The sequence below is a fragment of the Oceanobacillus sp. B139/18 genome (assembly GCF_055524595.1).
The window spans coordinates 115,343-173,013 of sequence record NZ_JBVFXI010000005.1; the positions used below are offsets into that span (position 1 = coordinate 115,343).

The following is a 57,671-nucleotide window of genomic DNA, read 5'->3' on the forward strand; positions in this document are numbered from 1 at the left end:
TTCTTATTTCCTAGTATATGAAAATAATCTGAATTGGCATCCCGCTTGTGTACCATTTTTTGCTGGCATTCACACCTCTTTGCTTCCCAACCCGGTTTTAGAGGATAATGAATAACATATTTCCTTAACTTACTTTGATGATACCTGTTATTTTACCTTCCTGTAATAACCCAGCGTCATATTTTTGACTAAGCCTTCCGGTCTATTTCTCTGCTCACCTTAAATTATAGGATACGACATCAATTATTTAACCGTCTTATCTTGCATTGTTATCTCAAATAACGTAAGCTTATTCTGATAACGATTTTTTGGAGGCAATATAAAATATGTTAACAGTAACTAATGTTAGTTTACGATATGGTGATAAGAAGCTTTTTGAAGATGTTAATTTAAAATTCACCCCTGGAAATTGCTATGGTGTGATTGGAGCAAATGGTGCAGGGAAATCTACTTTCCTGAAAATTCTCTCAGGTGAAATCGAGCCGCAATCCGGTAATGTATCACTGACACCCGGACAGCGTCTGACAGTTTTAAAACAGGATCACTATGCTTACGAAGAGCACCCTGTTTTAGAGACTGTCTTGATGGGCCATGAGCGTTTATATAATGTAAAGCAGGAGAAAGATGCAATTTATATGAAAGCAGACTTCAGCGAAGAAGATGGCATTCGTGCTGCTGAGCTGGAAGGTGAATTTGCAGAAATGAACGGATGGGAAGCAGAGTCCGATGCTGCCGTGCTTCTGAAAGGACTTGGTGTAGAAGAATCTGTTCATGATTTAAAAATGGCTGAGATTCCTGAAGAACAAAAGGTAAAAGTATTACTTGCGCAAGCCTTATTCGGCAATCCGGATATTCTTCTTCTGGATGAGCCGACAAACGGATTAGACATTCAGGCAATTCAATGGCTGGAAGAATTTTTGATTCAATTTGAAAATACGGTTATCGTTGTATCCCACGACCGTCACTTTTTAAATAAAGTATGTACGCAAATTGCAGATGTCGATTATGGGAAAATTCAACTTTACGTTGGAAACTATGATTTCTGGTACGAGTCCAGCCAGCTTGCATCCCGTATGGCTCAAGAATCTAATAAGAAAAAAGAAGAGAAAATTAAAGAGTTAAAAGAATTTATCGCCCGTTTTAGTGCGAACGCTTCGAAGTCGAAGCAGGCAACGTCACGTAAGAAAATGCTTGATAATATTACGCTGGACGATATTAAGCCGTCATCTAGAAAATATCCATATATCGCCTTTACCCCAGAGCGTGAAATTGGAAATGATTTATTACAAGTAAAAGATTTATCTAAAACGATTAATGGTGTGAAAGTACTGGATAAGATTAACTTCACACTAAATCCGAATGATAAAGTAGCGCTTGTTGGCAAGGATGATATTGCCAATACCACGCTATTGCAGATTATTGCCGGAGAATTAGAGCCGGACGAAGGTTCTTACAAATGGGGAATCACGACTTCCCAGTCCTATTTCCCGAAAGATAATTCCGAGTTCTTTGACGGTGTAAACTTATCGTTAGTGGATTGGCTGCGTCAATACTCTCCGGAGGACGAAACAGAAACATTTCTGCGCGGTTTCTTAGGTAGAATGTTATTTTCCGGAGAAGAAGCGAAGAAAAAAGCAAATGTACTGTCCGGAGGCGAAAAGGTCCGCTGTATGCTTTCTAAAATGATGCTTTCCGAAGCGAATGTGCTTATTTTGGATGAGCCGACAAACCACCTTGACCTTGAATCCATTCAAGCATTAAATAATGGGCTTGTTAAATTCAAAGGATCTCTTGTCTTTACATCACATGACCATGAATTTATCAACAGTATCGCAAATCGTATTATGGAGATTACTCCGAATGGCATCGTGGATAAAGAAATGGCTTATGATGAATATGTACAGGATAAAAAGCTGCAAAAGCAAGTGAATGAAATGTATAGAACGGCATAAATAGAAGCTTGTTATAAGAAACATTAGAAAAGAAACTGCTGCACAATCGATTACATGATTGTGCAGCAGTTTCTTTCTCTTTAGTACATATAAAAGCTGTTATTAGTAAATAACCTCTTATTTTAGAGTTAGAATTTATATATTTTTCCACTGCGTTATCCTAAGTAATTCAGGGAGTTAGCGCCCCTGCGTTTAAAGAGTCAACCCATTGCCTCATGTAAACTTTTAGTTATGCTTTGAAATTTGATTGTATAATGGATCACTTTATTTTTTAAATGGAGAATATGATAATTTTCTCCACAAGTATTCCAACGGACCTGTACCTAAATACTTCATAAAAAGTTCAGCAGTTATCATCATCACTATTGTAATAAGAATCCAATAAACAATTACAGTATAAGCGGAAGACACCGGAGCCACCCCTGCCCCCCAGCCATAAAAGATAATTGATGCCACTATATTTTGTAATATATAACAGCTTAATGCAGTTTTTCCTATAGATTCAAATCGATTAATCAGCCATGGAGCTATTTTTATTTTCAGTACCCAAGCGAATAAGCCAATATAGCCTAATGCCAAAATCGGAGCAAATACATACCGGGAGGCAATATCAAAATATCCGCCCGGTACTAACGTAAGTAAATTTAATGGTATTCCAATACCGAGACCATATATCATTAATTTTTTTCGGAGACGCTGCCCATTTTCGTTATTTGAAAATGCACCTGCACGAAATAACCGAATCCCTAAAATATACAAGGTGATATTCATAAAGATTATTAGAATAGCCTCTACCCTTAACCCCCAAAAGTCTCGGATTCTAAATTGTACTTGTTGCCAATAACTCTGATTGGAGTATAAATTACTTGTTTCTTGAGACATTCTCGCCATTTCATTTAGAAATGACGCTTCTTTTATTAAGAAGAACCATGCTATCGACAGCAGCATTACGCCCGTGAGATGAATAATTGCTGATACTATCATCGTTTTCTTCATCATTTCTTCACGATAACGAATAATGAAGGCAACGATCATTCCTGTAATTGCATAACTCATTAGAATGTCGTATTCAAACACAAAAATAAAATGTAATAAACCATCTAAAAACAGCAGAAACATCGTCCATAAATACAGGCGAATCCACGGAAGACCTTCTCTTGCAGCTTTACGATATTTCAACTCCAAACCAATTCCGAACATAATAGTCAATAAGCTTAAAAATTTACCATTAACAAATACAGATAGGAAAGCTTGCAGAAAAGACTCTAAGCTTTCCCACCAATTTGCATTTGAAAAAACAGTCATAATATTCCCCGGCTGAGCAAACAACCAGATATTCGTTCCTAACGTGCCGATAATCGCAAAGCCTCTTAACACATCTAATAATCTTATTCGATTTTCCTGCCCCTTCATCCCATCTGCCCCTTCGCTGTCTAAAGCTTTTTTGGTTGTTCTAAAATTCATTCCATCGTTTGACTTGAGTATTTAGCTAAGCAAACTTTTTTAGTTCAATTGAGCTAAAAAGATTTTATCATAGCTGCAAACGAACGCGCAATTTTAATAACTCAATTGAGCGAAAAAAATTTGTTTTTCTCTTTTTATCTGATACAATTATTCTATGCCAAAAAAAGTTGACCATAGCAAACGTCGGGAACAAATAGCAAAATCTACATGGGAAATTATATCTCAAAAGGGGATTGAACATGCAACGACACGAAAAATAGCAGAAGAAACCGGAATTTCTCAATCCACTCTCAGGTACTATTTTCCTACTCGTAAAGAACTTCTTAAATTTGCAATGGAATTATTAAAAGAAAACGTGGGGGTTAGGATTAAAAAAATTATGGAGAAAGATCTGCCAGTTTTAGAAAAATTGGTTCAGCTTCTTATGGAGATAACTCCTTATAATGACATTTCAAGAAAGGAAATGGAGGTTTGGTTTGCCTTTATTACTCATGGTCGAAAAGAGGATGGATTTGATCTCAATTACGATGATGTTTTAAAAGTTATTGAATTAGTTTTAACGACTTTAGAAGAAAATGACTTATTGAAAAAAAATATTTCTAGAGATATTGAATTAGAGAAATTGTATAGTTTACTCGATGGGCTGGCTATCCATGCATTATTTAATCCAGAACGCTATACCCCGTCTTACATCCGTAGTATTATTGAAAACCACCTTATGTCCATGGTCGTCATCGATTAACCTGGACATAAGGCGGTTTTTTTAATTATACTGAGATACTTCCTTTACAGCAGTCAAAAAATAGTAAAAAGGCTTCTGATATAAAAGAAGTAGTTTAAATGTTTGAAATATAAGTGCGTCTTTTTACTTGAAAGCCTGGAATCATTTTGTCCTGTTATGCACTATTCTTCTTTATTTTCTCACGAACTTTCTCCAGCATATCCACCGTCATTGCGTCCATATCATATGCTGCTTCAAAATCCCATTCTTCTTTCGCAGCATCTGCATTAATCGAATCCGGCCAGCTCTCTGCAATTCCTTGTCTGACCGGGTCTACCTGATAATCCATTGTAAAATCAGGAATGTGCTTGCGAATTGCTTCTTCAAAATGCTCCGGCGCAGCAGACATCGCAGTTATATTGAAGGCATTGCGATGCTTTAAGCGATCGGAATCTGCTTCCATCAGTTGAATAATTGCTTGTAAAGCATCTGGCATATACATCATATCCATACGCGTTCCTTTTTCTATATAAGAGGTATATGCTCCTGTCCGAAGTGCTTCATAATACACCTCCACCGCGTAGTCTGTCGTGCCGCCTCCTGGAGAAGTTACATAGGAAATTAAACCAGGAAAACGAACACCCCTGGTATCCACCCCAAATCTGGAATAATAGTAATCACAAAGAATTTCTCCTGCTACTTTATTCACCCCATACATCGTCGTCGGACGCTGCAGCGTATCCTGCGGGGTATTATTTTTCGGTGTACTTGGTCCAAAAGCTCCGATTGAGCTTGGTGTGAAAAATTTTAAATCTAATTCCTTCGCAGCTTCCAGTGCATTTACCAGTCCGCCCATATTAATTTCCCAGGCGACTTTTGGAAAAGCCTCTGCCTTCGCAGATAAAAGTGCAGCTAAATGAATAATCGTATCCACCTTGTATTTTTTGGAAATCTCGTAAATTTCCTTTTCCTTTGTCACATCGATTTCTTCAAATATTCCTGATGGCTGCTCCGGTCTCCGGATATCGGAAGCAATGACATTATCCTCGCCGTATGTACTACGAAGCTTCTCCGTTAATTCTGATCCGATTTGGCCTAATGCACCGGTCACTAAAATTTTTTTCATCTCGGAAAACCTCCATTGAGAGGATGTTCAAAAAAGCTGTTGGAAAGATGCTCCGCTCTTCTATCAACCTTTTGAACATGCGCTCTTATTTTTAAATATATAAATTGAAATAAATAGCTACCGCTACAACGGGTTTCATGGGGTGAGTAATCGCAACCCCAGAAAACACTACGCTTTCCGCGGGCCCCGAGCTCATCTCCTTTAAAGAAGACTTAGCGATTGGCAAGCCGTCAGGCGCAGACAGAGCTAAAGTCGCACTTATGCCCCGCGCCTTCCCACAACGGACAAGACGTCCTAGTGTCGGTCGTTGGTCACAGGACGTGACTGTTCTTAGTCGACCAGGAGTCTCCGTGTTTTTCTTCTGGGACTGGGACTGCGGTTACTCGCCCCACCAAAAACCGTCGCTAGTTACCGTTTTCAATCATTATTTCGTCATTTTATAAGAAAAATAAAGTGTAATTTATTACTTCAATTTATATAAGTTTTAATTCCTTACCGATTTTTTCATAAATGCCAATAGCTCGATCCAGCATTTCTTTCGTATGCGCAGCTGTCGGCATATTACGAACCCGCCCGGTCCCCCTCGGCACTGTCGGAAACACGATTGCTTTCGCATAAACGCCCTCTTCATACAGTCTTTTACTAAATGTCTGCGCTTGTTTTTCATCACCGATAATACAAGGTGTGATTGGTGTTTCGCTGTCGCCAATATCAAAACCAAGCTTTTTCAAGCCTTCTTTCAAGTAATTCCCATTCTCCCAGAGCTTTTCATTCAGTTCTGTACTCTCCATGAGCATTTCAATTGCTCTTGTGCTTGCAGCTGCATCTGCTGGAGATACCGCTGTAGAAAATAAGAATGGACGGGAACGGACTTTCAACCAATCGATTAATGATTGTTTCCCTGCAACATAACCGCCGATAACACCAATTGCTTTCGACAGCGTACCCATTTGAAAATCTACTTTATCCTGCAACCCAAAATGCTTTACTGTTCCTGCACCGTCACCAGTTACTCCTGAGCCATGCGCATCATCTACATAGGTAATCAAATCAAATTCTTCAGCGATTTCCACTATCTCCGGAAGCTTCGCGATATCTCCATCCATGGAGAATACGCCATCCGTAATTACCATCACTTTATTATATGTCCCTGATTCTGTCGCTTCCTTCGCTTTCGCACGTAAATCCGCCATATCTGAATGCTCAAATCGAATAATCTTCGCCTTCGATAAGCGACAGCCGTCAATAATAGAGGCGTGGTTTAAAGAATCCGATAGAATCGCATCATTTTTATCCATTACAGCCGAAATCGCTGCCATATTACAGTTAAATCCAGATTGATAAGCGATAGCTGCTTCTGTTCCTTTAAATGCAGCAATTCTCTTTTCCAATTCGATATGCAAGTCAAGCGTTCCATTAATCGTGCGGACAGCGCCAGCGCCGGCACCATGGGAATCCACAGCTTGCTTGGCTGCATCTTTTAATTCATGGTGCGTCGCAAGCCCTAAGTAATTATTAGAAGAAAGATTGATTAATGTTTCTCCTTTGATTGTAATTTCCGGGCCATTTGCACCTTCTACAGTATCAATTTCGTTATAGAGACCATTTTCCTTTAAATCATTTATATTTGATTCCAAAAAATGATCTAATTTTCGGCTTGTCATACCCTATTTTCCTCCTTTAAAGCATTGTAAAATGTAACTTTGCACCGCATGGGTCTGCGGACAACTCTTTGTCAAAAATGTAATCCCTTTCAAGTATAACATATAAATAACCCAATCCAGTTATTCACAGAATTAGCGAATATATATGAAAATTAATGTTTTTCCTGCTAGCCAATTTGACCATATTGTCCTATACTAAGAGAGTTGAATATTATTAAAAAGGATGTTCAAAAAGTCTCTTAAAAAATGATGCTTCGATAGAGTGAACTTTTTTTGAACACATACTTTAAATATATGATGGAGGGTTGAAAAGAAACATGCGAAAAGTTCTACTTACTTTGTTTATTTTTGTCATTGCTGCAGTAGGAGCTTTAGGCTATTCAAGTGCTCATAACGATAGTAATGAAGAAATTGAACAAAGCCCGGCTGCCACTTCTACCGAATTTCAGAATTAAAGAGGATATTCCAAGGATTTGATAAAGATAACACTGCCGGCTTTCTGGGGTGTAAAATATATCAGCAAATGTTTATTCGTCTTTTTAAAATGTAAAGAAAAAATCAGATGATCGTTGATAATAGATGAAACGCATGTATATCAGAAAAACTCTGCGTGATAACTACGAGATACGGACAGCTAAATATCATGACTTCATGGGGTCTCATGCTTATATAATCAAAAGTATGATGCCTTTTTTATGGCTTTTCACCAAAATCTATGGGTAACATAGTAGATATAAATTTGCTGTAAGCGGCCGCTACGGAAATACACTACGCTTTCCATGGGCTTGTCTTCAGCCTCCTCGAAAAAAGAAGACCACTTTTTCTGCGGGGTCTTCACACTGCGCATTCCCATAGGAGTCTACGTGTATTTCCTTCGCTTGGTAATTGCTATTATCATATTTAATTATATTTTCCAACCATAGATTTTGGTGTTGACCCTTTTTTATTATATTTATTTTCTCAACTAAAAAAAATAGCTTAAGAGTTTTATAGACTCTTAAGCTATTTTTATATGATTTATTCAACGATTGTTACGTTAACTTGTTGTCTTCCAAAGTTTACTGCTTCGTCTTGGGATGGTACGTGAAGGTCAATTTTGTTTCCATTGATTGCACCGCCAGTATCAGCAGCAGTTGCATAGCCATAACCTTCTACATAAACTTCACTTCCCAATGGAATAACATTTGGGTCTACTGCAATTACTTTCGCATTAGGATCTTGATTTAGATCTACACCAGTTGCAGTTACTCCGGAACATCCATTACAATCTGCTGTATATGCAGTCGCTTCTACAGAAATTGTTTCGCCTTGTGGAGAACCATTATCTGAAGATTGTTCTTCTGATTCAGAAGCAGCTGCTTCTTCATTAGAAGTTTGCTCTACAGCAGGTTCGCTTTCCTCTGCAGCCGGCTCTTCAGCTGCCTCTTCTTCTACTGCTGGCTCCTCAGCTGATTCTTCTGTTGCTTCTTCTTCTGCTGCAGGTTCCTCAGCTGGTTCTTCCTCTACTGCTGGTTGCTCTGCTACAGCTTCTTCAGCTGTTCCATTTATTGATAATTCATTACCGATTACGATAATATCAGATGAAAGGTTATTCCATTCTTTAATATCGCTGACAGATACATTGAATTCTTTAGCAATAGCTGAAAGGGTGTCCCCTTTTTCTACTGTGTATACTGTTTCTTCTCCATCTTCACCAGATTCACTTACCTTAATAACATCTTTCGGGTGAATTACCTCTGATTTAAGATCATTTATATCAAGTAAGTTTTGCACGCTTGTATCATATTGAGCTGCAATCTTCCATAAGCTCTCTCCTGATTCTACCTTGTGTTCATTTGCGTCAGCGGAAACTGTTGTTGCAGCTGTACCGGTTATAATAATTCCAGCAGATAATGCTGCTACGAGTTTTCTCATCTGATAACCTCCTTATGTTTTTTCACAATGACTATCCTATCACAGGAATCAGAAGAATACAGTTACAGAAGGGTTAAGTGTAAATTACAATGATTACATATGCCCTGTTTACTATTACATTTGTAACATATTTGTTATAGAAGAGCGGTAAAGCGTATGCATTATGACAAACCCACGTCGAAGGCTCGTTTCTGTAATATAAAAAAAGAGCCCTCTATGATTAGAGAGCTCTTCGTCAACTGCTTGCCAGTATTCAATTAGCTGCTGAAAAAGTTCGCAATGGAACGGAAGATATCACTAAAGAAGTTCGCCACTCTCTCCCAAAATCCCCTGTCTAAACCTAAATCCTCTGCTCTTTCGACAAGGTCATTTGTAATACTCTCGAGTTGATCTCTCATTGCTCCAAAATCAATTTCTAAATCCCTCATTCGATTTACTAAATCAATAAGCATCTGCCTGTCGGCGTCATTCAGCTGAATGTCCAGATTGTTAAGCTGCTCATTAACGATTTGTTCTACTTCTTCTCTGGTTACTGGATTCTGTTCAGCAATCATTTTTTTGATTTCTGTTAAAAGTGTACTTACGTCTTCATCACTAATATCTTCATTATCTGCTAAATCAGTTGCTACTTCTAGCTCATCGTTAGCTAATTCCATTCGTTCCGGATCTAATTCTACTCCTTCTACATCATAGGCTTTGTATATTCCTGTCAATGCAGAATGACCAGATACTCTGACTGGAGAAACAACATCTACCGTCGCATTTTCCGCTCCGGCTGTTAACAGTGCGTTCATATACATTTCTCTGGTTACTTCCGTAATATTATCGGGTGTTAATATATTCACTTCCAGGCCGGAACCGCTTGACTCCAGCGTAATTCCTGCAGAAGAATACATATTTGCATCTGGATTTCCATTTATAAAATCAGCATAATCTTGTCCTGTAACGTCATGTTCTTCATATGTGTCATCATCTGAGATTTCCAAAGCCTCCCGAACTTCCGCCCGCTGACTGTCACTGAGTTTTTCCCCATAGATAATCGTCGTATTAGAAGCTGCTGAAACTGGCAATAGGATACTAAAAAATAATATGCAGCTTAGTGCCACGTATTTCAGCACGGATACTACCTTTTTATTCATTCTGTTTACTCCTTTTCTTCGTAAGCGTTTTTTAACTCCTACGTTTGATATTTATGATGAGCATCTATCGTCATCTATTATAACCCGAAGGAAAAATGTTTACATGTTTTTAAAACATTAATTTCATCTGCCGGCTAAATACAATCTGCAGAAAAAAACATGCTGCCAGCTCCCGGGCCTTCTAACAGTTGATTTATTTCTATAGGAAAAGCTTGGAACTATATTTTATCATATAGGATTACTGTCTATGTATCCTTGCTGATTCCCTGTCTTTTTTATGATAAAACGTTTTTTTATGACGTTAACTCAACTTTCACACTTAAGAATAAGCATATATATCTTGTATTCCAGGATGAACTTGTTTTCGATTACCACGCTTGCTTTTGGGTTACATATTCGGCCTTTTTGGAATTGATGATGGTGCGTAGCTCCGCTCCGGCCAACCACTCCGCTTTTCGCCGCAGCGGTGCTTTACACTTCACCTTCTATTCTTTGTCAATGGAGTTATCGAAGGAACGGTCAACCCCTGTTTCTATGGAAATGAAGTTACTTTTTAATGTGCGAAAATGGAAGCATTAAAATAAATCCTTTTTGTAAGCAGATACCTTTTCATTTAGTTCGTGTTAGTGTATATTTGGAGTAACGAAATAAATGTAGGATTATTTATTGGAAATTCGGCACTCCTTTTTTTAAGATTGCAGGAATTCCACAGATGGTGATAGCGTAATGCATTTATGCAACTTAAACGGACGGCTGCAGATTGTTTTAGAGAAGGTATGGGTCATTGGCACTTATGCCTTTTTCATATGTACTAAAGGCGCTTATCCCATTTCAAAACGAAAATGCATACAGCAAATTGGGTTTTCCCTGCTGTATGCTTGAATCAATAAGTGTACATGAATCTGCAGTTCTTACAATGTCAGAAAGAAGGTTTGAACGTTATTAATACACACCCAGGAGTAAAACGTAACTTAGTGATTATGTGGTTTGCTAATTTCTTTATTAGCGGAAGCATGACGATGGTTGTGCCTTTTATTTCCTTATATATTCAGTCCATGGGAAACTTTTCTGCGTCCTATGTGCAGACATGGTCTGGATTAACCTTTGCCGTTACTTTCATCAGTGCATTTATCTTTGCCCCGATTTGGGGAAGAGTCGGCGATCGCTTCGGCAGGAAGCGTTTAATGGTGATGTCTGCATTAGGAATCGGAATTTCCGTATTTTTAATGGGATTCGTCACAGCCGTATGGCAGTTATTTCTCTTGCGCTTTTTAATGGGAATCGTCACAGGATTTATTCCAATGTCTCAGGCGTTTATTGCAACCCAGACACCTAAAGAAGTTGCCGGAAAAGTGTTAGGCACCCTGCAGACCGGAACTATCACCGGTTCTTTGATGGGCCCCTTATTAGGCGGGGCGCTGGCAGATGCATTTGGTTATTCCAGCACCTTTAAATGGGTAGCAATCACTATCTTTATCTCCGGATTGCTCGTTATATTTGGAGTGAAAGAAATGAAGGTGACCTTTTCAAAAGAAGAGGATACAAAGAATTATTCCAGGAAGGAAGTATTGCAGTATATCCTGCGTAAACCAATCTTATTGATTGTTTTATTAATGTCTGCACTTGTACAGATTGCTCACTTCAGCGTCCAACCGATTTTATCATTATTTGTTGAAGAAATTCATGGGCCGGTCAATCTGGCATTCTTTGCAGGGATTGCCTTCTCCGCCACAGGGGTAGGAAATTTATTGATGACCAGACGCTGGGGAATGATTGGAGATAAGCACGGTTATACGAAAATATTGATTATCATGCTGTTTGTTTCCGGCTTGGTCTATTTGCCGGGCATGTTCATTACGAGTATTTGGCAATTAGTCATTATGCGATTCTTACTCGGTTTGTTCCTTGGCGGAGTTATCCCGATTCGTGTGGCTTATATCCGGAAAGAAGCACCTCTGTCTACACAAGGAGAAGTGCTTGGCTACGATACAAGTTTACGCTTTTTCGGAAACATTGTCGGTCCCATGCTTGGCGGTACCATCGCTGCAACCTGGGGATTCTCTTCCGTCTTTTTAACAACCGGCCTGCTGCTTATTCTTTGCGGTTTTATCATGCTTGTTGCCTGGTTACGTTATGAACATGAACCGAATACAAAGCATTCTCATTGGCACACTTTCTCATCCAGGTAAAAATATTGATTTGTTTCTATAATTATGCTAAAACTAAAAAAGTAGCGTTAATTATTATAGAAAGAAAGTGATAGCAATGGGTATCGTTGTCGTAGAAATATGTGACGGAAATGCCATCACTACTATAGATATTGAATCCATCTTAGAGAAAGAATTCCCTGAGGTAGCGGTTCTTATGAATGAATGCCTGTCGTTTTGCGGACTTTGTGCCGTTCGACCGTACGCATTAGTAAATAATAAACGTGTGTTTGGCAAGACACCGGAAGAATGTCTTGATAAAATACGTTTGCAAATTAAAGAAGAGCTTGCAGTTTATGAATAACTGCAAGCTCTTTTACATATTTCAACATCATTTCCCGGGAAATCACAGACTTTCTTTAAAAATCTCCAGGGAATCCTTTTTCGTTAATGCACGATAGTTGCCGAATGTCGGGTTTGCCACCACGGTTTTCTCCGCCATTTCTTCAAGCGTAGACTCGTCAATATCATAATCTGCCAATTTGGAAGGGGCGCCTAGCTCATTCCAAAATTCACGCAGCTTATCAATTCCTTCTAAGGCAACTACTTTATCCGATTTCCCTATGGTATCTACGTCAAAGACCCGGACAGCAAGCTGCTTAAAGCGATGTACATTACTCTCATCCAGCACATACCTCATCCAATTCGGGAATAGGATAGCTAAACCGCCGCCATGCGGAATATCGTGAACAGCAGACACCGCATGCTCTAAATTATGCGTTGCCCAATCACCCCGATAGCCTAAATTCAGCATATTATTTAAGGCCAGTGTTCCTCCCAGCATTGCTGTAGAGCGATAGGCATAATTTTCAGGGTCTGCTAATAGTTTCGGCCCTACATCAATCAGGGTCAACAGAATACCTTCACACCATCTGTCTTGAATCGGTGTATTTTCTTCATGATGAAAATAATGCTCTAATACATGCGACATCATGTCTACCAATCCATAAATCGTTTGATCACGCGGTACAGAGAATGTATGCACAGGATCCAGAATAGAAAATTTTGGATAGGTATACGGAGACCCCCACCCATGCTTTTCGTTGGTTTCCCAATTGGTAATAACAGAGCCCGAATTCATCTCAGAGCCTGTAGCAGCTAAAGTGAGTATCGTTCCAAATGGCAGTGCACCTGCCGGCTTTTCTTTTTTCGTCACTACATCCCACATATCCGCATCCGTTACAGCGCCGGCAGCGATTGCTTTGGTACAGTCAATGGTGCTGCCTCCGCCGATAGCCAAGATAAAATCAATTCTCTGTTCGCGGCAAATACGTACGCCTTCCCGTACTGTAGAAATACGCGGGTTAGGCTCTACACCAGAAAGCTCAAACACCTCCGCATTGATTTTTTTCAATTCTTCCAATACACGATCATAGATGCCATTTCGTTTAATACTTCCTCCGCCATATACAATCAGAATACGGCTTCCGTAAGGCTGAATTTCGCCAGCCAGCCTTTCGATTTGTCCTTTTCCAAAGATAAGTTTCGTTGGATTGTGATAGATAAAATTCTCCATATAATCACTCCTTATGCTTTACGGTATGCTACAATATCCATTTCTACAAGAACGTCTTTCGGAAGACGGCTCACTTCCACACAAGCACGTGCCGGATATGGCTCGGACAACGCTGCTCCATAAATTTCATTCACTGTCGCAAAATCCTCCATGGAATTTAAGAAAATCGTAAATTTCACTGCGTTTGCAAAACTTAAACCTGCTTCATCTAAAATAGCCTGCAAATTCGCTAATACTTGCTTCGTCTGCGCTTCAATTCCTTCTACGACATCCCCTGTTGCCGGATCAATCGGAATTTGTCCCGAAATATAAAGAAAATCTCCTGCTTCAATTGCTTGAGAGTATGGTCCAATTGCTGCTGGTGCATTATTTGTCTGAATAGCTTTCATAAAAAATCATCCTCCGCCTTGTTTTTTTAGTATCCACTGTTGTCATAATCATCAGTTAATTACTTGGAAATATGCATAGTAGAACGATTCTTTTTATGCACAAAAAAGATATGACAACACCTCTGTATGTAAAAGCTGCTCTGAATCAAGAACATTTCACATACTGTTATCATATCAGTTTTCCAGTTCCATTTCTATTGCTTCCTTATAGGACATGACAGAAGAAACATAATAAATGTCTCCATAGCATGCATCTAATTCTTCCGCCTCTTCTCTCCGGCAGGCATAAATGGAAGCCTCTCTTCCCGCTTCTTCATACATATACTGCGAATAAGCAATAGCAGCGTCCTCAGAATAAGGCTCTTCCGTTTCCTGTAGATAGTTAATAAAGCCGGGACCAAAATTATAAGCTTGAACTGCTAAGGCTGTGTCGCCCTCTGCTTGTTCATACACCCAGGCAAAGAAGGATACGCCCTGCTCAATCGAATGCTCTGGATCATCAATACAGCCTATTTCCCCGCACAGGCTTTCCGAGGATTGCATCGGATCGGTACCGCGTCCACCGGATTCCTGCATCATCATGGCAAGAATTGTATTGGTCTGTTCTTCAATTCCATGCTGTTCTGCATATTTTTCAACAATCGGTTTATATTCCCATATTTTCTGGTTCAAGGCTGGCAGGGGACGTGGCCCTGACTCTTCCAGTTCTGGTTCAGATTGCTCTGCAACATAATTGACTAATAAAGAAAGGGAAACTAAACCGAATAAAAACACAAGACATATAACTATCAAATATTTCAGCAGCTCTGCCAGCTGGCGTTTTTTCCTACGTTTCATATTTTTTCTCCTTTACCCATTCACCTATCCTCAGCATCCCCCATATAGAAATACCATATACCATATGTCCGGCCAGCCAGATAAGCCATGCCTCTATACTGCCTATTTCCGGAGTCCGGTCAGATAGCATCGTTGTCGGGAAAATAAGCAGGCCAATCGCAGCATTACAATATATATAAGACATCAGCTTCTGCTCCAGATGTTTCTTTGTTAATACGCGATAGAGAATCCAGACAATAGCCACAGAAACACCCAAATGGAAGGAAAACTCTACCCAATTAGGAAAATTCATTCCGCCAATTACGGGAAAATAATCTACATTCATCAGCAGGGTGTAAACAGGAATCGCTGTCCATTGCTGCAAAGCATATAAGGAGCCGCCAAGTACAAGGCCGGATACGAAACCGACAATCCAAATCATCCATGATCCTCCCCTGTTTAAGCATCTGCGAATAGCTTCTTCTCTCTCCATTTCCCGAAACGATAATATAGAATAGCAACCGCGCTGCTTAGGATAAAGCTTGCCCCTACACCAATTGCAATGCCAATTTCACCAAACAGGCGAGAGAATAAGGCAGCCAGGGGATAACGCAGTATCCAGAAAGAAATGATATTTAATATAAGAATCGGATACATTGCGCCTGCTGCCCGGACAACACCGTTTAAGATAAAATTAATCCCTAAAAACGGATAGCATAATGCAACAATCTGAAGATATATTGTACCAAATTGGACAGAAGCTTCGTCCTGAATAAACAACCTTACCCCATATTCAGCAAAAATGGCGACGATAATACCGATAAACAGCATAATAAGAAAATTATATATCACCCCAAACTTCGCAACTTCTCTGACTCTTCCCCAGTTTTGTGCACCGATATTCTGCCCAGCCATACTGGAAATGGCAATACTTAAAGCATGTGCAGGCAGCATTAATAAACTATCCAGACGCTGTGCTGCACTATACCCTGAAACAACTGCTTCTCCATGTACAGCCACTACCCCGATAATGGCAGCTGCACCAGCAGAAATCACTGCCATCTGCAGGCTGGATGGGATGCCGATATGCAAAATCAATTTAATTTCTTTCCATTTTGGCAGACTTGGAATCGTAAACGGAGCTAAATCCTTCTTCAGAATATAAAAGAATCCAATTAAAAAGGAAACACCTTGTGATATCACTGTAGCATAGCCTGCGCCATTGATGCCCCAGTCAAATACATGAATAAATAGCGGGTCCAATACGGTATTCAGCAGGACTGCTACTGTTACAAAGTAAAGCGGTGTTTTACTGTCTCCAATGGAACGCAGTACTGTACTGATAAAGTTATAGCCAAACAGTAAAAGAATCCCCATAAAGTTAATCCGCAGATAGGCAGCGGCATCTGCTGCCATTGCTTCCGGTGTTCCCAGCATGGTCAGCAGCACCTCTGCAAAAATATACCCGGAGACGCCAAGTAATAATGCAACCGATGTCATCAGAACAACAAATGCATTCAAATAACGCTTCAGCCCCTCTTCATTCTGCTTCCCCTGCTGCTGCGACAAAATGGTCAGAGCAGCATTATTTAAACCAATAATTAATGAGAGCACCACAAATATAATGCTCCCGGAAATGGCAACTGCACCTAGGGCGTTCGCACCAAGCAAATTTCCGACCCACAAACTGTCTACAAATTGATATGAGGTTTGCAGCAGATTTGCCAAAAGAATGGGTCCGGAAAAATAAAAAAGGCTTTTGCCGATACTTCCTTTTGTAAAATCATATTTCTTAGCCATTGATTTGCACTCCTGATTTTTTCTCACCTTATTCTTTGCTTTTATTATAAAGGGAAAGCATTAGAAAAACCTGTATTTGCTCTTCCACTGTAAAAATTGCTAAAATATCATCCTATAATGTAAAAAAAGAAGCTCTTATCTCAAAGAACTTCTTCCCCATTTTTTTATTTTCTTAACTTACTTGCGTTTTACTGCGCTTCGCATTTTTATCCCTCGACATAAATTGAATCACAAGCTGAATAGCAAATAATACAAAGCCTATTGTATCGGAATACCCTTCCGGATAAATCAGCATCAATCCAGTTGCAATAGCTAAAATACGCTCAAACCATTTGATTCTGCGGTACCAGTAACCAATCATTCCGGCACCAATCGCTATCATCCCGAGGATAGCCGTGAAAAAGGCAAATATAATCTCGAACACGTTCGCATCTATCATAAGGAGTGTCGGATTCAAAACAAACATATACGGAATTATAAATGCTGCGATAGCCAACCTTGCTGCATTTGCTCCGGTACGTATCGGTTCTCCCCCAGAAATCCCGGTTGCCGCGAAGGCAGCTAATGCTACCGGCGGAGTAATATCTGCCACAATTCCAAAATAGAATACAAACATATGTGCAGCCAGAAGCGGAATTGCTACATCCAGATTGTCATTTAGTGCTACAATTGCCGGCAGAGCAATTGTAGACGTGATAATATAGTTGGCGGTTGTCGGTGAGCCCATGCCGATAATAATCGATGTAATCATGGTAAATACCAATGTCAGCATCAATTGAATTTCCGGTGTAGAAGCAATCGTACCAGCAATCGATACTAAACTGTTTCCAAGCTTTAGGCCTAAGCCTGTTCTTGTCACTACCCCTACAATAATACCAGCACATGCTGTTGCAGCAGCAACACCTAATGCTGTTCTGGCCCCTTGTTCCAAGGCAACAATAAATTTAGCCGGTGTAATTCTCGTATCTTTTCGGAACAAGCTGACAATAATCGTCGTTAAAATCCCATAAATAGCTGCTCTCTCAACGCTCACACCGATAAATAAGAAATAGACAATGGCTAAAATCGGCAGCAGCAGATGAATCTTTTTTAAAACGGAGAGTTTACTTGGAATCTCTTCATCCGGGAGACCTGTTAAGCCTGTCCGTTTCGCTTCAAAATGTGTCATGATCCAAATCCCTGCAAAGTATAAAGCTGCGGGAATAACTGCTGCTTTCGCGATATTCCAATAGCTTTCTCCTGCAAATTCAATCATTAAAAAGGCGGCTGCTCCCATAATCGGCGGCATAATTTGACCGCCTGTAGAGGAGGCTGCTTCTACCGCTCCGGCAAAATTCTTCCGATATCCCAGCTTTTTCATCATAGGAATCGTATACGAGCCTGTTGTTACTGTATTTGCAACAGAGCTCCCCGAGATAGTTCCATTTAATGCACTTGAAAAAATAGCTACTTTTGCAGGCCCGCCTACTCTTTTACCGGCGATGGATATAGCTAAATCATTAAAATAATTTCCTACCCCTGTCTGCACTAAAAAAGCGCCAAATAAAAGGAATAAGAATATATATGTAGACGATACCTGCAAAGGAGTTCCTAAAATTCCTTCTGTCGTAAAGAACATCGATTGAATCAACTGCTCCAGCGACAGACCGGCATGCGCAAACATTCCAGGTATATTTGGACCGAGTAGTGCATAGCTAAGAAACAATAGTGCAATAATTGTAATCGGCAGACCTACTGCACGTCTGGCTGCTTCCAACACAAGCAGGATTCCAAGCCCGCCCACAACCATTTGCATGACAGAAATGCCGCCAAACTGCTGAACTAATGTATCATAATACACCGGCCAATAGCCGCAGACAAGAATGGATAACAGCATTAAAATATAATCATACCAAGGGATTTTATCCTTTCTCATTCCACGGGCAGCCGGGAATAATAAGAAAATAAGTGAAAGTGCAAATCCTAAGTGAATGGTTCGTTGAATATAAGCAGTCAGCTGACCAAAAATTCCGGTATATAATTGAAATACAGAAAAGGCAATTAACCCAAGAAAGATAACGTGATATATCTTACCCTTTACATTTCTGGTCTTTGCTTCTGCATCATATTTCTCCAACAACTCCTGCTGTTCTTTTTCTGAAAGCTGATCCTTCTCTTTTTCACTCACTGATTTTCTCTCCTTTCCAATAATCAAGCAATGTTATTTCATCTATTTTTACTCTATACCAATCTCCCGGCACAAAGTAGTCATTAAAAGGAACTTCACAACACTCCTTGATATCCTGATGATCTGCCCAAGCCAGCCGATGATTCGAAACAACTTCTCCATTCCGGATATTTAACGATTCAAATCGATGTTCCATATTTTTTATATGGTATTTTCCATCCTCATAAACAAATTCTTCGCCCTCACCCGCATTATTGGGCATACCAATACCAAACTCTTCATAAATTATTTCATATTGCTCGATCATCAAATCCTCTGTCACCCTGTATTTCTCCACCACATCTGTTAAATGGATCGAGTGAGTGAACGTAATCGAGAAATGGTCATTCTCTTTTAAAGGTAAAAAAGCCGTCAATTCTCCGGATTCGCCGTCGTTAAAAACTAACGCTGTCTGAATCGGATAATTCACGCCAAGTCCAATTCCTCCTCCAATTAAAAGAAATAAAAGAAGGAATTTTACCCACTTTCTCCGCATTTTAGCATCACCTAATTTTACAAGCCGTGCTTAAAAAAAGCCGGCAGCCTATCCCTGCATTCTCTGGGGTGGAGCCGGCTTATTCTATTTATTTATTCAATACCCTCTTCGTCAAAGTACCTCTGTGCACCTGGATGCACTTCAATATCAATTCCGTCTAACGCAGTATCCAGTGTGATGAAGGATGCTTTGTCATGCGCCATCCCTTCTGCATTTTCATAGATTGCTTTGGTCATCTCATAAACAAGGTCTTCAGATAAAGAACTGTTTACAGCCAATGCCGCTAATACAGCAACTGTTTCTACATCTTCACTTAGACTATAAGTACCTTCTTCAATCGTATCTGCAGCATAGTAAGGATATGCTTCCGTCAGCTCCTCAATCTTATCCTGTGCAATCGGAACAATAGCCACATCTACAGAAGCAGCCAACCCTTCTACCGCACCGGTAGGCGTTCCTGAAGTGATAAACGCAGCATCAATATTGCCATCCTGGATTCCTCCGGTAGATTCACCAAAGTCCAGATTTTGAGCATCAATATCGTCTATTGTCATATCGTGAACCTCCAGGATTTGTTCCGCATTGATAAATGTACCTGATCCAGGAGCACCAACGGAAACAGTTTTTCCTGCCAGGTCTTCGACAGATTCAATTCCAGAACCCTCTGTTGTAACGATTTGAACCGTCTCCGGGTATAAAGAACCCATTGCCTGTACATTTTCGACAGGCTCATCAAAAGCATTAATTCCTTCCTCAGCATGTGCTACCACATCTGTTTGTACAAAAGCAATTTCTACATCGCCATTCTCTATGGACAGAACATTTTCTGCTGAAGCATTAGAGGAAATCGCATCCGCTGTTACATCTGTATTACTTGAAATAATGGTTGCCATTTCTCCTCCAAGCGGGTAGTATGTTCCACTTGTTCCGCCGGTAGCAATCTGAATCATTTCCGGATCTGTACCCGGATCTCCAGCTTCCTCGCCGCCATCGTCTGCATTGCCGTCGTCACCGCCGCAGGCTGCTAATAATAACAATAATGCAAAAATAAGTGCCAGTGGGCTTAACCAATTCTTTTTCATCTAAAAGTCCCCCTTTTACAAAAAAGTATCGTACTTGTAATAAGTTTACAATATTAGTAACACAAACGTCAAATTATTCTCAAAACAGGAAACGATTACATAAATAATATTAAAAAAATTCATCACTTTAAACATTCCTTTTACTGTATGCTTTATAGCGCCAAAACATGCTGTATATTCTTTTTTTAAGCGATTTTCAAGTATTTCTTGACTACTTTTTGAATATTCCATAATATTAATGTAACCCACTTTCCAACGAGGTGATAAAACATTGTCATTAAAAATGTTAAAGCATGCTATTTATTCCATAAAACCTTTACCGCCAGTAAAAATATGCTATTTGATCCAATCCGGAGAAAATGAAATTGCTTTTAATGAAAACAAGCCGCTGCGTTCCGCCAGTATTATTAAACTGTTTATCCTTGCCGCTGCCTATTATGAAGAAGAAAAAGAAAATATTGATTTATCTAAACAGGTGCATCTCTCCCCCTCCGATATGGTTGGCGGTGCGGGAGTTATTCCTTATTTATCAGATAAGCAGAACTATACCTATCAGCAGCTCCTTGAATTAATGATCATTGTCTCTGATAATACCGCAACAAATGCATTGATTGATTTCATCGGTTTAGATACTATCCATGCATTTATTCAACAAATAGGCGGAAAGCACACGAAATTAGAGCGAAAACTGATGGATGAAGAAGCCATAAAGCTCGGATTGGAGAATCGGACGAGCTGCTATGATGTCATGCTTCTGCTGGATTTATTGACAGAGCCAAATAACATACTGCCGAAACATCGTCAGGAGCAAATGCTGACTATCTTGGAAAATCAGCAGTTCAACAGCAAACTGACTGCTTTTTCTGCCTATGATTCCTCCATCAAGACATTTCATAAAACCGGGGAACTGACCGGGGCAGAGCATGATGCGGCTATTTTTCAAACAGCTGATAAACAGCTCAAAGCAGTTATGCTGACAGAGGGATGGACGAACAATGGAGAGGGACAGCAATTTCATCAGAGAGCAGGAGCACATATCTATCATTATTTGAAAGGTTAAGCAGCCATGCCTCTCCTTTTCTATAAAAAATACAGGTATCTGTAAGGGGGGAAACAAATGAATATAACACTAGGGGTTTTAGGAGAAAAAACAATCGTTCAAAGAGTACAAGAAATCGCAGAACAATTTCCATCTATCGACGTCCTCCCTTTTGTATTGTCCGAATCATGCAATGCTGCAGTTCGAGCAGAGGGAGCCATGATGTGTGACGCACTTCTTTTCACTGATTACAGTGCCTACAGTGAAGCTTTAAAACAAAAGCGTCAGCAAATCATGCTTTATATCGCTTACGATGAATATAGTATTTTGTCATCTATCTTACGTATCGGACAGCTTTCTAAGAAAAAATGCATATCCATCGATTATCCGGAAGATATCAAGCACATTGATTTCAAGGATGATATCGCCATGACAGAATATGATTTTATTTCAGCCAGCTATACCAAGCAGAGTTATTTCAATGTGCAAATGCTGATTGATTTCCATAAGGATTTATTTTTGCAGAAAAAAATAGATTTAATTCTGACCTCGAGAAGAGATGTCTATAATGGGCTTTTTCAAGAAGCGTTACCTGTTCATTATATTCCAATACCTGATAAACGTATTTACCAGGCATTGGAAAAAGTAGTACGAACACTGGAAGTGCAGAAGGATTCAACCGGACTTGTAGTAACAGGTATTTTATTTTTAAAAGAAAGCCTCCCTATCCATATGCATCATCAAATACATACAGAAGTCAGAAAATATGTCAGTACATTTTGTCAAAAGTATGAGTCGATACTTTTACCGAATAAAGATAATCACTATTTTATCATCGGTACAAGCAAGCTGATTAAAGTGATTAAAGAAAACTATCGCGACTTTCCCTTTATCGAGGAGGTAGAAAAGCTTGCCGGCTGTTCTATTGGACTGGCATTTGGACTGGGATTGAATCCTCTTTCTTCTCAAAAAAATGCGTTTATGGCCCTGGAAGCCTGCCGGAATGATCGGCATAGCCTCAGTTATCTGGTTAATGAATGTCAGGAAATCATTGGTCCTATCGGCCAGCGGAAACATATCGACACCAATAAATTATTTCATGAGCTTGTTCATCAAGCCCGCCTGAACAATGAATTATCTTATCTTTTTATTCAATTTATTGTAGAACGTAATAATGAACCATTCTCATCAAACGATATTGCAATGTTTTATCAGGTCAGCAAGCGCAGTGCCGAACGGACTGTAAAAAAATTGCTGTCCGGAGAGATTATTAAAATTTCCGGCAAGGAAAGTCCCTATTCGAAGGGAAGACCCAGAAAGCTGTTCAGTTTAAATCAATAATGCCAAACAAAAAAGACGGAGCATGGCCGTCTTTTTTGTTATTTAGAAAGGAATATTCTACATTGATGTCTACAAACTTAAAAGTTCTTTAATATCATCCTCGCTTAGAGAAGAAAGCATCGTTTCTCCAGGCTGGATGACCTGATCAATTAATTCTCTTTTCTTTTGCTGCAGCTCATAAATTTTTTCTTCAATCGTGCCTTCTGTCACCAGACGGATAACCTGCACCACATTCTTCTGTCCGAATCGATGCGCTCTCCCAGTCGCTTGGTCTTCTACGGCAGGGTTCCACCATAAATCATATAAAATAACCGTGTCCGCACCAGTCAAATTCAGACCAGTTCCTCCTGCCTTCAGGGAAATAAGAAATATTCCTTTTTCGCCATGATTAAACCGTTCGCTCATTTCGACACGATTTTTAGAAGGTGTTTCGCCACTCAGATAAAAGTAGTCATGCTCTGCTGCCTCTAACCGTTCGCGAATAATGTCTAACATGCTGGTAAATTGGGAAAAGATAAGCAGTCTTTTTCCATTATTAATTGCTGTTTCCACTGTTTCCATCAGCTGCTCCAGCTTGCCGGATCTTCCTTCATAATTTTCGACGAACATGGAAGGATGACAGCAGATCTGGCGAAGTCTCGTTAACCCTGCTAAAATCTTCATTCTATTTTGCTGGAAAGAATCCTCCTGCATGGACACCGCGGCTTCCTGCTGCAGCTTCCTTAAATAACCGACATATAAATCCTTTTGATCATTTGTTAATTCGGAAATATGAACGGATTCGATTTTTTCCGGAAGCTCTTTGAGCACATCCCGCTTCAAACGTCGTAAAATAAATGGTTTTGTAATGGCAGCCACTTTGCTGGAATCAAGCTGCCTAAACGTCTTCTGGTCAGGCATTAATCCAGGCAGGACTACCTGGAAAATGGACCACAGCTCCTCAATTGAATTTTCAATTGGTGTGCCGCTTAACGCAAACCGCCGTGTCGCATGAAGTGTACGGATGGCTTTTGAAGTTTTCGTCTGGTAGTTTTTAATATACTGCGCTTCATCCAGCAATAATGTTTGGAACGTAATCTCCTGATAATAGTCAATATCCTGGCGTAAGGTTGCATAAGAAGTAATCCAGACATCCGTCTCTGCGGCGCTTTCCATTCGCTTATGCCTCTCCGCCGGCTGCCCGGTCAAAATAACCGAGGTTAAGTGCGGAGCAAACTTCTCCAGCTCACTTTTCCAGTTATATACTACAGAAGATGGAACTACAATCAAATGCGGGCCGACAGGATTCCCTTTGGATTCAGACGTAATATAGGCGATACTCTGCAAGGTCTTTCCCAGCCCCATGTCATCTGCCAGAATTCCGCCGAGCTGATACTGGCTAAGGGATTTAAACCATTGATAACCAACCTTCTGATAGGTTCGCAAGGATGCCTGCAGGTTTTCAGGCAGTTCATAAACCTGTTCCTCCGGCGACTTCAAATGGCTTAACAATTCTCTGAAATTCGAATCATACTGTTTTTTTGTATCGAGCAGCTCATCCAGCTGGGCGCCGCGATATACCGGCATCTGTACCTGACCGTTCTGAACGGCATCCTTATCCATTCCTAATCCGTCAAAAAACCGCTGAATGGAAGCAAATTCTTCCGTATCCAAATCCAGCATTTGACCGGAATTCAAACGAAAATAGCGTTTCTTTTCAATCACTGCCTGAAGAACTCGATTAATTTCATTATCATCTACTCCATCAATGGAAAAACCTATTTCTAATAAATTATTTTGCCCCTCCATGCGGACACTCGTGCTCGGCTGCGGATCATAATCAAAGAACAGCCTTTTAAAATCGCTTGACAGAAACAGTTCTACATCCTTATCTAAGGAAGGTAAAATCTTATATAAGAAATAATAGAGGTCTTCTTCATCCACAGACATATAAAGTTCTCTGCCATTATATTTGAAGTTTGCTTCTTCGATATGCTGCATAATCAGACTTTCTTTATCCACGTCCCGGATCAGCATCACATCCGAATCTTTTTTTCCTTGAAATGGATCAATCACATGTGTGCCATAATGATATTCCAGACGGCCAACAATTAAATCCTCCCGCAATTCCAAGTAGCATCTTGCTTTTAACGGCTCCTTGATGACCTCATCTGCAATACGTTCATCTAATTGAACCTGGCCGACTGTCTCCAGCGCCGGCATAATTTCAGAGAGAAAGGTATCTGTCTGTTCAACAGGAACATCAAAGTAAATATTCTCTAAACGAAACATTTCCAATTCCTTCAAAACAGGGACTTGCTCTCGTTTAGGAAAATAGAAAACACCATCTAAAAATAATACATCATAGTTAGGAAAGAATGTCATTTCATTTCCCTGCTGCAGATTAAGCGAGATATGCTGGTCGTTTTTCATAACGTCAAATTGAAAAGGCAGTTCCCCATCAACGATTTGCACCTCTTTATATTCTTCCCGCTCCGTTTTCACAGCCGCTTCCCGTTCCATTAATTTATATAATAAATTTTTTGCAAGCACCGGCGGAATCAGAAGATACCTTTCACTGCTTCTTTTCCCTGCATAATTATAGGAATCATACAGGTCAGCACTCTTGCTTGCCTGATACAGCAGCTCAAAAATCTCTTGATCTGCTTCTTCCACGACATGCTTCCCTGCTTGAAATGTAAACTTTTTAGAGAAATAATGATCTCTTTTTCTAAAATAATTTTCTAAGAAGTCCGCTGCATTCTTTACCACATAGCGGTGCTTCTCACCAATTTTCAATTCTACCTGCAAGTGTCTCAAATAAGACCAGCTTACAATATACTCTACCTTTACCGGGTGCTGATAAGAAGCGTTTTCTGTGACACTTCTCGTTCCCCGGATAGCTTCCATAAAACGATTTAAACGATAGTGATTTACTTTTGGCTTCACATCACTGTTTTCATAGCTTTGAACTGCTAATAAAGCGGCTACGATGTGCTTGCAATAGCCGTACACCTCAAATGCAGGACAATCGCAATGCATGTCGATGGAACCCTGCTGCAAATCATTGGTATTCACTTCTACAAAGTAATCCTCTGTACCCTGGACTGTTGCCGACCAGGTCAACTGATTCGGATTATACATTAAATCCTTTACTTTATTGGTTCTAAAGTAATTCAGACCACGACGGTAAAAATTATCAGGAAACGCATTTTTTATATTGATATCTTTAATTTGTTTCAAATCTGTTAACCCACCTTTATGTTGTCAGATGATTTCCCAAGGGCAGTAAATACATAAATCAGGATGGAAATAACGATAGAGCCTGCTGCTGTTAAATAGATAGATGTATAGTTAAGCATTGCTGCAATCTGCCCGAACAAAATTGCCCCAACGCCGACTCCGAGATCAAAACAGGAAAAGAAGGTCGCATTTGCCATTCCTTTCCGGTCAGCTGGCGCCCGATTGACCGCCCATGCCTGCAGGGCAGGCTGAACTGCCCCAAATCCCAGCCCAAATAAAGCTGCTGCTGTCAATAAAACAGTTATGTTGGGCAGCCAGGCTAAGAGAAGCATAGACAGGAATATAAGCGAAACTGCCGGCAGAAAAATCATTTTATGACCTTTTCTATCGTATAGTCTGCCCGAAAACAGCCGCGAAACCATAATAAATACTGCGAAAATAAAGAAATAGATTTGAATCCCCTCTACGCCTCTTTCCTGCGCATGCAGAGGCAGAAAAGTCGCTATTCCGCCAAATGCAAAGGTAATAAAAAATAGCAGAATTGATGGCTGCAGTGCGCTTTTTTCCAGTACGTCAAAGCGCGCAACCTTTGTTTGATGAGCCGGATCAACTTTTTTATAGCGGATGCGCATGGCAAAAAGAAACGCCACTACACCGCAAAATGCACATAGTAAAAAAAGCTGCTGATAGGAGATAAGCACAACCAGTGTCAGGCCTAAACTTGGCCCGAAAGACAACGCAATATTTCCGGATAAACCAAAATAGCCCATTCCTTCCCCTCTCCGCTTTGGCGGGATCAAATCGGTTGCTATTGTTCCTCCGGCTGTTGTTGAAAATCCCCAGCCGATACCTTGAATAATTCGTATTATAATTAAAATTAAAATGCTCGCTGTAAACGCAAATGCTCCTACAGAGAGAACAAAAATCCCTAATCCGATTAAGTAAACAAACCCTCTCCCCTTATTTTCGAGCGCATGCCCGGCATAGGGACGTATCAGGAGGGCAGAAAACGTAAAAATACCTACAATAATACCTACCATTTGGTCGCTTCCGCCAAGATCCTTCACAAATAGCGGTATGGTAGGGATAGTCATTTGAAAACCTAAGAAAATAAAAAAGTTCGCTATCCAAATATATAAAAAATCCCGCGAAAAAATCTTATCATCCTGCGGGACGTTTTGCGCTTGAACCGACGACATAAACATCCTTCTCTCATTTTGTCATTCCTAAGCTATTATACAGGAGTTTCTCAGCAAATAACATGAAAAGAATTTAGAGGAGGTTCTTCCTTCTCATAAAAAATACAGGAGAGCGGGGGTTATCCCGCTCTCCTGTATTTTTTATATTTTTATTTAATCCACTGCTTTAAGCTGCATTGGTTTCAGGTTGTTTTCCTTTTCTTACGCGTTGATTCCAGGTTTCTTTAAGATAAGGCATTACCCAGCGGTCCAGACCATATCTTCCAGCATTTGCACCAGCGATAGCAATGAAGATTCCTAAGATAGCCATTTGCGGGTTTGTAGAGAACGTTCCGCTTAGCAAGAAAGAGAAGTTCATTACAACGCCCATAAGTGCAGCAAGGTTTGTAAAAATACCTAAGATTAGTCCAAGTCCAACCAGTACTTCTCCCCACATAACGAATACAGAAAATAGTCCAGCGTTCGGAATTGCTACCGTTTCAAGAAACGTTGCCCACCAGCCCTGTACAGCCGGATTTTCTCCAGTTGTTTGTGCAATAGCACCTTGCAAATAACCACCTGCATCAAATTCACCGCCTACAATTTTGCCCCAGCCAGAGGTCAGCCATCTAAATCCAAGATAAAGTCGAATAATCACCCAAAGCCCCGCAACGTACTTGTTTGTTCTTAAAAAGTTCATCATGTCAATCTCTCCCTTTATTTAATAAAATAATTTGTTTTTAACTTGTTCATTGTTTCACATTTATTTAAAGAGGATATCCTTTAGTACACTTTTATAATATCATGCAGATATGTATCCGTAAATACTAATTTGTGAATTTGTTCACATTTTATTCCGAATATGAACAAATGATGAAGGTAAATTATGGATAATCTGTATTTGTGTGAACACGGATATTTATAGCTCTTTTCTTTTACTTTTCAAACTGAAACACACTCCTCATGAATTTTAAATATGTACATTTCCCTACACCATTTCATAGTAAATTAAAAATACCGCATATTAATGGGCTAACACCAAAATCTATGATTGGAAAATATACTTAAATGTGATAAAAACAACTAGCTAGCGACGGTTTTGACAGGATGAGTAATCGCAGAGGTCGCACTAACCTGGCAACATTGCCGCGATTACTCATTCCATCGAAAAGATTTGTACGTCGGAAAGCGGAGTGGTTGGTTGCAGGAGCTATGCACAATCATCAATTCCAAAAAGGCAGGAGGATGACGGACAATTCTCCGTAATAAATTACCAGTAATAATTAATTTTTTGAAACCATTCAAACAGTGTTTCCGTACAATAAAATAAGAAGAATTTTCCGTTTTTATAATGGGATGAACGAGGAGTGTTTATATGAAGACCTTATTAACCGTTCAGAACCTTAAAAAATCTTTTAAGGATAAGGAAGCTTTAAAGGGAATTTCCTTTGAAGTAAATCGCGGCGAAATCATGGCTATATTAGGGCCAAACGGGGCAGGTAAATCTACCACGATTCGTAATATTATGGGTATCATGTATCCGGACAGCGGGGAAGTTCACTTCCATCAGCAGTCGGGAGAAGCCATTCCTAAATCTAAAATTGGTTATCTCCCTGAAGAAAGAGGCCTCTATAAAGATGTCAAGGTGATGGATATTCTCTTATACCTTGCTGATTTAAAGAATTACCCTTTAGATAAAGCAAAGGAACGCATCTTAACCTATTTAAAGAAATTTGATTTAGAAGGAAAGGAAAACACCTCTGTCGAAGAGCTCTCCAAAGGAATGAGTCAAAAAGTACAATTTATCGGTTCGATTCTTCATGAACCAGACCTGCTCATTCTGGATGAACCTTTTTCCGGTCTCGATCCAGTCAGTCAAGAGATTTTCAAAGATGAAATCGCTTCTTTAGCTGCAAATGGAACGGCCATTCTGCTTTCATCACATCAAATGAATCTTGTGGAGCAGATGTGTGACCGGCTTTTTATGATACAGCATGGACAGAAAGTAATTTATGGCACTTTGGACGAAGTTAAAAAGCAATATGCCAATTTCAAATGCATCTTGCATGGTGAGAATCCGCCCGCTCTACTGGAGAAGATCCCTGAAGTCGACCGGATTGAACATCATGGCAGCCGTTCGATTCTCCAGCTGCAAAAAGGAGTTATTCCTCATTATTGGCTAAAGCAATTACCTGCAGAATTAGATGTACAAGAGCTACATATTAACCGTATTTCTCTGCACGAAATTTTTATTGATATTGCTACAGATAAGCATCTTATCTCTCAGGAAGGAGGTGCCTGAAATGCAGAACTCGCTGAAAGTAGCAAAATGGGAAATAAAACGAAATTTAAAAAATAAAACATTTGTCATTGGATTATTTATTACACCGGCTTTATTTATTTTATTCTTCTTCCTCGCCTCTTTATTTTCTTCAGATTCAGATGAAGCTGAAAATATGACAGTCTATGTAAATGATGACATAGGAATATATGAAGACATCGAGGCGGTTAATGAAGAACGTGATTTTGGCTGGGAGCTTCACCCTACTGATACATTAAAATCCGAAGTAACAGAAGTGAATGAGCCTTATACAGCGTATCTGTTTATTAATGAGCAGTCCTTGGAGGAGAACCGAATCGCCACTTATACAAGCGAGGAAGCTGATCCATTATTTCCTGGGCAATTACAGGCGTTAAGCGGACCAGTCCAGGTAATGAAAGCGAAAGACTCTGGTCTCAGTGAACGGGAAATAAACCAGCTGCTTGAGCCTGTGTCCTTTGCAGAGGGCACCAATCAGGATGAAGCAGCGACAAGCGAAGGCAGTGCGATTGCTTCCCTGGAGGATCCTTGGGAAAGTATCCTGCCAGGTGTTTTTGCCGGGGTAATTATGCTTTCCATCACTTTTACAGGGATGGCTATTTTTCAAAGTGCTTCCCAAGAGAAAAAAGATAAGATTGCAGAAATTATTTTATCCTCTCTAACACCATCCGAGCTGATGCAGGGGAAAATTATCGGTTATTTTATCTTAGGTCTTATTCAAGTTACAGTCTATATTGCGGTCCTGCTGCCATTTATTATCTGGCAGACAGATATCCCGTTTTTAGAATACCTGCTTGTTCCAAGAACGCTTCTATTTGTATTTATCGCTCTTTTGAGTTATCTGATGTTTGCAGCCATTTTCGTCGGTGTCGGCGCAACCATGTCGGATGTGTCCAGTGCTGGTAATCTGCAAGGGTTTGTAATGATGCTTCCATTTTTGCCATTTATCATTATTGGACCGGTAATCAGTAATCCGGATGGTATCCTTGCTACCGTGAGCACCTACATTCCATTCACAGCACCTTCTGTATTGCTCATGCGGTTGACCATGCTGGATGATTGGCCTTGGATAGAAATTATGATTGCCTTTGCTGTGATTATTTTAAGTATCCTTCTTTTTATGAAGATTGCCGGAAAAATTTTCAAAGTCGGAATTCTTTTATATGGAAAGAACGCCACACCAAAAGAGATCTGGAAATGGATTCGTATGTAGAAGCTAATTTCGAGTTCACCACCATGGCAGCACCCTTTTTCAACGCTAGAACGGAATACAGCCGATTCTAATTAAGAAAGAAATATCACGCGATGATAAAACAGAGACAGAAGCAGTTCATCCTGCTCTCCTGCCTCTGTTTTTTTCGTTCATGCATACACTGACAAGGTCATACATATTCTTTATCATATTGTTTTTTTAAGTGAAAGTCTAAAAATCTTCATACTAAATAAATGATAAAATCACTTCCATTCATTGCAAGCTGCTATCTTTAATTCCTCTCCCCCGCTTCTTCATTTATCATGGAGAACTGCCCGTAAACCCCGCCTCACCATAAAGAGTGAATTTAAATTTAATCAAGCGGGAGAGAACAGATATGGACTACCTGAATCACTCAGGCTAATTCAGCTGGAGAGGAGCAACAACTCCTGCTGCATGAAGTTTCGTTTTATTATAGAAGGAGGATGTTTATGAGTACGATTGTGTTCCATGGATCCACCCGTAAAAACAGTAATACAGAAATATTAACCTATGAAGCTGTCCCTAAAAATCAGGGCACGCACGTTTATTTACGTGATTATATTATTCATCCCATCATTGACCAAAGACATGACAGAAATGGATTCACACCAGTAAATGATGATCATACAAAGCTTATTGATATGCTTTTAGAACATGATACACTTGTTTTTGCCACCCCTATTTATTGGTATAGTATGTCTGCCCTTATGAAGCTGTTTATTGATCGATGGTCACAAATCTTAAGAGATTCCGATTATCCTGATTTCAGAGAAAAACTGTCTCAAAAGAAGGTATATCTAATTATTGTTGGCGGTGACAACCCATTTATTAAAGGACTGCCGCTTATTCAGCAATTTCAATATATATGTGACTTTTATAAAATGCACTTTGCAGGATATGTAATTGGAAAAGCCAGTAAACCCGGTGACATATTATATGATAAAAAAGCTTTTAAAGCTGCTTCCACCCTGCTTTCTTTTACGGATGACTAAGTTTACAATCCTTACCGATTGATGTCTCCAATGGATATTTATCAATCATATATAAATAATTCTCTTAATGAAAGAATTATTATTATTTTCCCAAAATAACTACTTAATCCTAAATGAATCTAAAAATGCTAGTCTTATTTAATTATTTTTGCCTTTCCAGGTTTAAACTCTTCTATGTTTAGGCTATTCTATTAGTATCCAATCATGTAATTCATTTTAGTCATCTAGAGGAGGATTCAATGGAAAAGAAAACAAAGAAGATTTATCTATTGGCTGCAATATTATTTATACTTAGTTTTTTCTTGCCGAATGCAAGCTTGGCAAATGGCGACAGTTATGAAGTAAGTTCTGCTGTGTTAAACATCCGAAGCGAGCCGTCTAACGATGCGTCTCTGGTTGGTCAGTTTACAAAGGGAGATAAGGTGAATGCGTTTGACGAACAGCATGGTTGGGTTCAAACTTATTATGGCGGTGAACCTGTATGGGTCGCCAAACACCATCTGATTTCAACTGGCGACTCGAGTCAGGAAGCAGCTCCAGCTGCAGAAGAAACAGTAAATGAGGAACCGGCTGCAGAGCCCGCTGTAAATTCTTCCGGGTCAGTGACTGTTTCTGCTGACAGCATTTATGTCCGGTCCGGCCCGAGCACATCAGATACCATTATTTCCTATGCTTATCAGGGAGATTCCTTTGATGTCAACGCTGCTTCAGGAGATTGGATTGAGATTTCCTTAGGCAACGGCGAAACAGGATGGATTGCTTCCTGGCTGACAACGGACGGAAGCAGCAATGAAGAAGCAACAGAAAATACTGCTCCAACTGTCGAAGCAGCTCAGACACAGTCCAGCAGCTCTGGTTCTCTATCCGGACACACCATTGTCATTGACCCTGGTCATGGCGGGAAAGATCCGGGAGCCATCGGATTAAATAATATCTATGAAAAAGATGTTGTCACCTCTACAGCAGATTATGTTGTGCAGCAGCTGGAAGAAGCCGGAGCAAATGTAATCGTGACCCGAAATGGTGATTATTTTGTTTCATTAGATGAAAGAGCACGAATCAGTAACAGCTATAATACCGATGCTTTTATCAGTTTACATTATGATAGTTTCTCTGCTGTGCCAGTGAGCGGAGTAACAACTTATTACAATTCTGATTCTGACACTGCTTTAGCCAGCTCACTTAACAGCACTCTGTCTTCTACTGTTTCTCTGCCATCCAGAGGCACACAACAGGCGGGATATAAAGTGCTCGAAAACACAAATGCGCCATCTGTGCTGATTGAACTTGGCTATATTACCAATCCGCATGACCTGACCGTTGTGCAGACGGGTGACTATCAATCTAGCGTAGCCCGCGCAATTACCAATGGACTTATTAATCATTTAAATTAATTAGGATGAAACGGCTTCGAAAATACTTCGAAGCCGTTTTTTCATGCTGATGCATTTCTTTAGAATGAGAAGATAGCATGTTATACTTTAATCAATCTATAAGTCAAAAAGCGAGGTATACCTATGCATCCTGCTGCAAAACAAATAATTGAAACAACACGTGAACAATTTCAACTGACTGATTTTTATTTAGAAAGCTATGATTTCCTTCCACATGAAGCGAATCAGATTCATTTAAGTATGACCTGGATTCCAAACGGCTTAGCAATAACCGATGATTTAAACCCAAATGGAACTGTCGTAATAGCTGTGGATATCAAATCTAAAAAACTGACCGAAATTATTTTTGTAGGGAAAGAAAACCGGTTGTCTGCTGAATTATTTCCACAAGTGGATAACATGGAATCAATGATTGAATGGATAGAAGAGCAGACTCAATTAGAATATGGCAGACAGTTTAAGCTTGTAAATGAAACAAAAGAAAAAATCGTTTTCCACGCTGCTGTGGATAATATCAGACTTTTTCCTGGAGGAACAGTCACGATTTCTTTTAATGAAGAAGGAATGTTATCAAGCTTTTACGTACATGGAATGTTTGCAGATGAATCACAAATTCAATGGGAGCCCTTTAATTTAGTAGATGAGGTTATCTACCCTTTGGCAATGCAGCATTGTAAGCTTATTGAAGTCCCAGACGAATCGACTGCTGCTTGGAAGCCATACTATGTTATATCCAGTTTCCTTGTTTCCAATCAAAATCCGGATACTATTATCTATTTCGATCAAGTAGAGAATAATCTTTCTTATACCCCTCTTGATACAATTTTAACTTGGGAGGAGCCTTCTACAGAGAAATTCGAGAAAAAGGAAATCGATTTAAAACATGTATTTACCGAAGAAGAAGCTTTTCAAAAGGAAAAAGTCACCGATAATAACCTGCCTATTCCAGATGATACCGCAGAGAAAATGGTGATTGAAATCACGAATATGCTGCAGAAGGAGTTTCCAAATGACAGCGGTCGTTGGCGCTTAACTTCTGTAAAACGGGAACGAGGCTATTTATTAGCAAGGTTGGATCCTGCAACACCTACACCAAGGGTTCTTTATCCATCCTTGAAGCTGTTAATTCATCCAGAAACATTACAAGTTGATAATTACGTGGATACAGAGGCGCTATTGGATGCTTTTGATTTCCTTGCAGATGCGGAGGCCGTAAAAGTGGATGTCGAAGCAGCTGCCGGACATTTATGCGAGCATATCGAAGTAGAACCTGTATATGTTTATGATAATCAAACGAAAATGTATCAATTATGCGGAAAGGTAACAGGCGGTTCCTATGCTATCGATGCCGTTACAGGAGAACTATCCACGATAGACGAGTAGTGTTGTGAATAAGTTATAAATTTATCCACAGGTTATTTTTCTGAAATACGAAAGAAGCTTTTACGTTATATAACGTAAAAGCTTCTTTTCTTATAAGTCATCAAAACCGTTTAAATCACTAGTTTTCGTATATTGACGTGATTTCTGTTCAAAGAAATCCGTTTTTGTCCCATCCACGTTATCCACATATGCACGAATCCATTTCATAGGATTATCCACATGTTCTGGATAAAGTTCTTCTAATCCCATCATACGCAGCATTTTATTGGCACGGTATTTGACATAGCCGTCCAGTTCATCCATATCAATTCCTTCCACACCTGCAAGCGCATAATGTGACCATTCTAATTCCAGTTCAACAGATTGATGGAAATGGTCATAAACCCATTGAATGAATTCTTTATTATTATGCTCCGGATTCTCAGCTAATGTAGCCCGGAACAGTTCTGTAATAAAGCGGCCATGCTCCAATTCATCACGGTTGATATAGCTGATCATCGTGGAGGTCCCTACCATTTTATTCTGTCTCGCCAAATTATAGAAGAAAGCAAATCCAGAATAGAAAAACATTCCTTCTAACAGCGAAGTATATACTAATGTTTTAAGGATATTTTCTATTGTCGGATTTTCCACGAACGTATTATATTGCTCTGTTAACAGTTCGTTCCGTTTCATCAATAATTCATCTGTTCTTCCTAATTGAAATGATTCATTCTGTTCATTCCAGGAAACGACAGAGGATAGTACATAAGAATAACTTTCATTATGCACTGCTTCCTGTTGCGCGATAACCGCCATAATTGATTGGACAGAAGCATCTGTTGCATAGAGTGAAATCAACAATGCTGTTCTTGTTTGCGGTGCATCCAATGTGGATAACAGCCCAATTATTTTCAAATACGCATCCTGCTCTTCTTCAGACAGGGTGGGAAACTGTTTTACATCACTAGACATATTTATTTCATCGGCCTGCCAATAGTTTCCGACAAGTCGTTTATATATTTTATACCAATGTGGATAAGCAATATCATTCCAATTTAGAATGCCACTTGATTGGCCTCCAAATACGCCAGTTGATTTATTTGGAAAACGCGGTTCTAACGTTTTAGCACGCTCAAGCGTAACTTTTTGCATGATTCAGCACTCCTTCTAACCACTGTTCAATCTTATTCTCCTGTGATCCACGCGGCGATTGTTCGATTTTAAGAGCCGGATAACTGCTTCCATAAAAATGGGCTAATTTATCTGCAGCTTTGCAAAACAAATCATCCCCGCCAAATTGTGTATCACCAGTTCCGAAAATAACCATATTTCCGGGTTTATATCCTACTTCTATAACAAAATCCTTTACCTCATCTGGTGTAGCTCCTCTTTCCCAAGTGAAGGTACCCAAAAATACAAGGTCATAATCAGCAGGATCGTTGAGTGCATCGATGCCGATTCGATGCCACTCAACTGTTACCCCTTCTTTATTTAAATAATCCCCAATATACGCAGCAACTTCTTCTGTATTACCACTGTAGCTTAAATACGCAATGAGAATCCTCAACTTTGACACCACTCACACTCTTCGACATCGTTGGATGTGGAACGGACATAATATGTCGTTTTTAATCCTTCATTCCATGCCTGTAAGTGTAAGTCGAGTAATACAGATGCGCGAATCGTATTCGGTACATAAATATTAAATGATAAACTTTGATCAATATGACGTTGGCGTTTTGCATTCTGACTGACAGAATAACGCTGGTCTACAATATATGCAGAACGGCGATAAATATTATACGTGTTATGATCTAAAGCCGGCGCTGTAACAGGTATTTTAAAATCCTTCTTTTCTTCATGATAGAACACTTGGAAAATCGGGTCGATACTTGCTGTCGAACCAGCAATCATTGCCGTTGTAGAGTTCGGTGCAACAGCCATTAAATAACCATTACGGATTCCATTCTCTTTGACTTCTTCTTTTAATGCAGTCCATTTAGAGTCTGTATAGCCTTTTTGGTCAAAATAAGCACCTGTGCTCCATTTACTTCCTTCATAAACAGAATAAGCACCTTTTTCTTTACTTAACTCCATACTGCTTTTAATCGTTAAATAAGCAATATTTTCGTAAAGTTCATCTGCATATTGAACAGCTTCTTCTGTTTCCCAGCCGATTCCTTTTAGCGCAAGAAGATGATGCCATCCAAACGTTCCAAGACCAATAGCGCGATATTTTTGATTTGTAATCGTTGCCTGCATAATCGGCAGCGTATTAATATCAATCACATTATCCAGCATTCTTACCTGTATCGGAATCAGACGCTCTAATACATCATTGGAAACAGCTCTTCCAAGGTTGACCGAGCTCAAATTACAAACCACATAGTCTCCAGCTTGATATTTTCTTACAATTGTATTTTCACTCTCTAAAAATTCTTCTACAAATTCAGTAGGCGACTGATTTTGTGTAATTTCTGTACACAGGTTCGAGCAATAAATCAAACCTTCATGTGAATTTGCATTTTGACGGTTTACTTCATCACGGTAGAACATGAAAGGCGTGCCAGATTCTAACTGAGAACGCATCAAACGCTTCATAATTTCAATCGCCGGTACTTTTTCTTTTGATAAATCTTCATTTGCGACACATTCTTCGTATTTTTGACGCCATGAACCATTTCCTTTTTCTTCATCATAAAAGTCCTCTAGAGAATAGCCCATTACCTGACGTACTTCATGCGGATCAAATAAATACCAATCGCCGCGGTTTTCAACCTGCTCCATAAAGTAGTCCGGCAGGCATACGCCAGTGAAGATATCATGCGCACGCATGCGGTCATCCCCATTGTTAAGCTTCAAATCAAGGAATGATTCGATATCACGATGCCATACATCTAAATAAATCGCAATCGCACCTTTACGGGTTCCAAGCTGATCCACGCTGACTGCTGTATTGTTTAACTGTTTGATCCATGGCACAACACCGCTGGACATTCCTTTAAATCCTTTGATTGAGCTGCCCCGTGCACGAATTTTACCCATGTAAACACCGATTCCGCCGCCGTTTTTAGAAAGCTTGGCAATATCGGTATTACTGTCGTAAATCGCCTGCAGGCTGTCGTCTACAGTATCAATAAAGCAGCTGGAAAGCTGGCCATGTGTTTTTCCGGCATTGGTTAATGTTGGTGTCGCTACAGTCATATATAGATTACTCAACGCCCAGTAAGCTTCCTGAATATATTCCACCCGTTTATTTTGCGGTTCATCCTGCATTAGGTGCATCGCAATAATCAGCCAGCGCTCCTGAGGAAGCTCAAATACACGCTTCTGATGATCCGTTGCTAAATACCGTGTAGCAATGGTATAAATCCCCAAATAGTTAAATAACCTATCTCTTTCCGGTACAATCAGGCTTCCAATTTGATCAATTTCTTCTTTTGAGTATTTTTCCAGAAATGAAGGTGTATAAATGCCCTCATCGGTTAACATGTTAATTAAATGATAAAAGGAACCATATTTTTCTCTTTCGTCATAGCCGCGGTTGGCAGCAGCTTCTTTATATAAATTCTCCACGTAAATTCGTGCAGCTGCATACGTCCAATCCGGATTTGCTTCATCTATATTTTCAAGGGCTGTCTGAATAATGGTATCATTCACTTTCGTACTGGAAGTAACCCCCTGTGTCTGCTTTTCTGCTTTTTGAAACCAAGCATCAGCATCTACTTTCAAACCTTCTGATGCACGATTGATTTTTTCTTGAATCGATGTCGGATTAATAATAATGGTCATTTTTATGCCTCCTGTAATCATATGTATCTATTTAAAATCAATTTATTTATCATAATAAAAATAAACTTATACTCTTCCAACGGCTTTACTGCTTATTTCTCCAAAATAATAAGCGCCTTGTGAGGTAAATCTGCTGATGAATGAAATGATAAAAAGTAATCTGTTATCCGTACTATATATAGTAGATTACTCCATTTTAAATACAATCAGTTGATGGAGGAAACCAAGGTTACAGCAGGCTTCACCATTTCAGCAATTCAGACATTACCCTGACAAGACACAATATGTAGTGCTAAACGTTTTTTGTTTCGCCTATATCTTGTATTAAACACTATCATAGATTATTCAACTACGCAAGATTTTAATTCGAGATAGGATGTTATAACTAAAATCTGTTTTTGTCCAAAAAAACAAATGATTTCTGCACTATCTGCTTAAAATAGCAAAGGGGGAACAACGTATGGTTAACGTTATTTTTTGAACCGCTCATACTTACGATTCATTTATCATACAGCGAATAAGATTTTTTAATTGAATGTAACGTGATATATTTAGTTGAAATAAAGATTTTAGCTTCTATCTGCACTCCGGAAATACACTACGCTAGTTAAAGTGCTTATTATAGAAAAAATTAATTTTGTCAGATGCAAAAGATAGATTAAATAATTCAACTTAAATGGATAGATATAAAATTTCTATCAAAAATAGAATCCGCTAATTTTTATTAAACTCAAGTTCTCATTATAGCTTAATTTAATAGAAATAAAAGTATTTAGAAACGATTTTTATTGGCAATTTTTTATCCACATTCACCCCTGTGGATAATGGGTGGATAACCAAAAAGTTATCCTTTAGATTTCCACAGAATTATCCCCAGATATGTATAAATAAAAGCGGGTTTTATGATAGCATAAGAAAAATCAAGAATATCACTTGGCCTTTAAAACATCGGTGTTCTCACCAAAGAGATGTCCGCTACGACGGTTTTCGATGGAGCGAGTAACCGCAGTCCCAGCCTCAGTGGGAAGACCCCGCAGGAAAAAAAGTGTTCTTCTTTTTTACCCTCGGGGCATAAGTGCGGCTTTAGCTCTGTCTGCGCCTGCCGGCTTGCCAATCGCTAAGTCTTCTTTTCACCCTCGGGGCATAAGTGCGACTTTAGCTTTGTCTGCGCCTGCCGGCTTGCCAATCGCTAAGTCTTCTTTAAAGGAGATGAGCTCGGGGGCCATGGAAAGCGTAGTGTATTTCCGAGGCCTAAGATTACTCATTCCATGAAGCCCGTTGGAGCGGCTATCCTCAACATTTTATTTCTTACTCTTATAAAAAAGGAACAGCTCCATATTTCATGGCAGCTGTTCCTTTTTTATTTATTCATACTTGAAAAGAAATCACCTAATGGGTCGGGTTCCTCTTCCTCTTTCTCTTCTTCTTCAGCAGGATGAATCATTAAATCACCTGCACTTAAATCGTCCATAGTCCAATCTTCCTGAAGGCTTTCTTCCTCTATTTCCGATGCGGTGCTGCTTGGTTCTTCTATCTCTGTAAATAGATTTTCCACTCCGCTGTTCATAGAAGTTAATAGTGCCGTTGCCCGCATAGGATCGGATAATAATTGATATAGAATCGTCCCGATCAGAGCTTCTGAGTGCTCATGCTTCAACCAGCTTTTTTGTTCCTTTGTCAGCTGTCGGGGGAGCGGAATCGTAACCGTCTCCTTTTCCCTTACTGTCATTTCATTGACACCCTTTAGAACGAAGCTCGCAATTTTACTGGAGAAGTTTCTCCGTTCGGTTTCCTTCAATTGCTGCAGTTGTCTTAGTAAGTAGTCAGGAGTATCTGAAGGAATTCGAAATGTGATTGTTTGTCCTCTTTCGATATTCTTTCCCATAGAATAATCACCTTACTTCGCTTTCGTAGTCTTCTCTTCCTTCTCAACCTTTTCATTCTTCTGCACAAAATCGGTAATTAATTTATAATACGCATTAGCCATCATCCAGATGCTTTCATTCTCATCTTCAAAGAATTCAATATTGTAGCCTTCCAGCTTATTATTGATCGCTTTGATGTAATCTTTCAGCACCGCAGAGCCGCCACCGACAAAATAGCAAATTTCTGTCTGGGAATTCCTGCTCCACACGTTCCGCAAATAACGATATTCTTTCTTGGCAAGCTCCAGCAGAATATGATCTGTTATATCATGAACATTCGTACGGCTTCCTTTGACCATAATATGATTACGATTATTTTTTCTGGTGATAATATCCACGACATCTCTTCTGCTGTCCAGTTCTACACCGTGTTTTGACCTGATTTCTTCACGAATTTGTTCTAATGATTCGGAAACACCGATATTAAAACCTTGTGCTTTATCGTCATCCACATTTCTATTGCGAATAACAGCAATATCTGTGGATAACCCGCCAATATCTTGAATTAAAATTTGTTTGTCAATTAATTCCTTGTTGATAACTTTTAAGTCATTATCCATGATTAAATTGACGTATGCAGCAAAACCTTCCGGATATACTTTTACTTCATCAAATTTAATATTTACTTTTTTCCCCTGGTGCTTCGGAGTAACTAAAAATTCTATCTGATGTACAGAGCCCAATAGACGGGAACGATAACCCACATCTTTTCCTTCTTTTACTTCTCTAAGCGGTAATCCTGTACCTAATGTATAAAGTGCATCATAAACACCGTTTTTCTCTTTAAATGCTTCACTTGATACAGCATCTAATGCTAATGAAGCAAGTAACATAACTAATGTCTGATCTTCTTCTGATTTACTGCTTCCTGGATCCAGTTCCTGAGAGTTGGTTGTTTTAGTAGCCAGATTTCCTACTCTGTAAACAAGGTTATTTTCGGATAGGGCAGGGGAGTGGATTCGGATATGAATATTATCCAGTACTTCCTTCGTATCTAATTCTTCAATTCCAATAACGGGCCTGTCTTCTAAATCAGGTGCTACCACATTGGGTATGTAGTATTCATTTTCTAATTTACCAAAATTCCCCTTTAAGGCATCATTTCCAACATCAATTGCTGCAATTCTTGACTTTGTCATTTTCCATTCTCCTTTCAAAATTACGTTTCTTCTATATAATACAACATAAAACGAATGAGCAATCTATCTAGACTTCCATTCTATCTAATAGTTATCTTCTTCGATAAACTATAACTCTAGCATAAACACATCTTCTCCATCCATCAAGTATTTTAGCGAAATGTTTACATGTTTGTTTTTTTGTACACTTTTATAAACCCTATCAAATCAATTAATATACCTCATTGTTTACAAGTAAACATTTTTGTATCCGGTGTAAACAATATTGTTTTCTTGTGTGCATAATTGTTTACTAATGTTTTTCTACCTGTGAACTCTACCCTCTTTTTTACAAAATCAAAATTAATACTTGTTAAATATTACAATTTTCTATAAAATATAACTGAATACATATGAATATTACTAACTTAGAATAAGTAAATATTTGTATTTTATAGTTGGTGGGAAATGTAAAAACATCCTTTATTTACTTATATCTATTTAAATTTGCGCAGCTATGATTCTACTTGCCATATAATTAGGTCTAATTCACCGCTTCTTTTTTACTTGGAGTATCATACCGGTGGAAAATCCAATTACTATTCTTTGAAATGGAGAGGTTCTTATAATGGTCCGATTATACCTGCGTATAGTGATCCTATCGATTTTTACCATGGCTGCTCTGCTTTCGGTCAGTTATGGTAAATTACTTCTGGATGTAAACTCTTATATTTTGATTTATTCCATCTACCTTCTCTTTTCTATCCTTTTTGTCCACTTAAGGACACTTGTTAAGGCTGGAAAAATGAATATTGATTACAGTATTTCCTATAGTTTTTCCCTCGTTTTATTAGCAGGTCCATTAGGCTTATTTCTATTTGAAATTGCAAATCGATTTTATGTATATTTTCATCGGAAAATCACCGGTACAGCAGATGAGGACGAACTGCTGCATACCTTTTATAATATTGGTGCGCCGACTTTATTCTGTACGATTGGATTCTATGGTTTTCATATTATATATCCTGCTGTACAGGGCCTCCCCTTCTCGTTCTGGCTGGTTGTGTTCTTTTTAATTATTTTAATGGATGTTATTTCTTCCTGTTTTTTAATATTAATCATGCTTGTTACTAAAAATATGCATTCGAAACAGGAAGCATTTGAATTTATTACCGGGCGGAGCATGCTTGATTTGCTTAAAACAGCTTTGACAAACGGGCTGCTTTTCACATTTATATCTGAAGGCCAATGGGAAGCAGTGATTGCTATTTTCCTATTGAGTTATATCGTAGGACGCGCCGGGATATTTCATACCAAGCTTTTACTCCAAAAACAGGAAAGCGAACGATTTAAAAAAATGGCCTATACCGATTTTCTAACGAATATTTACAATCGGACCTATCTGAATAAAGTCATGCAGGAGTTAGACGAGAAGGAAGAAAATATTGCATTAATTATTGGTGATATTGATGCTTTTAAATCTATCAATGACACATTTAATCATGTTGTCGGCGATAGTGTCATCCGGCACTTCGCACAAATACTGCAAAAAAATATAAATTCCAGTGATTATGTATTCCGTACTGGCGGAGAGGAGTTTACCATTATTCTCAGGAATAAAACCTTTGCGGATTGCCAGCTATTCCTAAATGAATTAAAAGATACTATTTTGGATACTCCTGCCCAGACAGAATTCCGGTCTGAAGCTGTCAGCATCCCTTATACCGCCTCATTTGGGATGTATTATATCCATAATAATCGTCTGACGAAGCTTAAGAATGCTTATTTACAAGCTGATGAATTGTTGTTAAAGGCAAAAAACAGCGGGAAAAATCGGATTATTTCTATGGATGGCAGGTTAAACAACAAGAAATAACGTATTACTTTGTGCACCGGGCATAAGAAAGGGCAGCTTCGTTCCATTTTAACGAAGCTGCCCTCTCTTTATAATACCTTGATATACCACCGGTCCATAGCCGAGTGTTCGCTTCCTTCCAAAGGTTTCTCCAAGGATTGAAAGCCATATTTTTCATATAAGCTGCTCGCTGCCTCCAACTCATGTCTTGTTTCTAGATAGCATTGTTTAAAATGCACAGAAGCATAGTCCAGAGCCGTTTTCATTAGTTTCCGGGACAAACCCCTTCCTTGGGCTGCGGGAGCCAAATAAAGCTTCTGCAGCTCACAAATAGACTGCTTTTTATTATATATACCTATTCCAACACCGCCAACGACTTCCCCATCCAGCTCCATTACCCAATATTTATCCTTTGGCCGTGCTTGATAATAAGAGCTTAACTCAGCGAGCTGCGGGTCTGTATAGGCTGTTCCTTCATGATCGAGATGATGTTTTTCTAAGGAGCTCTTAATAATCGCTTCCATAGCTTTATCATCCTTAGCTTCGATTTCTCTGATGAGAACTGATTTATCCAATACATTACTCCTCCCCCGGCTATCCTGCCCCATTTATAAAGAAAGAAGCTGCCCTGTCTCAGAGCAAGCCTCTTTCACTGTATATTAAACTGCTTTTGTCTTTTTGATTTGCTTACTGCGTAATTGACCGCAGGCTGCATCAATATCCGCACCATTCTCCCAGCGGACACCGCATTGAATTCCTTCAGCCTTCAATGTTTCATAAAAGGCTTGGATATTCTCTGAACTGCTGCGCTGATAATCTATATGCTCATCGACCGTATTATAAGGAATTAGATTCACGTAAGCTAAATGACGGTGGTTCCTGATCAGCTTAGCCAGTTCCAATGCTTCCTTCTTATGATCATTGACATCATGAAGCATGATGTATTCATACGTAATCCGGCGATTCTTTTTCTCTAAATAGTAATCTACTGCCTTCATCAGTTTTTCAATTGGGAAGGCACGGTTGATTTTCATAATTTGTGTACGTAATTCATTATTTGGAGCGTGTAAAGAAATAGCCAAATTGACTTGTATCGGGTCATCTGCAAATTCATACATTTTATGTGCCAGTCCACTTGTCGAAACTGTAATATGACGTGCACCGATATTTAATCCGCCATCATCATTCACAATGTATAGGAAATCCATTAAATTCTTATAGTTATCGAGCGGCTCGCCAATTCCCATCACTACAATATGGCTGACACGCTCTTCTTCCCCGCGCTCATCCATATGCTTTTGTACATTCATAATCTGCTCGACGATTTCCCCACTGTTTAAATCACGGCTCTTACGCAGCAGCCCGCTTGCACAGAAAGAGCAGCCAATATTACATCCTACCTGTGTTGTCACACAGACAGATAATCCATAATTAAAACGCATCAGGACCGTCTCAATCACATTGCCATCTGCCAGCTTGAATAAAAATTTAATCGTTCCATCCTTTGACTCCTGGCGAATTTCTTCAGCCATTGTATGCAGGACAAAATTTTCCTTTAAAAGATCTATCGTTGACTGATTGACATTATTCATATCTTCAAAGCGGTCAATCCGTTTTTTATATAACCAGTTCCACACTTGCTCAGCACGAAAACGTTTTTCACCATGTTCCATTAACCACGACTGCAATTTTTCATATGTTAATCCGTAAATAGATGAATGACTCATCAAAAATACCCTCATTTCATTTTTTCTGCTTTCCCTATATTACTTGATTACGACCAGGTTAGCAAATAGTTTTCACATTCTTTTCATTAGATGAATCAAGAAAATCACTTGGTTTTTAAAACACCGGATGTTCTTGCCAAGGAGATGTCCGCTGCGACGATATTTGATAGGACGAGTAAACGCAGTCCCCTCCCCTGAATGAAGAGGCAAAAAGTAACTTCTTCTGACGCCATAAGTTTAAACATTGGACGCTGCCCTAAGAAACCTTTATCATTTTTATTAGTGAAGGAGGGGTTTAATGGATACTCAATCATACAAAAAGTTTCAAAATATACCTTTATCTGTACTCGATCTCGCACCAATTATCGAAGAAGGAGATGCTAAACAGGCATTTCAGGAAAGTGTCCGTTTAGCACAGCATGTTGAAAAACTGGGATTTCACCGCTATTGGTTTGCAGAACACCATAACATGAAAGGAATCTCAAGCTCAGCAACCTCTTTATTGATCGGCCATATTGCCGGGCACACCAACTCCATCCGTGTCGGTTCAGGCGGAATCATGCTGCCAAATCATGCCAGTCTGGTCATTGCAGAGCAATTTGGCACACTGGAATCCCTTTATCCGAATCGGATAGACTTAGGATTAGGCCGTGCACCCGGAAGTGACCAGGCAACCGCTTTTGCCCTGCGTCGCACCCTTCATGCCGGCCCCGAGGAATTTCCGATGCAAGTCAATGAATTGCAGGATTATTTTTCAAGCAATCCAGTTTCCCGAGTAAAGGCAATACCTGGACAGGGCTTAGATATTCCGATTTGGCTGCTTGGTTCCAGCGATTTTAGTGCACGATTAGCGGCGGAAAAAGGCTTGCCATTTTCATTTGCCAGCCATTTTGCACCTGCATATACCGTTCCTGCATTAGAGCTTTATCGTGAGCGGTTCCAGCCGTCTGAAGCGCTTGATAAACCGTATGCAATGGTTGCAGTCAATGTCATTGCAGCAGATACTGATGAAGAAGCAGCTTATTTGGCTACCTCTCATCAGATGCAATTCTTAAATCTGCGAAAAGGAATAGAATCTAAACTGCAGCCGCCCGTTGAGAACATGGATGCCGTCTGGTCTCCAGCAGAAAAAGCTGCTGTACAAGAGTCTTTAAGTCCGAAGACAACTATTATCGGCAACAAAGAAACTGTCCGTAAAGGGTTAGAAGCATTCCGTAAAGAAACAGATGCAGATGAAATTATAATCACCTCACAGATCTACGGTATTAAGGAAAGACTTTATTCCTATTCTATCGTAGGCGAATTGATGAGTGAATAATAGATAACGTCAGCCAGCTTGATCAAGAAGTTATTTCTTGTTCAAGCTGGCTTTTTATCGCAATGTAATTGACCGTGAAAAATGTATTTTATTACATCACTGTCCGAGTCAATAAAAACCGCCTTTACATATCCTCTACAAAAGATTGATGGTAAAAATCAAGTGGCATGCCATTTTTTGGCCGTGCCGGAATTTCCGTGCCACTGCAGGTGAAGGTCTGATTCGGAGCTATCCAATCGGTCCGCAGGAGATAAGACAAGCTAATCTTCATGAGCTGCATTGTTATATTCTCATTCGCAGAAGCGAGCTCTTTCGCCGCCCCTTCTCCAAAGTCAGGTAAAATATCTAAAAATCGATCCGGCTGAAATAAGTCCGGCTGAAGCCACTTATCAGGATGATGATTAGCGCCATGTATATCAAATAACACCAATTGATTTTTATCAAAAAACATATCCTTCCAAAAAAGCTGCTCCTGTGTCTTTGCTACGGCAAAAGGTGTGATAGAGTAGTAACGGATAACCTCATGGATAAAGCAGTCAACATATTGATGATCTACTTGCAGCCGATCCCTTAACCCCGGATTTTCAAGCAGTGCTATTTGGCAAAAAACGACCCATCTGCTGGAAGCTGCAAAAGTCCGGATAAGCAATAATAATTCTTGAACCACTTTCCCTGTCTGTAAAATTTGACCTGATTCATCTTCATACCAAGCCAGTTTGGATAGTATCTTCTCTTCATCGACATGGATTCTGCCCGCTCTCAGCTGACGTACTAAAAAGACAAGCCACTTTTCCATTCTATTTTTTGCTTGTTTTCTTTTCCAGCGATTGAATCCATACTTTGAAAATAATTGAACAAACTCCTGAATATCCGTGGTACGCTGCTTTAGATTATTTGCACGAATCGGAATCCCCAGCCAGTTACATACAGCAATTACCCACATCTCTTCCATTTCCGTAACAAAATCAATAGACGGGTTTATTTTCCACGCTTCTATTCTTTCTTCCCAGCGCTGTCGGATAATTGCCTCCAATTCTTCCCGCTTTTCTGCCGAGAAAACTTCTTGAAACCAGGCTTTCTCCTGATGATGATTGATATCTGCCAGATAAAATAAACCATTTTCTTCCCTAAGCAGGCTGGTGGACAATTCAGAAATACTTTTCTCAGGCTTAAACTTAGCCGTGTCCTTTACTAAATCTGCTGCTTCCTCCGCTCGCAGCATCACCAGCTTTCTTCCAAATATACGCGAACCGATAACGTCTTCCTGATACTCGTTCATTCGTTTAGAAAAATAAAAATAACCGTCTCTTAAAAAATCGATGGTATGATCCATTCCTTTATCTTGCACGATTGGTTTCACCATTTTCAATCCCCCTATGTACTTCTCTATCCTACTTCCCTCTTCAACGCTCTTAAAAACCTGTCTCCCTTTTAAAAGTATGCACCGTTATCTTAGAATTATAAACAAAGAGCACTCTATTCAGAATGCTCTTTGTCTGCTTTCTTTTCGTCTTCTATAATGACTTCTCCAGTTTCACTGCGCTCTTTTTCCGCTTCTTCTTTTACTTTATCTGTCACTTCTTTCAATTCATCCTCCACAGTCGTATCAGCCATTTTTACATTCGCCCGGTAAGCCGCACGTGTGATAAGATGCCCTGCAACTGGAGCAGTTAAGAACACAAAAGCAATTCCGAGCAGCAGCCGGACACTGTAAAATCCTTGATTGGAAGCAAAATAAATAAATGCTCCAAGAAGGGTCAATAATACAGCAAGTGTAGAACTTTTTGTACCAGCGTGGGAACGTGTAAAAACATCCGGCAGACGAATAATTCCTATCGCACTGATTAATGCCATAATCGATCCGGCAAGCATAAATAGAGCAGCAATAAATTCAATCGTCGCGTCGATATTCAAGAATGACCCCCCTCTCAATATATTTCGAGAAGGCAATGGTACTGATAAAAGCCAGGATAGCTAAAATCAAGATAACTTCTAAAAATGCAGTGGTTGTCAGCATAACTGATATAATAGCTATGGAGGATACGAGTGTCACACCAACCATATCTAAAGCAACGATACGGTCAGGCAGACTCGGGCCAATAATAATACGAATCACGCTGATACAAATCGATATTCCATAAAACGTTAAAGCAATCGTCAGCATTCCTTGAATCATTAGCGTGTCACCTCCATAATCGCTTTTTCAAAGTTATCAATGGACTTTAACAGGATATCTTTTGACTCTTCCACGTCCATCGCATGAATATAAAATGCATCTCCATCATCTGTCACTTCAATAACAACAGAACCTGGAGTTAATGTTAATAATAGTGCTAAAGCCGTAATTTCCCAATCTCCCTGTAAGACTGTTTCGTATTTAAACAGCCCTGGCTTAATCGAAAGTTTCGGTTTTAAAATTTGCCCAAGAACGAGCTTTGACGACATAATAAGCTCTCTCGTAAAGATAAATATCAGTTTTATTAGCGCTATAAAGCGAGAAAGATAAAATCGTTCTCCAAAAAATCGATGCATTAAAAACACAATACCAATCCCAACGAGATAACCTGCGACAAATGTTGTAAATCGAAGTTCGGATTCATCATTAATCAGGGTCCATAATACAGCAATAAACACATTCAATAAAAACTGTGCCGGCATTCAGCATCACCACCTTGTTTATTAGAAAAACTGCTTCAGAGGTATTCATGCACACTCCGAGGGCACCCGATAATTCGGATTTCATCCAGGCTAATTCTCTCCAAGTACTGCATCAATATAAATTTGCGGGTTTAATAATGTTTCTGCTGCATCTTGAACATAAACAGACATAGATTCAGCGCCTAAGCCCAAAGCAATCGTCCCTAAAGCTAATATACACATTGCAACGCTCCAGCCTTTCTTTGCTGGCGCTTCTTCGTCTTTACTGATAATCGTTTCTCCCCAAAAGCTTGTTAAGAAAATACGCATCAAGGAGTATAGAACAAAGATACTTGAGATAAACGCAAGGGCTAATAAGACATATGCGCCGCCTTCTACAGCACCTTCCCCAACAAGGACTTTACCGATAAATCCGCTTAATGGCGGAATTCCAGCTAAAGATAATGTTGTCAGGAAGAACAGCCAGCCAAGCAGCGGGTGGTTCTTGATCAGACCGCTGATTTCATCCATTTTCGTCTGTCCAGTCACTGCAATCATCGTTCCTACCAGTAAAAATAGGGATGCTTTTATAATAATGTCATGAATCAAATAATAAATAGATCCTTCTATAGCAGCTGGTGTTGCAACAGCCAAGCCAACGAGAATAAAACCAACTGCAATGACCACATTGTAAGAAGCAACTAATCTGAGGTCCTTATAAGCAACTGCTCCAATGCTTCCGCCGATTAAGGTCAGACCTGCTAAAATTCCAATTATCGTGTGCGTCATTTGCGGTTCGTGATAGAAAATCAAGGTAAACATACGGAACATCGCATAAATTCCAACCTTTGTCAGCAGCGCTCCGAACATAGCTGCGACTGGAGTAATTGGAACAGAATAAGAGCCCGGCAGCCAGAAATATAAAAACAGACCTGCTTTTAATGCAAATACGGTTAAGAAAACTATACTGACAACAGTTAATGTCGCAGTCTGTCCATTTTCTGCAACACGCTCTGCTATATGCGCCATATTTAATGTTCCGACCGATCCATATATATATGCAATAGCTACAAGGAAAATCCAAGAGGAGACAACATTAACAATGACATATTTTATCGACTCGCGAAGCTGTCTTTTTTTGCCGCCAAATACGATTAACACGTAGGAAGCAAGCAGCATAATTTCAAAACAGACAAACAGGTTGAAGATATCCCCTGTCAGAAAGGAACCATTTACCCCTGCGATAAGAAATAAAACAAAAGAATAATAAAAGTTCTTTTCAAAAGATGGTTCCACAGAAGAAAACGAATAGATTAAACATACAGCAGCAACAATACTTGCCGCCAGCACCAGCAGCATGGAAAAACTATCTGCTACAAATAAGATTCCAAAAGGAGGCTCCCAGCCGCCAAAATCAAGACGTAAGACGCCATTTTGCTGAATCAGATGCAGCACATATGCGCTGATTCCGATATTCGCAACAAATACGAGCAATGACAGTCCTCTCTGCACCTTCACATAAGGCCTCAAAAATAAAAGAATAATCCCAAACAGGACCGGCAGTGCCATGGGCATAACAATTAAATTACTCATCCGGCTCCCCCCTCAGCTCATCTAATTTATCTGTTCCAATCTCTTGATATGTTCGATAAGCGAGAACAAGAGACACCGCAGTTACCGCAAAACCGATAACAATTGACGTTAAAATCAATGCCTGCGGGAGCGGATCTACCGGATCCCCTTCGCCGACAATCGGCACTGTTCCCGTTTTTAATTCTGCAAGCACCATAATGAGAAGATGGGCTGCATGGGTCAAGATCGCAGTACCGATAATAACGCGGATCAAACTCTTTGACAGCAAGAGATAAGTTGCTACTGTAACTAATACGCCTGCCAGGATGGTTACTAACGTTTCCATAATTACTCATCCTCACTAATACTTAATAAGATTGTTACCACAACACCGACAACAGCAAGAGCAACGCCAGCTTCAAAAATCGTCACTGTTGTCAGTTCTATTTCCCCGAAAAAAGGGATATCGAAATAATCAAAGGCCTGTGTTAAGAAGTTTGCACCAAACACCAATGCGCCAAACCCAGTGCCCACAGACAAGAATGCACCAAAAGCAGCTACCAATTTAAAATCAATAGGAAGACCTTTTTGAATGGTTTCAATATCGTATACAATAAATAGCAGTACCAGTGCAGATGCAAGTACCAGCCCGCCGCTGAAGCCGCCGCCTGGACTATTATGACCTGCGAAAAATAAATATACTGCAAGCGTCAGAATGATAAAGAAAACAAGCTTGGCCACTGTACGAAGGATGACGTTATTTATCTTCAATCTGATCACTCTCCTTCTTGGCCTTCACCCGGATCATTGTATAGATACCAATCCCTGCAATTAAGAGAACGACTACCTCTAACATCGTATCAAATGCACGGAAGTCCCCTAAGATGGCATTCACCATATTATTTCCTCCAGCAAGTTCATAGGAATTCTCAAAAAATCCGGAAATTGTATCAAATCCTCTGTTCCCTTGAACACCTAATGCTACAGCCGTAAATACGACACCGACACCGATAGAGATAAACAGGTTGATACTCTTCGTTTTTTTCGACGTATTTTCTTTTTCCAGCTCAGGCAAGAAATAATACGCTACAAGGAATAAAACAGTGGTTACTGCTTCAATAACGGTTTGTGTCAGTGCTAAATCAGGTGCACGCAGCAGGACAAAAAGAATCGCAATTCCAAAGCCCAAAATACTATTTAACACAATCGCTGTCAGCCTGGACTGTGCAAATAAAATTGTAATCCCGGTTGCCATCATAGACAGCACAATAAGCCATTCAAAAACCGAAATCGTTGCATTCTCCGGCAGTGTAAATTGGTATGCCTCTGTATAAATAAAAGTTCCGCCGACCACCAAAATAAAGAAAGCAAAAATATACACCATATAATCACGTAAGTAACGCGTCATATATTTATTTGTAATAACTGTTGATTTATCTTCCATCTGGTCTAATACAAATCCATAAAACACATTAATTGATCTTTTCTCTGGAAACAGATTATATATACCTGACCAATATTTTCTCGAGAAGAATAAGAGAGCCCCAAACAGTACGACACCGATGGTCATAAATAATTCAGGTTCAAAGCCATGCCACGCATAAATATCCGTTCCTAAATCTGCACCTTCTGCAGCAAAGGTAGGAAAGATTCCGCTCATCGCAGGTGTAATTAGATTCTTTCCAATCACATTTGGCACAAAGAAAAATATAATTACAAGCAATCCTAATACAATCGGTGAAATCAGCATTCCCGGCTTTGGTTCATGTGCCGGATGCTCCAGCTTTTCTTCTTTATATGGACCAAGGAACGTTTTCACAACGAATACAGTGGAATAAACAAATGTAAAGACACTTGCTATCCAGGCAACAATCGGAATAATAATCCCCCACGTTCCTAAGCCGAAGAAGCTTGCTTCCGTAATATCTAAAGTAGATATAAAGAACATCTCTTTACTCAGAAATCCATTAAACGGAGGTAACCCTGCCATGGACATACTGCCGATTGTTGCAATCGTAAATGTAATAGGCATAAGTGTAATGAGTCCGCCCAGGCGGCGAATATCCCGGGTACCAACACTGTGGTCGACAACACCGACAACCATAAACAATGCGCCTTTAAACGTCGAGTGATTCACTAAATGGAATAACGCCGCAAAGGTTGCCCCTGTATATACCATCGATTCATCGGAATATCCAAGATGAAGCGCTGCGGAACCCATCCCAAACATACTCATAATCATTCCAAGCTGGCTGATGGTTGAATAGGCCAGCAATGCTTTTAAATCGGTCTGACGAACAGCATTAAAGGAGCCCCAGAAAAGCGTAAATATCCCGACACCAGTAACCGCCCAGAACCACACAGCTTCCCCGCCAAAAACCGGTGTGAAACGAGCAACCAGATAAATACCCGCTTTTACCATTGTAGCCGAGTGCAGATAAGCACTAACCGGTGTAGGTGCTTCCATCGCATCCGGAAGCCAGATATGGAACGGAAACTGTGCTGATTTCGTAAATGCTCCAAGCAGCACAAGCAGCAAAGCAGGAATAAATAAAGCATGATCGCTAATTGACGCCACTTCAGCAATTACCTCGCGGATACTCCACGTATTTGCCATGGCACCAATCATGATAAAACCAACCAGCATCGAAATCCCGCCAGAAACCGTGATAATCAATGATTTCTTGGCACCTTCTCTGGAACGCTTTCGCTGATACCAGAATGCGATCAACAGGAAGGAAGAGATACTTGTTAACTCCCAAAATACATACAAAACCAGCATGTTGTCTGACATCACAACGCCTAACATTGCTCCCATAAACAGCATAAGGTATGTATAGAACGTACCTATTGGTTCTTTCAACGAAAGGTAATAAATAGAGTAAAGAATTACAAGTGCTCCCACTCCGGAAATCAATAATGCCAAAGTCAGACTAAGTCCATCCAGGTAAGCCGTTATATTGATTCCATAGCTCGGAATCCAGTTTATTGTCTGCACAATTGCTTCTCCGCCTGAAATATCCGGGATGAGCGAAGCAAGATAAATGAATAAACCTGTCGGCACCAGAATGACGAACCAGCCTACATGGATGTTTTTTATATACTTATATAAGAAGGGTATAATTGCAGCAGCCAGAAATGGGATAAAAATAGCCAGTACTAAAGTCGACAAACGAGAACCTCCTATCATTTCATTGTTTTTCTTATTTTGTGATTATGTTAGAAAACCAGATGGTTGCCAGGTGTTTAGGCATCAATCAAAGTTTGGGTTCAAGCAGCAAAAAAGGTTAAAATTTCTCACCTGTTTAAAAAGTCCGCACATATTTCCTCCAGACAAGTATGCTATTTACTAACTACCCTTTAAAACGGGGGAGAAAACGACCATTCGAATAAGCGAGATTGCTCGTTCTTTGCCTTCATAAGGATGGGCAGGCCTGGATTTTAGGACACAAGGTAAGGAGCTTTGTGACAGCTTCTTTAAAACTGCGGTTTTTCTTATACTTTCTAAACAAGCAGCATATACAATGGTTATTTTGTCCGTAAAATGCTAATCTAATAATAGAAAGCCTATTATTGGCGAAAGTATATATATAGCTGCAGGCCCCCTTCAGCATATTACGTTACTGAATAGAATAAAGACGATAAAGTGGTTGAACCAATGCATTAAAAATAGAGAGAAACTCAATTTAATCAAACGGAACATAATCCGCCTGTTTTTTCTTTTCCCCTTGTGAATGGAAGCTTGAGTTAATCAGGAAATGTAGTGACCGTTTTTCCAGCCATAATATTGATAAGGGAGAACCGTTCGTAAAAACTCCCACTGAATCAACGTTTTGTTTTATTATTTCAATACCCTCGCAGGGAATGACGGACACTCATGCTGTGTTAAAACGTGGTAAAATAATAAGCCTTTCATGTAGTAAAAGCAAAGGCATAATGAGGTGTTAAAATGGTTGTTCAAAAAGTCTGACAAAGGCAGTGCAATGCTGCAGCATTTGTCGTTCGGGCATTTTTACAAAGCTTATTGGAACACACACTAAACATGACGTCTTCATAATCACACATAGATATTATACAAGAATTTATCCTTATTTGCATGCATGACGTTGTGACACCCCTATAAAATTTCATTTTGGGGTATTTTCCTATCTCTCTTCAGCAGCGAAGACGTCATTATTAAATTTACTTGCAACTTCTAAGAAATACCTGTATAAAGGACTTTACAGTGAAAAAATCAATATAGAATAAATATTTTTCATCTAGTACTATACGAATCTAAAAATACATGTTAAAATGATACGGTTTAAAGGATATGACTTCCTTCAAAAACCTGTTACAAAAGGGATTAAACCTTCTTCTGACAGGTTAAATTAAAAGTAAAACCATTCTGCTCCTATTCGGATATATATAGATGTTTTAAAAACGAAAGAAAAAGTAAATGACTATTAAAGAAAGGTGCGTAGAAGTGATGAAAAAAATCAGAGGTCGTATGGATGAAAGTATTTTAGTATGTGTTTATTATGGTCCTAATGGAGAACGTCTAATCCGCCGCGGTCATAAATTAGCACAAATGATGGATTGCCCGCTATATGTTTTAACAGTAGATGCCCTTCCTTATGATGAATTTGATGCAGATAAATCTGGCTTTGTTGAACATTGGAAGGAATTGTGCGAGGAATTAGACGTAGAGGAATTTATTATACGTGACAAAGAGAAACGTTCTGTAAAAGCAATTAAAGACGTAGCACATACGTACAATATTACACAAATTATTATTGGGCAAAGCGCACAAAACCGTTGGGAAGAGATTACAAAAGGGTCTTTTGTCAACGTGCTTCTTCGTGAGATTTCTTTTATCGACCTTCACATTGTTTCTGTGGATCGTACATTAAAAAGTACGGATGATACGATTTACGAAAAAGGCGTACGTGCATTTATTCAGGAAGACGGCGAAGTGCCCGGACAATATCGTCTGAAGTTCACTCGTTCCAAGCATAATCTGTACGAGGGAATCTTCTACAAGGAAATTGGTACGGACTTTAATAACGGTGTATTCAAATTCGTAAACAACAAAGGGAAGACTTCCCAAGTGCATATCACAGAAAATGTTTGTACAGGTGAATTAAAAGAACCGCCTAATATTGATAAATCAATTCATTAAAAAAGACTCCCTGCGACGGTGATTATCCCTTGAAAACCGGTTATCTTCCAGTTTTTCAAGGGACGCACTGACAAAGGAGTCTTTTTTATATTACCAGCCTTGATACATTTCCGGCACTCTGCTTCTAAAGACAGGGACTTCCTCACGTATACGGTCCACGTTTGAAGCAGCGATTGTTTCAATCAGTGTTTCTTCCTGTTCTTCGGACCCTTCCTGGACAATCGTTCCCCACGGATCAACAATCAGCGACGTTCCGCAAAATGCGACACCATCATAAGCTCCTATCCGATTACTGGATATAATATAACATTGATTTTCAATCGCCCGCGCCAGCTGAAGCGCCTTCCAATGATCCTTGCGGGCGGATGGCCATTCTGCAACAATATAAATCACTTCTGCTCCAGCCAGAGCCAACTCCCTTGCTAACTCAGGGAAACGAAGGTCATAGCAGATAATCAGCCCCATTTTGATCCCATCTAACTCAAATACACGCGCCTGTTTTCTTCCGCCTGTTAAATATGCCGGTTCATTCAGCATCGGGACGAGATGGATTTTATCATACGTATAGACCTCTTCCCCCTCGTTATTAACAACAAGCGCTGTATTATAGATTGCATCCTCTACTTTATTCGCAAATGATCCGCCAATAATATGCATCTGATACGTTTTTGCCAGCTCCTTCAAAAAGCTCCTCGTAGGCTCTCCATCCAAATCAGCGATTTGATCTAATTGGTCCAACGTATAGGCTGTCGTCCACATTTCCGGAAGAACAACGATATCAGGTTTATCTTCCTTAACCTGTTTTATCAGCCACTCCTTCACATGTTTGCGATTGCTCTCCGGGTCGCCGGGAACAATATCCATTTGATAAATAGCATGTTTCATTGCATACGCACCCTTCTCTTATTTATTCTTATTCTATCAAAAGCGATAACTATTTGAACGTTCTCTATATAATTATCATCCTATCTCTACGAATACGTGTCAACTTACACACATAATCTGTCATGTTAATCGATATACATGACAGTAATCCAAAAGCATACTAGAATTAATATATGACACGAATGATGAAAAGGGAGGATACGCATGCAGATAGAAAATATTCTGAATCATTTAAGGGATCGCACTCCGGCATTAATGGGCCACAAATACTTTAAACGGTCTTCTGTTTTAATTCCTTTGGTTGAATTAAATGGAGAAACCCATATCCTTTTTGAAGTCCGGTCCAAAAACCTAAGAAGCCAGCCTGGAGATGTTTGTTTTCCCGGAGGTCGTGCAGACCAGGATGACAAGCATCCTTCCCACACCGCTATACGGGAAACGACGGAAGAGCTTGGTATTTCAGAACAGGATATTTCCGACCCGATTCCGCTTGATTATGTAGTGAATGACTTAGGAAGAATTATATATCCTTTTATCGGAAGGCTGAAGAGTATAGAAAATATCCAACCCAGCCCGGATGAAGTGGATCATATTTTCACCGTTCCGCTTTCCTTCTTTTTAGAAAATGAACCAAAAAAATATAAAGTACATTTAGAAATAAAGCCCGAGGATAATTTCCCATACCATTTGATTGTCGGCGGAGAGGACTATGAATGGCATATCAGGACGATGGAGGAGCTTTTCTACCAATATGACGACAATACCATCTGGGGGCTGACTGCGAAGGTTTTGAATCATTTTATAAGCTTAATTGATACGAAAAAGGACCGTTGATACGGGGTTTCTCGTATCAACGGTCCTTTTAAAAACAAATAAAATGCTGATAGAACAGCTAAGCTTTTTTCCAAATATGAACGATTCCTTTATCCTGCTCTGTACGAATCAAACGGCCGATGCCCTGTTTTAACCGAAGTTCCATATAGGGCAAGTCAATTTCATCATACGCGTTCTTTGCATGTTTGCGTTTTGCTTTAAACACAGGATCATCTGGCGGATATGGCAGGGAAGCAATGATGACTTGTGTCAGTGCCTCTCCCGGCACAT

Annotated in this window: 49 protein-coding genes (1 of these 49 cut by a window edge); 16 read left to right on the forward strand and 33 right to left on the reverse strand. The window is 39.6% G+C overall.

The genetic code is table 11. The features are described 5' to 3' along the window. The first annotated feature begins 326 nt into the window (after positions 1–326). Positions 327–1,952: an ABC-F family ATP-binding cassette domain-containing protein gene (locus ACZSMY_RS15490; RefSeq protein WP_332094094.1), complete on the forward strand. Its 1,626-nt coding sequence runs from the start codon at positions 327–329 to the stop codon at positions 1,950–1,952. A gap of 264 nt (positions 1,953–2,216) precedes the next feature. Here ACZSMY_RS15490 and ACZSMY_RS15495 read toward each other — a convergent pair whose 3' ends face one another. Then, positions 2,217–3,365, reverse strand: a complete 1,149-nt coding sequence (locus ACZSMY_RS15495) for a DUF418 domain-containing protein (RefSeq protein WP_042529308.1) — start codon at positions 3,363–3,365, stop codon at positions 2,217–2,219. A gap of 205 nt (positions 3,366–3,570) precedes the next feature. On the opposite strand from ACZSMY_RS15495, the gene ACZSMY_RS15500 reads away from it, so the two are divergent. Beyond that, on the forward strand, positions 3,571–4,158 hold the full coding sequence (locus ACZSMY_RS15500) for a TetR/AcrR family transcriptional regulator (RefSeq protein WP_042529306.1): 588 nt from the start codon (positions 3,571–3,573) through the stop codon (positions 4,156–4,158). A 154-nt stretch (positions 4,159–4,312) separates the two neighbouring features. Here ACZSMY_RS15500 and ACZSMY_RS15505 read toward each other — a convergent pair whose 3' ends face one another. Next, the gene (locus ACZSMY_RS15505) at positions 4,313–5,263 is read right to left on the reverse strand and encodes an L-threonine 3-dehydrogenase (RefSeq protein ID WP_256705242.1); all 951 of its coding nucleotides are present in this window, start codon (positions 5,261–5,263) and stop codon (positions 4,313–4,315) included. 473 nt (positions 5,264–5,736) lie between these two features. Further along, complete coding sequence (locus ACZSMY_RS15510) at positions 5,737–6,927, reverse strand: glycine C-acetyltransferase (protein ID WP_193064778.1); 1,191 nt, start codon at positions 6,925–6,927, stop codon at positions 5,737–5,739. A 317-nt stretch (positions 6,928–7,244) separates the two neighbouring features. On the opposite strand from ACZSMY_RS15510, the gene ACZSMY_RS15515 reads away from it, so the two are divergent. Next, a complete protein-coding gene (locus ACZSMY_RS15515) occupies positions 7,245–7,382 on the forward strand; it encodes a hypothetical protein (protein WP_175296993.1) in 138 nt (45 codons plus the stop codon). A gap of 562 nt (positions 7,383–7,944) precedes the next feature. Here the strand turns inward: ACZSMY_RS15515 and ACZSMY_RS15520 are convergent. Together ACZSMY_RS15520 and ACZSMY_RS15525 are read right to left on the reverse strand one after the other, a co-directional pair. Then, complete coding sequence (locus tag ACZSMY_RS15520; RefSeq protein ID WP_465147953.1) at positions 7,945–8,841, reverse strand: 3D domain-containing protein; 897 nt, start codon at positions 8,839–8,841, stop codon at positions 7,945–7,947. A gap of 257 nt (positions 8,842–9,098) precedes the next feature. Continuing rightward, entirely contained in the window at positions 9,099–9,980 is an 882-nt protein-coding gene (locus ACZSMY_RS15525; RefSeq protein WP_042529298.1) for a DUF1002 domain-containing protein, read from the reverse strand. 980 nt (positions 9,981–10,960) lie between these two features. Here ACZSMY_RS15525 and ACZSMY_RS15530 point away from each other — a divergent pair. Both ACZSMY_RS15530 and ACZSMY_RS15535 read left to right on the forward strand, forming a co-directional pair. Continuing rightward, the gene (locus tag ACZSMY_RS15530; protein ID WP_465148002.1) at positions 10,961–12,169 is read left to right on the forward strand and encodes an MFS transporter; all 1,209 of its coding nucleotides are present in this window, start codon (positions 10,961–10,963) and stop codon (positions 12,167–12,169) included. A 76-nt stretch (positions 12,170–12,245) separates the two neighbouring features. Further along, positions 12,246–12,491 (forward strand): YuzB family protein, encoded by a 246-nt coding sequence (locus ACZSMY_RS15535; protein WP_042529296.1) that lies wholly within the window; start codon positions 12,246–12,248, stop codon positions 12,489–12,491. Positions 12,492–12,533: 42 nt separating this feature from the next. On the opposite strand, the gene ACZSMY_RS15540 is transcribed toward ACZSMY_RS15535, so the two are convergent. From ACZSMY_RS15540 to ACZSMY_RS15575, 8 genes are all read right to left on the reverse strand, one after another. After that, a complete protein-coding gene (locus ACZSMY_RS15540; RefSeq protein WP_193064780.1) occupies positions 12,534–13,703 on the reverse strand; it encodes an iron-containing alcohol dehydrogenase in 1,170 nt (389 codons plus the stop codon). Positions 13,704–13,714: 11 nt separating this feature from the next. Further along, positions 13,715–14,092, reverse strand: a complete 378-nt coding sequence (locus ACZSMY_RS15545; protein ID WP_042529292.1) for a RidA family protein — start codon at positions 14,090–14,092, stop codon at positions 13,715–13,717. A gap of 174 nt (positions 14,093–14,266) precedes the next feature. Continuing rightward, positions 14,267–14,929: a lysozyme family protein gene (locus tag ACZSMY_RS15550; RefSeq protein ID WP_465147954.1), complete on the reverse strand. Its 663-nt coding sequence runs from the start codon at positions 14,927–14,929 to the stop codon at positions 14,267–14,269. Continuing rightward, entirely contained in the window at positions 14,919–15,350 is a 432-nt protein-coding gene (locus ACZSMY_RS15555) for a hypothetical protein (protein ID WP_465147955.1), read from the reverse strand. The genes ACZSMY_RS15550 and ACZSMY_RS15555 overlap by 11 nt, the downstream gene beginning before the upstream one ends. Positions 15,351–15,367: 17 nt before the next feature. Further along, on the reverse strand, positions 15,368–16,708 hold the full coding sequence (locus ACZSMY_RS15560) for an MATE family efflux transporter (protein ID WP_193064782.1): 1,341 nt from the start codon (positions 16,706–16,708) through the stop codon (positions 15,368–15,370). Positions 16,709–16,880: 172 nt separating this feature from the next. Beyond that, positions 16,881–18,875, reverse strand: coding sequence for a TRAP transporter permease (locus tag ACZSMY_RS15565; protein ID WP_193064783.1), 1,995 nt, complete (start codon positions 18,873–18,875; stop codon positions 16,881–16,883). Continuing rightward, on the reverse strand, positions 18,868–19,410 hold the full coding sequence (locus tag ACZSMY_RS15570) for a DUF1850 domain-containing protein (RefSeq protein WP_042529282.1): 543 nt from the start codon (positions 19,408–19,410) through the stop codon (positions 18,868–18,870). Before ACZSMY_RS15570 ends, ACZSMY_RS15565 begins: the two co-directional genes overlap by 8 nt. A 92-nt stretch (positions 19,411–19,502) precedes the next feature. Further along, positions 19,503–20,492 carry a TAXI family TRAP transporter solute-binding subunit gene (locus ACZSMY_RS15575; RefSeq protein WP_042529280.1) on the reverse strand — a complete coding sequence of 330 codons (990 nt, stop codon included), beginning with the start codon at positions 20,490–20,492 and terminating at the stop codon, positions 19,503–19,505. A 271-nt stretch (positions 20,493–20,763) separates the two neighbouring features. On the opposite strand from ACZSMY_RS15575, the gene ACZSMY_RS15580 reads away from it, so the two are divergent. Both ACZSMY_RS15580 and ACZSMY_RS15585 read left to right on the forward strand, forming a co-directional pair. Beyond that, entirely contained in the window at positions 20,764–21,552 is a 789-nt protein-coding gene (locus ACZSMY_RS15580; protein WP_042529276.1) for a serine hydrolase, read from the forward strand. Between the two features lie 57 nt (positions 21,553–21,609). After that, a complete protein-coding gene (locus ACZSMY_RS15585) occupies positions 21,610–22,872 on the forward strand; it encodes a hypothetical protein (protein WP_289584453.1) in 1,263 nt (420 codons plus the stop codon). Between the two features lie 69 nt (positions 22,873–22,941). Here the strand turns inward: ACZSMY_RS15585 and ACZSMY_RS15590 are convergent, their stop codons facing one another. The 3 genes from ACZSMY_RS15590 to ACZSMY_RS15600 form a co-directional block, all read right to left on the reverse strand. Further along, positions 22,942–26,094 carry a DEAD/DEAH box helicase gene (locus tag ACZSMY_RS15590; RefSeq protein ID WP_465147956.1) on the reverse strand — a complete coding sequence of 1,051 codons (3,153 nt, stop codon included), beginning with the start codon at positions 26,092–26,094 and terminating at the stop codon, positions 22,942–22,944. A 5-nt stretch (positions 26,095–26,099) separates the two neighbouring features. Further along, entirely contained in the window at positions 26,100–27,293 is a 1,194-nt protein-coding gene (locus tag ACZSMY_RS15595) for an MFS transporter (protein ID WP_139088981.1), read from the reverse strand. A gap of 166 nt (positions 27,294–27,459) precedes the next feature. Then, positions 27,460–27,975 (reverse strand): DoxX family protein, encoded by a 516-nt coding sequence (locus tag ACZSMY_RS15600; protein WP_042529269.1) that lies wholly within the window; start codon positions 27,973–27,975, stop codon positions 27,460–27,462. Between the two features lie 672 nt (positions 27,976–28,647). On the opposite strand from ACZSMY_RS15600, the gene ACZSMY_RS15605 reads away from it, so the two are divergent. The 5 genes from ACZSMY_RS15605 (at position 28,648) to ACZSMY_RS15625 (ending at position 34,595) form a co-directional block, all read left to right on the forward strand. Beyond that, positions 28,648–29,574 carry an ABC transporter ATP-binding protein gene (locus ACZSMY_RS15605; protein ID WP_465147957.1) on the forward strand — a complete coding sequence of 309 codons (927 nt, stop codon included), beginning with the start codon at positions 28,648–28,650 and terminating at the stop codon, positions 29,572–29,574. Between the two features lies 1 nt (position 29,575). After that, complete coding sequence (locus ACZSMY_RS15610) at positions 29,576–30,805, forward strand: ABC transporter permease (protein WP_465147958.1); 1,230 nt, start codon at positions 29,576–29,578, stop codon at positions 30,803–30,805. 470 nt (positions 30,806–31,275) lie between these two features. Further along, positions 31,276–31,818 carry a flavodoxin family protein gene (locus ACZSMY_RS15615; RefSeq protein ID WP_042529265.1) on the forward strand — a complete coding sequence of 181 codons (543 nt, stop codon included), beginning with the start codon at positions 31,276–31,278 and terminating at the stop codon, positions 31,816–31,818. Between the two features lie 239 nt (positions 31,819–32,057). Beyond that, positions 32,058–33,212: an N-acetylmuramoyl-L-alanine amidase gene (locus ACZSMY_RS15620; protein WP_042529262.1), complete on the forward strand. Its 1,155-nt coding sequence runs from the start codon at positions 32,058–32,060 to the stop codon at positions 33,210–33,212. A 123-nt stretch (positions 33,213–33,335) separates the two neighbouring features. Next, entirely contained in the window at positions 33,336–34,595 is a 1,260-nt protein-coding gene (locus ACZSMY_RS15625; protein WP_465147959.1) for a hypothetical protein, read from the forward strand. A 90-nt stretch (positions 34,596–34,685) separates the two neighbouring features. Here ACZSMY_RS15625 and ACZSMY_RS15630 read toward each other — a convergent pair whose 3' ends face one another. The 5 genes from ACZSMY_RS15630 to ACZSMY_RS15650 all read right to left on the reverse strand — a co-directional run bounded on the left by ACZSMY_RS15630 (position 34,686) and on the right by ACZSMY_RS15650 (position 41,433). Further along, on the reverse strand, positions 34,686–35,729 hold the full coding sequence (locus ACZSMY_RS15630; protein WP_042529258.1) for a ribonucleotide-diphosphate reductase subunit beta: 1,044 nt from the start codon (positions 35,727–35,729) through the stop codon (positions 34,686–34,688). Continuing rightward, the gene (locus ACZSMY_RS15635; RefSeq protein WP_339180578.1) at positions 35,710–36,156 is read right to left on the reverse strand and encodes a flavodoxin; all 447 of its coding nucleotides are present in this window, start codon (positions 36,154–36,156) and stop codon (positions 35,710–35,712) included. The genes ACZSMY_RS15630 and ACZSMY_RS15635 overlap by 20 nt, the downstream gene beginning before the upstream one ends. Continuing rightward, positions 36,141–38,369 (reverse strand): ribonucleoside-diphosphate reductase subunit alpha, encoded by a 2,229-nt coding sequence (locus ACZSMY_RS15640; protein WP_042529254.1) that lies wholly within the window; start codon positions 38,367–38,369, stop codon positions 36,141–36,143. Before ACZSMY_RS15640 ends, ACZSMY_RS15635 begins: the two co-directional genes overlap by 16 nt. Before the next feature lie 1,360 nt (positions 38,370–39,729). Beyond that, on the reverse strand, positions 39,730–40,254 hold the full coding sequence (locus ACZSMY_RS15645; RefSeq protein ID WP_339180583.1) for a hypothetical protein: 525 nt from the start codon (positions 40,252–40,254) through the stop codon (positions 39,730–39,732). A gap of 12 nt (positions 40,255–40,266) precedes the next feature. Next, positions 40,267–41,433, reverse strand: a complete 1,167-nt coding sequence (locus ACZSMY_RS15650; protein WP_339180585.1) for a ParM/StbA family protein — start codon at positions 41,431–41,433, stop codon at positions 40,267–40,269. Between the two features lie 607 nt (positions 41,434–42,040). On the opposite strand from ACZSMY_RS15650, the gene ACZSMY_RS15655 reads away from it, so the two are divergent. After that, complete coding sequence (locus ACZSMY_RS15655; RefSeq protein ID WP_465147960.1) at positions 42,041–43,288, forward strand: GGDEF domain-containing protein; 1,248 nt, start codon at positions 42,041–42,043, stop codon at positions 43,286–43,288. Between the two features lie 68 nt (positions 43,289–43,356). Here the strand turns inward: ACZSMY_RS15655 and ACZSMY_RS15660 are convergent, their stop codons facing one another. Together ACZSMY_RS15660 and rlmN are read right to left on the reverse strand one after the other, a co-directional pair. Further along, entirely contained in the window at positions 43,357–43,842 is a 486-nt protein-coding gene (locus ACZSMY_RS15660) for a GNAT family N-acetyltransferase (protein ID WP_465147961.1), read from the reverse strand. 84 nt (positions 43,843–43,926) lie between these two features. Next, a complete protein-coding gene (rlmN, locus tag ACZSMY_RS15665; protein ID WP_465147962.1) occupies positions 43,927–44,994 on the reverse strand; it encodes a dual-specificity RNA methyltransferase RlmN in 1,068 nt (355 codons plus the stop codon). A gap of 298 nt (positions 44,995–45,292) precedes the next feature. On the opposite strand from rlmN, the gene ACZSMY_RS15670 reads away from it, so the two are divergent. After that, a complete protein-coding gene (locus ACZSMY_RS15670; RefSeq protein WP_042529245.1) occupies positions 45,293–46,312 on the forward strand; it encodes an LLM class flavin-dependent oxidoreductase in 1,020 nt (339 codons plus the stop codon). A gap of 124 nt (positions 46,313–46,436) precedes the next feature. Here ACZSMY_RS15670 and ACZSMY_RS15675 read toward each other — a convergent pair whose 3' ends face one another. The 8 genes from ACZSMY_RS15675 to ACZSMY_RS15710 form a co-directional block, all read right to left on the reverse strand. Next, positions 46,437–47,675, reverse strand: a complete 1,239-nt coding sequence (locus ACZSMY_RS15675; RefSeq protein ID WP_465147963.1) for a cytochrome P450 — start codon at positions 47,673–47,675, stop codon at positions 46,437–46,439. Between the two features lie 113 nt (positions 47,676–47,788). Further along, positions 47,789–48,184, reverse strand: coding sequence for a Na+/H+ antiporter subunit G (locus ACZSMY_RS15680; protein WP_244882410.1), 396 nt, complete (start codon positions 48,182–48,184; stop codon positions 47,789–47,791). 19 nt (positions 48,185–48,203) lie between these two features. Next, the gene (locus ACZSMY_RS15685) at positions 48,204–48,488 is read right to left on the reverse strand and encodes a Na(+)/H(+) antiporter subunit F1 (RefSeq protein WP_042529239.1); all 285 of its coding nucleotides are present in this window, start codon (positions 48,486–48,488) and stop codon (positions 48,204–48,206) included. After that, positions 48,488–48,970, reverse strand: coding sequence for a Na+/H+ antiporter subunit E (locus ACZSMY_RS15690; protein ID WP_042529237.1), 483 nt, complete (start codon positions 48,968–48,970; stop codon positions 48,488–48,490). Before ACZSMY_RS15690 ends, ACZSMY_RS15685 begins: the two co-directional genes overlap by 1 nt. Positions 48,971–49,060: 90 nt before the next feature. After that, complete coding sequence (locus ACZSMY_RS15695; protein ID WP_042529235.1) at positions 49,061–50,542, reverse strand: Na+/H+ antiporter subunit D; 1,482 nt, start codon at positions 50,540–50,542, stop codon at positions 49,061–49,063. Next, positions 50,535–50,867, reverse strand: a complete 333-nt coding sequence (locus tag ACZSMY_RS15700; RefSeq protein WP_042529233.1) for a Na(+)/H(+) antiporter subunit C — start codon at positions 50,865–50,867, stop codon at positions 50,535–50,537. Before ACZSMY_RS15700 ends, ACZSMY_RS15695 begins: the two co-directional genes overlap by 8 nt. Before the next feature lie 2 nt (positions 50,868–50,869). Further along, positions 50,870–51,292, reverse strand: a complete 423-nt coding sequence (locus ACZSMY_RS15705; RefSeq protein WP_193064790.1) for a Na(+)/H(+) antiporter subunit B — start codon at positions 51,290–51,292, stop codon at positions 50,870–50,872. Beyond that, positions 51,279–53,693, reverse strand: a complete 2,415-nt coding sequence (locus ACZSMY_RS15710; RefSeq protein WP_084612812.1) for a Na+/H+ antiporter subunit A — start codon at positions 53,691–53,693, stop codon at positions 51,279–51,281. The genes ACZSMY_RS15705 and ACZSMY_RS15710 overlap by 14 nt, the downstream gene beginning before the upstream one ends. A 1,296-nt stretch (positions 53,694–54,989) precedes the next feature. On the opposite strand from ACZSMY_RS15710, the gene ACZSMY_RS15715 reads away from it, so the two are divergent. Further along, complete coding sequence (locus ACZSMY_RS15715) at positions 54,990–55,682, forward strand: universal stress protein (RefSeq protein WP_289584460.1); 693 nt, start codon at positions 54,990–54,992, stop codon at positions 55,680–55,682. A 90-nt stretch (positions 55,683–55,772) separates the two neighbouring features. On the opposite strand, the gene ACZSMY_RS15720 is transcribed toward ACZSMY_RS15715, so the two are convergent. Then, a complete protein-coding gene (locus tag ACZSMY_RS15720; protein WP_465147964.1) occupies positions 55,773–56,567 on the reverse strand; it encodes a carbon-nitrogen family hydrolase in 795 nt (264 codons plus the stop codon). Between the two features lie 204 nt (positions 56,568–56,771). Here ACZSMY_RS15720 and ACZSMY_RS15725 point away from each other — a divergent pair, with 204 nt between their 5' ends. Next, positions 56,772–57,401: an NUDIX hydrolase gene (locus ACZSMY_RS15725; protein ID WP_042529223.1), complete on the forward strand. Its 630-nt coding sequence runs from the start codon at positions 56,772–56,774 to the stop codon at positions 57,399–57,401. Between the two features lie 58 nt (positions 57,402–57,459). On the opposite strand, the gene ACZSMY_RS15730 is transcribed toward ACZSMY_RS15725, so the two are convergent. Further along, positions 57,460–57,671: the 3' end of an ATP-dependent DNA helicase gene (locus ACZSMY_RS15730; protein ID WP_193064793.1), read on the reverse strand. 1,657 nt of this gene lie beyond the right edge of the window; only the last 212 of its 1,869 coding nucleotides appear in the window; the start codon falls outside the window, past its right edge; its stop codon occupies positions 57,460–57,462.

Coding starts and splice junctions, on each gene's coding strand:
- ACZSMY_RS15715 (WP_289584460.1), top strand. CDS start 54,990: ATGAAAAAAATCAGAGGTCGTATGGATGAAAGTATTTTAGTATGTGTT.
- ACZSMY_RS15610 (WP_465147958.1), top strand. CDS start 29,576: ATGCAGAACTCGCTGAAAGTAGCAAAATGGGAAATAAAACGAAATTTA.
- ACZSMY_RS15675 (WP_465147963.1), bottom strand. CDS start 47,675: ATGGTGAAACCAATCGTGCAAGATAAAGGAATGGATCATACCATCGAT.
- ACZSMY_RS15615 (WP_042529265.1), top strand. CDS start 31,276: ATGAGTACGATTGTGTTCCATGGATCCACCCGTAAAAACAGTAATACA.
- ACZSMY_RS15570 (WP_042529282.1), bottom strand. CDS start 19,410: ATGCGGAGAAAGTGGGTAAAATTCCTTCTTTTATTTCTTTTAATTGGA.
- ACZSMY_RS15560 (WP_193064782.1), bottom strand. CDS start 16,708: ATGGCTAAGAAATATGATTTTACAAAAGGAAGTATCGGCAAAAGCCTT.
- ACZSMY_RS15540 (WP_193064780.1), bottom strand. CDS start 13,703: ATGGAGAATTTTATCTATCACAATCCAACGAAACTTATCTTTGGAAAA.
- ACZSMY_RS15605 (WP_465147957.1), top strand. CDS start 28,648: ATGAAGACCTTATTAACCGTTCAGAACCTTAAAAAATCTTTTAAGGAT.
- ACZSMY_RS15680 (WP_244882410.1), bottom strand. CDS start 48,184: ATGCTTGCCGGATCGATTATGGCATTAATCAGTGCGATAGGAATTATT.
- ACZSMY_RS15495 (WP_042529308.1), bottom strand. CDS start 3,365: ATGAAGGGGCAGGAAAATCGAATAAGATTATTAGATGTGTTAAGAGGC.
- ACZSMY_RS15655 (WP_465147960.1), top strand. CDS start 42,041: ATGGTCCGATTATACCTGCGTATAGTGATCCTATCGATTTTTACCATG.
- ACZSMY_RS15670 (WP_042529245.1), top strand. CDS start 45,293: ATGGATACTCAATCATACAAAAAGTTTCAAAATATACCTTTATCTGTA.
- ACZSMY_RS15640 (WP_042529254.1), bottom strand. CDS start 38,369: ATGACCATTATTATTAATCCGACATCGATTCAAGAAAAAATCAATCGT.
- ACZSMY_RS15620 (WP_042529262.1), top strand. CDS start 32,058: ATGGAAAAGAAAACAAAGAAGATTTATCTATTGGCTGCAATATTATTT.
- ACZSMY_RS15690 (WP_042529237.1), bottom strand. CDS start 48,970: ATGCCGGCACAGTTTTTATTGAATGTGTTTATTGCTGTATTATGGACC.
- ACZSMY_RS15550 (WP_465147954.1), bottom strand. CDS start 14,929: ATGAAACGTAGGAAAAAACGCCAGCTGGCAGAGCTGCTGAAATATTTG.
- ACZSMY_RS15720 (WP_465147964.1), bottom strand. CDS start 56,567: ATGAAACATGCTATTTATCAAATGGATATTGTTCCCGGCGACCCGGAG.
- ACZSMY_RS15585 (WP_289584453.1), top strand. CDS start 21,610: ATGAATATAACACTAGGGGTTTTAGGAGAAAAAACAATCGTTCAAAGA.
- ACZSMY_RS15625 (WP_465147959.1), top strand. CDS start 33,336: ATGCATCCTGCTGCAAAACAAATAATTGAAACAACACGTGAACAATTT.
- ACZSMY_RS15685 (WP_042529239.1), bottom strand. CDS start 48,488: ATGATTCAAGGAATGCTGACGATTGCTTTAACGTTTTATGGAATATCG.
- ACZSMY_RS15650 (WP_339180585.1), bottom strand. CDS start 41,433: ATGACAAAGTCAAGAATTGCAGCAATTGATGTTGGAAATGATGCCTTA.
- ACZSMY_RS15500 (WP_042529306.1), top strand. CDS start 3,571: ATGCCAAAAAAAGTTGACCATAGCAAACGTCGGGAACAAATAGCAAAA.
- ACZSMY_RS15575 (WP_042529280.1), bottom strand. CDS start 20,492: ATGAAAAAGAATTGGTTAAGCCCACTGGCACTTATTTTTGCATTATTG.
- rlmN (WP_465147962.1), bottom strand. CDS start 44,994: ATGAGTCATTCATCTATTTACGGATTAACATATGAAAAATTGCAGTCG.
- ACZSMY_RS15520 (WP_465147953.1), bottom strand. CDS start 8,841: ATGAGAAAACTCGTAGCAGCATTATCTGCTGGAATTATTATAACCGGT.
- ACZSMY_RS15505 (WP_256705242.1), bottom strand. CDS start 5,263: ATGAAAAAAATTTTAGTGACCGGTGCATTAGGCCAAATCGGATCAGAA.
- ACZSMY_RS15645 (WP_339180583.1), bottom strand. CDS start 40,254: ATGGGAAAGAATATCGAAAGAGGACAAACAATCACATTTCGAATTCCT.
- ACZSMY_RS15695 (WP_042529235.1), bottom strand. CDS start 50,542: ATGAGTAATTTAATTGTTATGCCCATGGCACTGCCGGTCCTGTTTGGG.
- ACZSMY_RS15630 (WP_042529258.1), bottom strand. CDS start 35,729: ATGCAAAAAGTTACGCTTGAGCGTGCTAAAACGTTAGAACCGCGTTTT.
- ACZSMY_RS15490 (WP_332094094.1), top strand. CDS start 327: ATGTTAACAGTAACTAATGTTAGTTTACGATATGGTGATAAGAAGCTT.
- ACZSMY_RS15510 (WP_193064778.1), bottom strand. CDS start 6,927: ATGACAAGCCGAAAATTAGATCATTTTTTGGAATCAAATATAAATGAT.
- ACZSMY_RS15535 (WP_042529296.1), top strand. CDS start 12,246: ATGGGTATCGTTGTCGTAGAAATATGTGACGGAAATGCCATCACTACT.
- ACZSMY_RS15600 (WP_042529269.1), bottom strand. CDS start 27,975: ATGATGAACTTTTTAAGAACAAACAAGTACGTTGCGGGGCTTTGGGTG.
- ACZSMY_RS15595 (WP_139088981.1), bottom strand. CDS start 27,293: ATGTCGTCGGTTCAAGCGCAAAACGTCCCGCAGGATGATAAGATTTTT.
- ACZSMY_RS15700 (WP_042529233.1), bottom strand. CDS start 50,867: ATGGAAACGTTAGTAACCATCCTGGCAGGCGTATTAGTTACAGTAGCA.
- ACZSMY_RS15525 (WP_042529298.1), bottom strand. CDS start 9,980: ATGAATAAAAAGGTAGTATCCGTGCTGAAATACGTGGCACTAAGCTGC.
- ACZSMY_RS15530 (WP_465148002.1), top strand. CDS start 10,961: ATGTGGTTTGCTAATTTCTTTATTAGCGGAAGCATGACGATGGTTGTG.
- ACZSMY_RS15545 (WP_042529292.1), bottom strand. CDS start 14,092: ATGAAAGCTATTCAGACAAATAATGCACCAGCAGCAATTGGACCATAC.
- ACZSMY_RS15725 (WP_042529223.1), top strand. CDS start 56,772: ATGCAGATAGAAAATATTCTGAATCATTTAAGGGATCGCACTCCGGCA.
- ACZSMY_RS15555 (WP_465147955.1), bottom strand. CDS start 15,350: ATGATTTGGATTGTCGGTTTCGTATCCGGCCTTGTACTTGGCGGCTCC.
- ACZSMY_RS15515 (WP_175296993.1), top strand. CDS start 7,245: ATGCGAAAAGTTCTACTTACTTTGTTTATTTTTGTCATTGCTGCAGTA.